This is a genomic window from Conexibacter stalactiti (assembly GCF_033542075.1).
Taxonomy (GTDB): Bacteria; Actinomycetota; Thermoleophilia; order Solirubrobacterales; family Solirubrobacteraceae; genus Conexibacter; species Conexibacter stalactiti.
In genome coordinates this window covers 1-56,322 of the sequence record NZ_JAWSTH010000010.1, presented here as the reverse complement: position 1 = coordinate 56,322, position 56,322 = coordinate 1, and the positions used below count along the sequence as shown (strand labels likewise).

The 56,322-nt window shown below is 71.5% G+C and carries 51 protein-coding genes and 1 tRNA gene (1 of these 52 only partly in view); 29 read left to right on the top strand and 23 right to left on the bottom strand.

Annotated elements, in window-relative coordinates; genetic code table 11:
• On the bottom strand, positions 1–661 hold the 5' portion of the coding sequence (locus tag R7226_RS06275) for an enoyl-CoA hydratase (RefSeq protein ID WP_318596188.1). Its footprint begins 152 nt before the window's first position; 661 of the gene's 813 nt are visible here — the first part of the coding sequence; the start codon lies at positions 659–661; its stop codon lies beyond the left edge, outside the window.
• Positions 662–948: 287 nt separating this feature from the next.
• Between R7226_RS06275 and R7226_RS06270 the strand changes: the two genes are divergently transcribed.
• The 3 genes from R7226_RS06270 (at position 949) to trxB (ending at position 3,878) form a co-directional block, all read left to right on the top strand.
• A complete protein-coding gene (locus tag R7226_RS06270) occupies positions 949–1,689 on the top strand; it encodes a phosphatase PAP2 family protein (RefSeq protein WP_318596187.1) in 741 nt (246 codons plus the stop codon).
• Between the two features lie 5 nt (positions 1,690–1,694).
• Complete coding sequence (locus R7226_RS06265; RefSeq protein WP_318596186.1) at positions 1,695–2,828, top strand: lysylphosphatidylglycerol synthase transmembrane domain-containing protein; 1,134 nt, start codon at positions 1,695–1,697, stop codon at positions 2,826–2,828.
• 69 nt (positions 2,829–2,897) lie between these two features.
• The gene (gene trxB, locus R7226_RS06260) at positions 2,898–3,878 is read left to right on the top strand and encodes a thioredoxin-disulfide reductase (protein WP_318596185.1); all 981 of its coding nucleotides are present in this window, start codon (positions 2,898–2,900) and stop codon (positions 3,876–3,878) included.
• Here trxB and R7226_RS06255 read toward each other — a convergent pair.
• Entirely contained in the window at positions 3,875–4,924 is a 1,050-nt protein-coding gene (locus R7226_RS06255; protein WP_318596184.1) for a CehA/McbA family metallohydrolase, read from the bottom strand. The genes trxB and R7226_RS06255 overlap by 4 nt on opposite strands.
• Before the next feature lie 346 nt (positions 4,925–5,270).
• Between R7226_RS06255 and R7226_RS06250 the strand changes: the two genes are divergently transcribed.
• Together R7226_RS06250 and R7226_RS06245 are read left to right on the top strand one after the other, a co-directional pair.
• Entirely contained in the window at positions 5,271–5,666 is a 396-nt protein-coding gene (locus tag R7226_RS06250) for a hypothetical protein (protein ID WP_318596183.1), read from the top strand.
• Positions 5,666–6,178 (top strand): Rossmann-fold NAD(P)-binding domain-containing protein, encoded by a 513-nt coding sequence (locus tag R7226_RS06245; RefSeq protein ID WP_318596182.1) that lies wholly within the window; start codon positions 5,666–5,668, stop codon positions 6,176–6,178. Before R7226_RS06250 ends, R7226_RS06245 begins: the two co-directional genes overlap by 1 nt.
• Here R7226_RS06245 and R7226_RS06240 read toward each other — a convergent pair.
• From R7226_RS06240 to R7226_RS06230, 3 genes are all read right to left on the bottom strand, one after another.
• Positions 6,169–6,762 (bottom strand): NUDIX hydrolase, encoded by a 594-nt coding sequence (locus R7226_RS06240; protein WP_318596181.1) that lies wholly within the window; start codon positions 6,760–6,762, stop codon positions 6,169–6,171. The two genes, R7226_RS06245 and R7226_RS06240, sit on opposite strands and share 10 nt — an antisense overlap.
• Positions 6,763–6,826: 64 nt before the next feature.
• Positions 6,827–7,222 (bottom strand): OsmC family protein, encoded by a 396-nt coding sequence (locus R7226_RS06235; RefSeq protein WP_318596180.1) that lies wholly within the window; start codon positions 7,220–7,222, stop codon positions 6,827–6,829.
• Positions 7,223–7,284: 62 nt separating this feature from the next.
• A complete protein-coding gene (locus R7226_RS06230; RefSeq protein WP_318596179.1) occupies positions 7,285–8,580 on the bottom strand; it encodes a DUF1015 domain-containing protein in 1,296 nt (431 codons plus the stop codon).
• A 120-nt stretch (positions 8,581–8,700) separates the two neighbouring features.
• Here R7226_RS06230 and R7226_RS06225 point away from each other — a divergent pair, with 120 nt between their 5' ends.
• A complete protein-coding gene (locus tag R7226_RS06225) occupies positions 8,701–10,968 on the top strand; it encodes a DUF7507 domain-containing protein (protein WP_318596178.1) in 2,268 nt (755 codons plus the stop codon).
• 74 nt (positions 10,969–11,042) lie between these two features.
• Here R7226_RS06225 and R7226_RS06220 read toward each other — a convergent pair whose 3' ends face one another.
• Complete coding sequence (locus tag R7226_RS06220; protein ID WP_318596177.1) at positions 11,043–11,549, bottom strand: OsmC family protein; 507 nt, start codon at positions 11,547–11,549, stop codon at positions 11,043–11,045.
• A gap of 55 nt (positions 11,550–11,604) precedes the next feature.
• On the opposite strand from R7226_RS06220, the gene R7226_RS06215 reads away from it, so the two are divergent.
• Positions 11,605–11,678, top strand: a tRNA-Pro gene (locus R7226_RS06215).
• Positions 11,679–11,847: 169 nt separating this feature from the next.
• A complete protein-coding gene (locus tag R7226_RS06210; protein WP_318596176.1) occupies positions 11,848–13,092 on the top strand; it encodes a pentapeptide repeat-containing protein in 1,245 nt (414 codons plus the stop codon).
• A 499-nt stretch (positions 13,093–13,591) separates the two neighbouring features.
• On the opposite strand, the gene R7226_RS06205 is transcribed toward R7226_RS06210, so the two are convergent.
• A complete protein-coding gene (locus R7226_RS06205) occupies positions 13,592–14,743 on the bottom strand; it encodes a TIR domain-containing protein (protein WP_318596175.1) in 1,152 nt (383 codons plus the stop codon).
• 332 nt (positions 14,744–15,075) lie between these two features.
• On the opposite strand from R7226_RS06205, the gene R7226_RS06200 reads away from it, so the two are divergent.
• From R7226_RS06200 to R7226_RS06190, 3 genes are all read left to right on the top strand, one after another.
• Positions 15,076–15,450, top strand: coding sequence for a helix-turn-helix transcriptional regulator (locus tag R7226_RS06200; RefSeq protein WP_318596174.1), 375 nt, complete (start codon positions 15,076–15,078; stop codon positions 15,448–15,450).
• A 158-nt stretch (positions 15,451–15,608) separates the two neighbouring features.
• Positions 15,609–15,902, top strand: coding sequence for a hypothetical protein (locus tag R7226_RS06195; protein ID WP_318596173.1), 294 nt, complete (start codon positions 15,609–15,611; stop codon positions 15,900–15,902).
• Positions 15,902–17,413 carry a tyrosine-type recombinase/integrase gene (locus R7226_RS06190; protein WP_318596172.1) on the top strand — a complete coding sequence of 504 codons (1,512 nt, stop codon included), beginning with the start codon at positions 15,902–15,904 and terminating at the stop codon, positions 17,411–17,413. Before R7226_RS06195 ends, R7226_RS06190 begins: the two co-directional genes overlap by 1 nt.
• Position 17,414: 1 nt before the next feature.
• Here R7226_RS06190 and R7226_RS06185 read toward each other — a convergent pair whose 3' ends face one another.
• Together R7226_RS06185 and R7226_RS06180 are read right to left on the bottom strand one after the other, a co-directional pair.
• A complete protein-coding gene (locus R7226_RS06185) occupies positions 17,415–17,921 on the bottom strand; it encodes a GNAT family N-acetyltransferase (protein WP_318596171.1) in 507 nt (168 codons plus the stop codon).
• Positions 17,918–18,196, bottom strand: coding sequence for a type II toxin-antitoxin system TacA family antitoxin (locus R7226_RS06180; protein ID WP_318596170.1), 279 nt, complete (start codon positions 18,194–18,196; stop codon positions 17,918–17,920). Before R7226_RS06180 ends, R7226_RS06185 begins: the two co-directional genes overlap by 4 nt.
• A gap of 299 nt (positions 18,197–18,495) precedes the next feature.
• On the opposite strand from R7226_RS06180, the gene R7226_RS06175 reads away from it, so the two are divergent.
• The 4 genes from R7226_RS06175 to R7226_RS06160 all read left to right on the top strand — a co-directional run bounded on the left by R7226_RS06175 (position 18,496) and on the right by R7226_RS06160 (position 23,845).
• Positions 18,496–20,418, top strand: coding sequence for an ATP-binding protein (locus R7226_RS06175; protein WP_318596169.1), 1,923 nt, complete (start codon positions 18,496–18,498; stop codon positions 20,416–20,418).
• A 952-nt stretch (positions 20,419–21,370) separates the two neighbouring features.
• Positions 21,371–21,967: a DUF6036 family nucleotidyltransferase gene (locus R7226_RS06170; protein WP_318596168.1), complete on the top strand. Its 597-nt coding sequence runs from the start codon at positions 21,371–21,373 to the stop codon at positions 21,965–21,967.
• Complete coding sequence (locus R7226_RS06165; RefSeq protein WP_318596167.1) at positions 21,948–23,021, top strand: hypothetical protein; 1,074 nt, start codon at positions 21,948–21,950, stop codon at positions 23,019–23,021. Before R7226_RS06170 ends, R7226_RS06165 begins: the two co-directional genes overlap by 20 nt.
• A gap of 119 nt (positions 23,022–23,140) precedes the next feature.
• On the top strand, positions 23,141–23,845 hold the full coding sequence (locus tag R7226_RS06160; protein WP_318596166.1) for a hypothetical protein: 705 nt from the start codon (positions 23,141–23,143) through the stop codon (positions 23,843–23,845).
• A gap of 106 nt (positions 23,846–23,951) precedes the next feature.
• On the opposite strand, the gene R7226_RS06155 is transcribed toward R7226_RS06160, so the two are convergent.
• Positions 23,952–24,758 (bottom strand): SDR family NAD(P)-dependent oxidoreductase, encoded by an 807-nt coding sequence (locus R7226_RS06155; RefSeq protein ID WP_318596165.1) that lies wholly within the window; start codon positions 24,756–24,758, stop codon positions 23,952–23,954.
• A 101-nt stretch (positions 24,759–24,859) separates the two neighbouring features.
• Here R7226_RS06155 and R7226_RS06150 point away from each other — a divergent pair, with 101 nt between their 5' ends.
• Positions 24,860–26,155: a glycosyl hydrolase family 28-related protein gene (locus R7226_RS06150; RefSeq protein ID WP_318596164.1), complete on the top strand. Its 1,296-nt coding sequence runs from the start codon at positions 24,860–24,862 to the stop codon at positions 26,153–26,155.
• 10 nt (positions 26,156–26,165) lie between these two features.
• Here R7226_RS06150 and R7226_RS06145 read toward each other — a convergent pair whose 3' ends face one another.
• Together R7226_RS06145 and R7226_RS06140 are read right to left on the bottom strand one after the other, a co-directional pair.
• Positions 26,166–27,164 (bottom strand): zinc-dependent alcohol dehydrogenase, encoded by a 999-nt coding sequence (locus R7226_RS06145; protein WP_318596163.1) that lies wholly within the window; start codon positions 27,162–27,164, stop codon positions 26,166–26,168.
• A complete protein-coding gene (locus R7226_RS06140; protein WP_318596162.1) occupies positions 27,161–27,883 on the bottom strand; it encodes a GntR family transcriptional regulator in 723 nt (240 codons plus the stop codon). Before R7226_RS06140 ends, R7226_RS06145 begins: the two co-directional genes overlap by 4 nt.
• 182 nt (positions 27,884–28,065) lie before the next feature.
• On the opposite strand from R7226_RS06140, the gene R7226_RS06135 reads away from it, so the two are divergent.
• From R7226_RS06135 to R7226_RS06090, 10 genes are read left to right on the top strand one after another with little or no spacing between them, the layout of a single operon-like run.
• The gene (locus tag R7226_RS06135; protein WP_318596161.1) at positions 28,066–29,649 is read left to right on the top strand and encodes an ABC transporter substrate-binding protein; all 1,584 of its coding nucleotides are present in this window, start codon (positions 28,066–28,068) and stop codon (positions 29,647–29,649) included.
• 2 nt (positions 29,650–29,651) lie between these two features.
• A complete protein-coding gene (locus R7226_RS06130) occupies positions 29,652–30,782 on the top strand; it encodes a methyltransferase (RefSeq protein ID WP_318596160.1) in 1,131 nt (376 codons plus the stop codon).
• Positions 30,783–30,785: 3 nt separating this feature from the next.
• Positions 30,786–31,712: an ABC transporter permease gene (locus tag R7226_RS06125; RefSeq protein WP_318596159.1), complete on the top strand. Its 927-nt coding sequence runs from the start codon at positions 30,786–30,788 to the stop codon at positions 31,710–31,712.
• Complete coding sequence (locus R7226_RS06120; RefSeq protein ID WP_318596158.1) at positions 31,709–32,446, top strand: PIG-L deacetylase family protein; 738 nt, start codon at positions 31,709–31,711, stop codon at positions 32,444–32,446. The genes R7226_RS06125 and R7226_RS06120 overlap by 4 nt, the downstream gene beginning before the upstream one ends.
• Positions 32,443–33,378: an ABC transporter permease gene (locus R7226_RS06115; RefSeq protein ID WP_318596157.1), complete on the top strand. Its 936-nt coding sequence runs from the start codon at positions 32,443–32,445 to the stop codon at positions 33,376–33,378. The genes R7226_RS06120 and R7226_RS06115 overlap by 4 nt, the downstream gene beginning before the upstream one ends.
• Positions 33,375–34,376, top strand: a complete 1,002-nt coding sequence (locus R7226_RS06110) for an ABC transporter ATP-binding protein (protein WP_318596156.1) — start codon at positions 33,375–33,377, stop codon at positions 34,374–34,376. The genes R7226_RS06115 and R7226_RS06110 overlap by 4 nt, the downstream gene beginning before the upstream one ends.
• Positions 34,373–35,386, top strand: coding sequence for an ABC transporter ATP-binding protein (locus R7226_RS06105; RefSeq protein WP_318596155.1), 1,014 nt, complete (start codon positions 34,373–34,375; stop codon positions 35,384–35,386). The genes R7226_RS06110 and R7226_RS06105 overlap by 4 nt, the downstream gene beginning before the upstream one ends.
• Positions 35,387–35,433: 47 nt before the next feature.
• Positions 35,434–36,600 carry a mandelate racemase/muconate lactonizing enzyme family protein gene (locus R7226_RS06100; RefSeq protein WP_318596154.1) on the top strand — a complete coding sequence of 389 codons (1,167 nt, stop codon included), beginning with the start codon at positions 35,434–35,436 and terminating at the stop codon, positions 36,598–36,600.
• Between the two features lie 4 nt (positions 36,601–36,604).
• Complete coding sequence (locus tag R7226_RS06095; protein ID WP_318596153.1) at positions 36,605–38,389, top strand: CocE/NonD family hydrolase; 1,785 nt, start codon at positions 36,605–36,607, stop codon at positions 38,387–38,389.
• A 2-nt stretch (positions 38,390–38,391) separates the two neighbouring features.
• Complete coding sequence (locus R7226_RS06090; RefSeq protein ID WP_318596152.1) at positions 38,392–39,336, top strand: alcohol dehydrogenase catalytic domain-containing protein; 945 nt, start codon at positions 38,392–38,394, stop codon at positions 39,334–39,336.
• A gap of 10 nt (positions 39,337–39,346) precedes the next feature.
• On the opposite strand, the gene R7226_RS06085 is transcribed toward R7226_RS06090, so the two are convergent.
• Entirely contained in the window at positions 39,347–39,703 is a 357-nt protein-coding gene (locus R7226_RS06085) for a VOC family protein (protein WP_318596151.1), read from the bottom strand.
• 173 nt (positions 39,704–39,876) lie between these two features.
• Here R7226_RS06085 and R7226_RS06080 point away from each other — a divergent pair, with 173 nt between their 5' ends.
• Positions 39,877–40,428, top strand: coding sequence for an SRPBCC family protein (locus R7226_RS06080; RefSeq protein WP_318596150.1), 552 nt, complete (start codon positions 39,877–39,879; stop codon positions 40,426–40,428).
• Positions 40,429–40,451: 23 nt separating this feature from the next.
• On the opposite strand, the gene R7226_RS06075 is transcribed toward R7226_RS06080, so the two are convergent.
• From R7226_RS06075 to R7226_RS06035, 9 genes are all read right to left on the bottom strand, one after another.
• Positions 40,452–43,277, bottom strand: coding sequence for an ATP-binding protein (locus R7226_RS06075; RefSeq protein WP_318596149.1), 2,826 nt, complete (start codon positions 43,275–43,277; stop codon positions 40,452–40,454).
• A gap of 43 nt (positions 43,278–43,320) precedes the next feature.
• Positions 43,321–45,510, bottom strand: coding sequence for a choice-of-anchor J domain-containing protein (locus R7226_RS06070; RefSeq protein ID WP_318596148.1), 2,190 nt, complete (start codon positions 45,508–45,510; stop codon positions 43,321–43,323).
• Between the two features lie 159 nt (positions 45,511–45,669).
• On the bottom strand, positions 45,670–46,650 hold the full coding sequence (locus R7226_RS06065; RefSeq protein WP_318596147.1) for a mannonate dehydratase: 981 nt from the start codon (positions 46,648–46,650) through the stop codon (positions 45,670–45,672).
• The gene (locus tag R7226_RS06060; protein WP_318596146.1) at positions 46,647–47,495 is read right to left on the bottom strand and encodes an ABC transporter ATP-binding protein; all 849 of its coding nucleotides are present in this window, start codon (positions 47,493–47,495) and stop codon (positions 46,647–46,649) included. Before R7226_RS06060 ends, R7226_RS06065 begins: the two co-directional genes overlap by 4 nt.
• Positions 47,492–48,415 (bottom strand): ABC transporter ATP-binding protein, encoded by a 924-nt coding sequence (locus R7226_RS06055; RefSeq protein WP_318596145.1) that lies wholly within the window; start codon positions 48,413–48,415, stop codon positions 47,492–47,494. Before R7226_RS06055 ends, R7226_RS06060 begins: the two co-directional genes overlap by 4 nt.
• Entirely contained in the window at positions 48,408–49,328 is a 921-nt protein-coding gene (locus R7226_RS06050) for an ABC transporter permease (RefSeq protein ID WP_318596144.1), read from the bottom strand. Before R7226_RS06050 ends, R7226_RS06055 begins: the two co-directional genes overlap by 8 nt.
• Complete coding sequence (locus tag R7226_RS06045) at positions 49,315–50,316, bottom strand: ABC transporter permease (RefSeq protein ID WP_318596143.1); 1,002 nt, start codon at positions 50,314–50,316, stop codon at positions 49,315–49,317. Before R7226_RS06045 ends, R7226_RS06050 begins: the two co-directional genes overlap by 14 nt.
• 40 nt (positions 50,317–50,356) lie before the next feature.
• Positions 50,357–52,186: an ABC transporter substrate-binding protein gene (locus tag R7226_RS06040; RefSeq protein ID WP_318596142.1), complete on the bottom strand. Its 1,830-nt coding sequence runs from the start codon at positions 52,184–52,186 to the stop codon at positions 50,357–50,359.
• A gap of 31 nt (positions 52,187–52,217) precedes the next feature.
• Positions 52,218–52,976, bottom strand: a complete 759-nt coding sequence (locus tag R7226_RS06035; protein WP_318596141.1) for a FadR/GntR family transcriptional regulator — start codon at positions 52,974–52,976, stop codon at positions 52,218–52,220.
• 155 nt (positions 52,977–53,131) lie between these two features.
• Here R7226_RS06035 and R7226_RS06030 point away from each other — a divergent pair, with 155 nt between their 5' ends.
• Positions 53,132–54,322: a hypothetical protein gene (locus R7226_RS06030; RefSeq protein ID WP_318596140.1), complete on the top strand. Its 1,191-nt coding sequence runs from the start codon at positions 53,132–53,134 to the stop codon at positions 54,320–54,322.
• On the opposite strand, the gene R7226_RS06025 is transcribed toward R7226_RS06030, so the two are convergent.
• Positions 54,319–55,341 carry a LacI family DNA-binding transcriptional regulator gene (locus R7226_RS06025; protein ID WP_318596139.1) on the bottom strand — a complete coding sequence of 341 codons (1,023 nt, stop codon included), beginning with the start codon at positions 55,339–55,341 and terminating at the stop codon, positions 54,319–54,321. The genes R7226_RS06030 and R7226_RS06025 overlap by 4 nt on opposite strands.
• A gap of 146 nt (positions 55,342–55,487) precedes the next feature.
• On the opposite strand from R7226_RS06025, the gene R7226_RS06020 reads away from it, so the two are divergent.
• A partial coding sequence (locus tag R7226_RS06020) for a CoA transferase subunit A (RefSeq protein WP_318596138.1) occupies positions 55,488–56,322 on the top strand: 835 nt, incomplete at its 3' end.

Sequence of the window (56,322 nt, the reverse complement as noted above, 5' to 3'; positions counted from 1 at the left end):
TGGTGCCTGCGTAGGAGCGCGTCGGCCCGGCCGCCAGGCGCGCGGCGAGCGCATCGGCCGCCGCGGTCAGCTCGTCGTCGGGGTGGACGGCGTTGATCAAGCCCCATTCGAGCGCTCTCGGCGCGCGCAGGCGCTCGCCCAGGAACGCCATCTCGATCGCGCGGGTGAAGCCGATGCGGGCGGGGATGAAGGCCGAGGAGCCGCCGTCGGGGACGAGGCCGATGTTGACGAAGGCGAGCAGGAAGTAGGCCGACTCGGACGCGAGCACGAGGTCGGCGCTGAGCGCGAGCGAGCAGCCGATCCCGACGGCGCCGCCGTGGACGGCTGCGACCACCGGCTTGGGCAGCTCGCGCAGGCCGGTGATGATCGGGTGGTAGCGCTCGACGAGGGCGGTGTGGACGTCGGGGTGGCCCTCGGGGGTGGGGTCGAAGCCGGCCGACAGGTCGGCGCCGGAGGAGAAGCCGCGGCCCGCGCCGGTCAGGAGCACGGCGCGGATCTCGTCGTCGCCTCCGACGCGCTCGATCGCGGCGCGCAGGTCGAGCCCGAACTGGGTGTCCCAGGCGTTCATCTTCTCTGGACGGTTCAGCTCGATGCGTGCGACTGCGCCGGCCCGGTGAAGGTTCACCGTGTCGTACGAGTGCACCAGCTCGTAGACGCTCATGGCCGGTGATCCTACGTTCGCGAGACGTTCGTGAGCGCCGATCCAGACCAACGAGCGAAGGTCGCGTGAGACAGCCCTCATATACTCCCCGCGCTTTGCGGAAGTCGAAGGCCCTCCGAGCCGCAGCCTGGGTTGTCCTGGCAGCCGGCGTCGCCGCCCCGGTCGTGCGCCGTCGAGTACGCCTGCCCAAACCCGCCGTGCTGGCGGCGGCAGCGGCGGCTCCGGTCGCCCTCTGCGTGGTCGTGCCGCGATCGCGGACGCGCGATGTTCTGACCTGCACCTTGCAGATGTGGGCCTACCTCGCCGCGTACGAGATGCCGCACGACGACCCAGACGCGCTCAGACGACGCGTGCACGTCGACTACCCCGTGCGGATCGACACGATCATCGGCCTCGGCAAGCCGCCGACGCTGCGGCTCCAGCGGCTGCTGTCGGCCCCCGGCAAGATGCGCGGGATCGAGAAGGTGCTGGTCTGGACCCACTGGGTGTGGTTCGCCGTCCCGCACGCGACGACCGCCTACGTGCTGATCCGCAGACGTGAGAGATTCGGCCGCGCGGCCGTCACGACCTACGCCGTCTTCGACCTCGGCGCGCTCGTCTACTGGCTGCTGCCGACGGCGCCGCCGTGGTACGCCCACCAGCAGGGCAGACTCGAGGACGCCGACCACACCCGCGTGCGGCGGATGATGATCGAGTACGGGGAGCAGTTCTGGAAGCACCGCTGGGGCCCGCTCTACAGTTTGTTCGCGGGCAATCCCCTGGCTGCCATGCCGTCCCTGCACTTTGCCACCTCCGTGAATGCCGCCCACGTCCTTCGTGAGGTCGGTCCGGTCGCGGGCGCGATCGGCTGGACGTACGCGCTGACGCTCGGCCTGGCGCTCGTCTACCTCGGCGAGCACTACGTCGTCGACCTGCTCGCCGGGCTCGCCCTGACCGAGGGCGTGCGCCACGCGGCGCCCGCGCTGACGCCGGCCGCGCAGTCGATCTCGCGCGCGGTCCAGGCGCTCGAGTTCAAGGCACGAGGTTGAGGCTGATGGGCGAGGACGGCATCCGCCGGTCGTCCGACACGCACGCCCCTTCGCCGGTCGAGGAGATCGAGGAGACCTTCGTCGAGGAGGACCACCACGACGAGGAGATGCCGCGCGTCGTCATAACGCGGCGGCGGCTGATCGCGTCGGTCGTCTTCGTCGCCGCCGTGCTCGCCTTCCTGTACTTCGTGCTGCCCGAGATCAGCGGCATGAAGGAGACGTGGGACCGCGTCGCCGACGGCGACCACGCGTGGCTGGCGGCCGCGCTCGCCTTCGAGATCCTCTCGATGGCCAGCTACGTCGCGCTCTTCCACGGCATCCACATCCCGCCCGGCTCGCGCATCTCGCTGCGCGACAGCTACCTGATGACGATGGCCAGCCTCGCCGCGACGCGCCTGTTCGCGGCCGGCGGCGCCGGCGGCGTCGCGCTGACGGCGTGGGCGCTGCGGCGCGCGGGGCTGCCGCGGCGCGAGGTCGCCGAGCGGATGATCGCCTTCCTCGTGCTGCTGTACGGCGTCTACGTGATCGCGATGATCGTCTGCGGGATCGGCCTGCGGACCGGGATCTTCAACGGCCCGGCGCCGTTCGGGCTGACGGTGCTGCCGGCGATCGTCGGAGTCGTCGCGGTCTGCCTGTTCGTGCCGCTGGCGTTCGTGCCCGAGGACTTCCCGGAGCGGATCGAGCGGATGGCGCCGCGGCGGCCGCGCGCGGCGAAGTGGCTGCGGCGGTTCGCGCTCGGACCGGCCTCGATGCGCGGCGGCATCCGCTTCGCCTTCTACAAGGTGACGCACCCCGACCGCGCGATGTTCGGCGTCGCGACCTGGTGGATCTTCAACGTCGCGATCCTGTGGGCGTCGTTCCACGCCTTCGGCGAGGCGCCGCCGCTGGCCGTGATCGTTCAGGGCTACTTCGTCGGCATGCTCGGCAACCTGCTGCCGCTGCCGGGCGGGATCGGCGGCGTCGATGGCGGCATGATCGGCGCCTTCGTCGCCTTCGGCGTCGGCGGTTCGCTGGCCGTGCTGGCGGTGCTCGCCTATCGGCTGCTCGCGTTCTGGCTGCCGACGATCCCCGGGATCATCGCCTACCTCGGCCTCCGCAAGAGGGTCGAGACGTGGCGGCGAGAACCTGCGGCGGTCTAGTCCCGGGCCTCGCAGAGGCACGCTATCCTTACTGAAGTATTGAACCGCGATCGGAGAACCGAGTCACCCATGTCAGACGTCGAGAACGTGATCATCGTCGGCAGCGGTCCGGCCGGCTACACGGCGGCGCTGTACACCGCACGGGCTGACCTGAGACCGCTCGTGATCGAGGGCTTCGCCTGGGGCGGCCTGCTCCAGCAGACGACCGAGGTCGAGAACTACCCGGGCTACAGAGAAGGCGTCATGGGCCCGGTCATGATGCAGGAGTTCCGCGACCAGGCCGAGCGCTTCGGGACGCGCTTCATCACCGACGACGCGACCAGAGTCGAGCTCTCCGACGGCGGCATCCACACCGTCTGGGTCGGCGACGACGCCTTCCGCACGAAGGCGGTCGTGCTCGCGATGGGCGCCCAGCACAAGAAGCTCGGCGTCGCCGGCGAGGAAGAGCTCAGCGGCCGTGGCGTCAGCTACTGCGCGACCTGCGACGCGGCCTTCTTCAAGGAGCACGAGACCGTCATCGTCGGCGGCGGCGACTCCGCGATGGAGGAGGCGATCTTCCTCGCCAAGTTCGCCGGCAGAGTGGTCGTCGTCAACCGCCGCGATGAGTTCCGCGCCTCGGCGATCATGCTCGACCGCGCCAGAGAGGCGCACAACATCGAGTGGCTGACGCCGTACGTCGTCGACGAGTTCCTCGCCGGTGAGAGAGGCGCGATGGCGAAGATCCGCCTCAAGCACACCGATACGGGCGAGACGCTGGAGCACAGCGCGACCGGCGCCTTCATCGCGATCGGCCACGAGCCGCAGTCGGAGCTCGTCGACGGCCAGGTCGACCTCGACGAGAACGGCTACGTCAAGACGACGGGCCTCTCGACGCGCACGAACCTGGCGGGCGTCTTCGCCGCCGGCGACCTCGTCGACCACACGTACCGTCAGGCGATCACGGCCGCCGGCTCAGGCTGCAAGGCCGCGCTCGACGCCGAGTGGTACCTGCGCGACACGCCGCCCGAAGTGGCCGCGCGCGAGGTCGACCCGACGGTCGTCGAGGCCTAGCGGAGATAGATCGGGTTGGAGACGATCCAGGTGCGGGGCCGGCCGGCGTCCAGCAGCGTCGCCTCGACGCGGTAGACGCCGGCCTCGCCGGCCGTCGCGTCGAGGCTCGTGCCGCTGTGCGCGCGAGCGAACTCGACGCCGTCACGCAGGATCCGCACGTCCGCTCTGCGCGGCAGCCGCACGTGCAGCGTGAAGCCGCCGGCGGTCGCCTCGCTGCCGATCTCGACGTGCTCGGGGCCGTCGGCCCAGAAGCGGAAGCCGCCGGCCGGCGCGATCGCGTCGCGGGCGAGGTAGCAGCGGCCTTCGCGCAGGGCGGCGTAGACGGCGTCACGGTCGGCCGCGGCGTCGCCGCTCGGCGGCCGCTCCAGCAGCACGTGCGTGCGCAGCAGCTCGAAGGCGTGGCGGTAGCTCATCAGCCGCAGGGGCACGCGGCCGCCGACCCGCAGCCCGAACTGGTGGGCGTCGAGGCCGCCGATCGCGACGACGCGGCGCTGCGCGCCGGCGCGGTCCCAGGCGGCGAGCGCCTCGGGGCGGGGGTGGTCGAGCTGGCGCGCGGCGCGCGGGCCGAGCAGGAAGCGCAGCGCGTCGCGGCGGTGCTCGAAGCGCTCGATCGTGTCGGTCACCACCGACCACAGCTCGACGCCGGTCGCGGCCGGCGGGAAGGGATCGTCCCAGCCGGTCGCGGGGATGAACGGGAACGGTCTGACGCCGGTCGAGAAGGGGTGGGCGGTGAAACCGATCCCGCCGGCCTCGGAGACCGCTTCGGCGACCTGCTCCGGCGTGCGCCCGCGGTGGTCGACCGGGGCGTCGATCCCGAACGCGAGGTAGTGGTGGCCGGGGCGCTTGGTGACCTCCTCGCCGACGCAGACGAGCACCGAGCCGTGCCAGCGCTCGTGACCGTGGTAGCGGGCGGCGAGCGTGTCGTGGTCGGTCAGCAGCACGACGTCGGCGCCGGCGGCCGCGGCAGCGGCAGCGATCTCGGGGACCGTGCCGGTCCCGTCGGAATGCCGCGAGTGCACATGCACGACGCAGGTCAGGTCGATCATCGGGGCGAGAGGGTACAGCGGACCGCTTGCAATACGGATGCGGGGCCAAGCAAAGGCCCGCGAGTTCCCGCCGTCGGCGGTCCTTTCACGCGCCGCCGTGGAACTCGCAATGCGGCGTCAGCCGCACGGCTTCCGGCCACGGGGGGCGGTTGTGGCCGGAAGCCAGTGGGCCATCAGGCACCGTGACGTCGGTCCGCGGGCGCGGACACGCCGGGGAGGACGCGCCCGCCTTCGGGTGGAATCGCCGCGGCGTCACGGACACCTGCTGGAACCCGCGCGCGGCGTGGAAGTTGCGCCGCACCGGAACGCGGTCGATGGTCGGCGACGGCGATAGACTCGCGCGTTGATGGACCCGTTCGCCGCGATCATGTTGGGCATCGTCGTGTTCGTCTCCGTGGCGCTGATCGCGCTGGGGCTCTGGTATCCCGGCTCAGGTGCGGCGCAGGTCGGCTGGAGAACGCCGAAGGAGCACGCCGAGCGTGAGGCGGCGCTCGACGAGGAGGACCTCGAACAGCTGCTGGAGGCGGCCAACGAGCGGCGGCGGGCACGTGGAGAGCGCGAGCTGACCGTCGACGGCCTCGTGGCCGAGCAGCGCGACGCGGCGCTGGCGGCGATCGACGCGCGCCGGGCGGCGAAGGCGCGCGAGCGCGAGGCGCAGGCAGGCGAGACGGCGCGGGCGCGGGAGCGCGGCGCGGGCGAGACCGCGCGGGAGCGCGGCGCCTCCGACGACGCCGCCGGCTGATGGCGCGCGTGCTGATCGTCGGCTGCGGCGGCCGCGGTCAGACGCTTGCGCGGGCGCTGCGCCAGCAGGGACATGCCGTTCGCGGGACCACGCGCACGCCGCTGGGCGGTGCGCGCGCGGCCGCGATCGAGGCGGCCGGCGCGGAGCCGTGGAGCGGCGACCCCGACCGCATCGCGACGCTGACCGGCGCGCTCGACGGCGTCACGGTCCTCTGCTGGCTGCTCGGCTCGGCGAGCGGCTCCGCGGAGCAGCTGGCGGCGCTGCAGGGACCGCGGCTGCGGATGCTGCTGGAGCGCACGATCGACACGACCGTGCGCGGGGTCGTCTACGAGGCGGCCGGGAGCGTGCCGGCCGCGCTGCTGGCCGACGGCGCGCGGTCGGTGCGGAGCGCCTGCGCCCGCTCGGAGATCCCGCACGCGCTGCTGGAGGCGGATCCGCGAGAGCGGGCCGGCTGGCTGGCCGCCGCGCTGGCCGCGATCGACGGGCTGCTGGTCGCCGAACGTCAGTCGTGAGCGCCGGCGCCCGCGAGCGGGCCGATCCGCTGCAGGAGGTCGCCGAGGATGCGCGCGGTGGCGCCCCAGATGAAGTGGTCGCCGACGACGTAGGAGTCCGTCTCGAAGGTGAAGCCGCGGCGCGTCACCGGCCGCTGGTCGAAGCCCTCGACGAGGGCGCGCAGCGGCAGCTCCATCACCTGCGCGACCTCGTTCTCGCTGACGACCCAGTCGGTGTCCGGCCGCGGGATCAGCCCGACGTGCGGGTAGATCACGTAGCCGGTCACGAACGTGCGGACCGGCGTGAGCGTGCCGACGAGGTCGACGGTCGCGGGCGTCAGGCCGACCTCTTCCTCGGCCTCGCGCAGGGCGGTCTCGTGCAGCGGCTCGTGCTGATGGTCGCGCCGGCCGCCGGGGAACGAGATCTCGCCCGGATGACGTCTCATGTCCTCGCGCCGCTTCGTGAAGACGGCGTGCAGCTCATCGCCGGCGAGGAACAGCGGGACGAGGACGGCCGCCTCCGTCTCGTGCGCGAGGTCGACGTCGGCGACCGCACCGGGGTCGCCGAGGCGCCGTCGCAGCTCGTCTCCGATCGCCGTCGTCATCCTCGTCTGAGGATAGAGGGGAGCGGGCGGCGGGCGGGGCGGCCGGGACGGGCGGGCCGGGCGATCAGGAGACGAGCTCGATCCGCTCGTCGAACATCACTTCGCCGTCGAGCGTGCGGTGCACGGGGCACTTCGCCGCGATCACCGACAGCCGCTCCAGCTGCTCCTCGGTCAGGTTCGCCGGCAGCCGCAGCGTCAGTCTGAAGCGGGTCGGCGCACCACGCTCGGCCGGCGAGTACTCGGTCTCGACGGCGATCCTGCCGATGTCCCAGTTCTTGCGCCGCGCGTACATCTCGATCGTCGTCGCCGTGCACACGGCGAGGCTCGCCGCGAGCAGCTCCTGCGCGCTGGGGCCGTCGTCCTCTCCGCCGTGCTCCGGAGGCTCGTCCGCGATCAGTTGGTGGCCCCGCACGTCGATCTCGTGCGTGAAGGTCCCGGTTCGTCGCGCGATCGCCTTCATGCATCGTCCTTCACTGGTCGGAGTCGTTGAGAGCGGCGCCCATCGTAGCGAGACGTTCGGCCCTAATCGAACAGCGGGTTGAAGAGCAATCCGGTCGGGACCTTCGGGAAGAAGTAGGTCGACTTCGGCGGCATGCTCTCGCCCGCCTCGGCGACCTCCTGGACCTGCTCGATCGGGGTCGGAGCCATGAAGAAGCCGGCGTCGACCTCCTCGCTGTCCAGCAGGTCGAGCGCCTCTTCGAAGTCGCGCGCGTAGTCGAGCCCGTCTCTGTGGTCGATCTGCTCGTCGCTCATGCCGAGCGCGTGCTTGAGGATCACCGCCTCCAGCACCGCCGTGTCGAGCCGCTGGTAGGCCTCGCTGCGCCCGCCGAGCAGATCCTCGGCGATCGACTCCTCCTTCAGCGCGAGCAGGTAGGGGACCTGACCGCGCGCGTCCATGTAGCCGAACTGGACCCGTTCGTCGCCGCCGCGCGGGTCGGGCACGAGCGAGCCGCGATCGGGCAGCTCGCTGACGTCGAACTGCTCGCGGATCACGCGGTCGAGCGCGTCCTGGCGGTCGGGGTCGCTCTCGATCCCGCTGACGAGGCGGTGGGTGGGGAAGACGGTCAGGCCGGGATCCTCGAGCGCGACGAGGCACATCAGCACCCAGCGATGCGGTCCCTCGCCGCCGATCTCCTCGGCGTAGACGCGCGCGGTCTCGTAGCGATGGTGACCGTCGGCGATCAGCAGCTCGGCCTCGGCGACCGCCTCGACGACGGTCTCCAGCGCGTTTGGCTCGGTCACTCGCCAGAGGCGGTTGACGGTGCCGTCGGCGTCTTGGGTTTCCGCGAACGGGGCGGTGGTGCGCACGTGCGGCGTGAGCGCGCTCCAGGCGGTGCTGCCCGGGTCGGAGTAGAGGCTGAAGATGGGGCTGAGGTTGGCGCGCGTGGCGCGCGTCAGGCGCAGCCGGTCCTCCTTGGGACCGGGATGGGTGCGCTCGTGCGGGCGGATGCGGCCGGCGCCGTAGGGCTCGACGCGGACTCTGCAGAGGAAGCCGTTGCGGATCCGTCTGCGGCCGTCGGGGCCGACGTACTCCTGCTGCAGCGGCCAGATCGCGGGGACGGGGTCGCGCACGAGGGCCTTCTCGGCGCGCCAGCTCTCCAGCAGCTGCGCGGCGTGGTCGTACTGGTCGCCGGTGCCGTCGCCGGCGGGCGGGGGCGCGGGGAGGTCGAGGTGGACGACGTTGTAGGGCGACTGCGCCGCCAGCTCGGCACGCTGCTCCTCGTCGATCACGTCGTAGGGCGGCGCGGCGAGCGCCTGGAGCGGCCCGGCCGTCGCCAGGTCGTAGTGGAGCGCGGTCAACGGCAGGATCTCGGCCATGGGCGCAGGCTAGTTGGTGCGGCGTCCGCCCGGGGTTCAACCAGTTGTTCAGGTGGGTAGGGACGCGGTGTGTCTCGCCTGGTGTCGGGCCTCTGCGTGCTGTTGCTGGCCGTGCTTCTCATGAGCGAGAGCGCCCGCGCGGTCGTCGAGCAGCCGTTCGTCGTGCGCTACTCGGCCAACGACAACGGCGGCATCTGGGTGACCGGCGACACGCTGATGACCTGCCCGGCCGCGGTGGCGGGCTGCGCCGCCGCGCAGGCGGGGACAGCGAGCGGCGCCGCGCTCAACAACAACGGCTACGCGATGGGCTTCGTCGACGTCGACGGCGACCCCGCGACGTTCAACTCCTCGACCTCCACGTACGCGCCGCCGGTGGGATCGAGCGTGTTGTTCGCCGGGCTCTATTGGGGCGGGCGGGTGTCGGCCGGCAGCGGCGGGCTGCCGGCGGCGACGCCGGGCGCGCGCGGCTCGGTGCTGCTGCGCGGGCCGGGCTTGTCTGCCTGGACGGCAGTGAATGGCGCGGTCGCCGACAGCAGCGCGGTGCCGGGCGCGTACAGCGGCTTCGCCGACGTGACCGCGCTGGTGCAGGCGGGCGGGGTGGGGCAGTGGTCGGTCGCCAACGTGCAGGCGGGCACCGGGCTCGACCGCTATGCGGGGTGGGGGCTCGTCGTCGTCTTCAGATCGGCGAGCCAGCCGCTGCGCAACCTGACCGTCTTCGACGGGCTCGCGGCGATCCAGCAGGGTGACCCGCCGCTGTCGCTGACGGTGAGCGGCTTCGTCACGCCGCAGGCTGGGGCGGTCCGCACCGCGGTCGGGCTGATCGCCTACGAGGGCGACCGCGGCAGCGCCGGCGACAGAGCGCTGCTCGGCGGGCAGCCGCTCACCGATGCCGCCAACCCGGCCAGCAACCTCTTCAACAGCTCGATCTCGGCCGAGGGCGTCGACACCGGCGCGGCGCGTGCGCCCGGCTACGTCAACCAGCTCGGCTTCGACGCCGACCGGATCGTCACCAACGGCCTGATCGCCAACGGCGCGACGAGCGCGACGCTGGAGCTGTCGACGACGCTCGACCAGTATCTGACGCCGATGGTGTCGCTGACGACTGAGCTGTCGGCGCCGCTGCTGTCGGTCACGAAGAGCGTGGTGAACGTGACGCGGGGCGGTGGCGGCGCCTCGGGCGCGGCGGCGTCGCCAGGCGACCTGCTGCGGTACACGGTGACGGTCTCCAACACGGGCGACGACGCGGCGGCCGATGTGGTCGTGAGCGATCCGGCGCCGGGTGGGACGGCGGCGTCCTCGCCGAGCGCGGTCTCGCTCGGCACGATCGCGCCGGGTGGGTCGGCGAGCGCGGTCTTCGAGGTCGTCGTCGGGGCTGGCGTGCGTGACGGAGACCAGATCGTGAACGTGGCCTCGGCCGCGGGGCGGGGCGTGACGGCGGGGCAGCCGGTGAGCGGGGCGAGCGGGGAAGTGCGGACGGTCGTACAGGTACCGGTGGTGCCGGTGCCGGTTGCGCCCGTGGCCCCGGTGGTGCCGGATGATGCGGGTGCGCCGCCGATCTCAGTCGTGACGGAGGTGACGCCGTCGCCGCCGGTCGTCGGCGAGCCGGTGCTTGTGCGGTCGGTGCTCGCGAACGAGACGAGCGCGCCGATCGCGGACGTCGTGGTGACGGTCGCGGTGCCGGGCGCACGGCTGCTGTCGGCGTCGGTGGAAGAGGGCAGATGCGTGATCGAGGGCGCGATCGCCAGATGCGCGGTCGGGACGCTCGACCCGGGCGAGCGCGTGGTGCTGCGCGTGCGGGCGGTCCCGCGGCGCGCGGGCGCGCTGCTGCGGCCGGTGGTGACGGTGCGCGGCGACGGGATCGCGACGCGCCGGATCGTCGTGAGAGGGGCGGGCCGGGTCGCCCGGCCGGCGGCGCTGCGGGTGACGAAGCGGGCTTCCGTGCGCCGCGCACGTCCCGGCGAGGTCGTCTCGTACGCGATCGTCGTCCGATCGGTCGGCGGCGTTGCGGCGCGCGGCGTGCGGGTCTGCGACGTCGCGGGGCCGGGCGTGGAGCTGCTGAGCATCGTCGGATCGGTCGGGACGGTCTCGCGCTCGTCGACGCGGGTCTGCTGGAAGGCGGCGCGGGCGCTGGCACCGGGGCGGGCGCTGCGGTTCGGCGTGGATGCGCGGGTTGGTGGGGAGCGTGGCGGGGCGGGCGTTGCGGCGGAGCTGGCGGGCGGGCGACTGGTGAGCGTGGCGAACGTGGCGCGTGCGGTGGGGGCGAATGTCGCTGGCGGGCGGGTTGCGACGGCGCGGGTTGTTGTGCGCGTCGTGCCGCTGCGGCCGGGGCCGTGCGCGGCGGCCGCGGCGGGTTGGCCGGGCTCGCCGACGGCACGGGCTGCGTGTTGAATGGGGCGGGCTGCGTGCTGAGCGGGGCGGGCTGCGTGCTGAGCGGGGCGGGCCGGGCTGGGCCGGGCCGGGCGCTACTGCGCCCGCGCGAAGCTCGGCTGGATCTCGATCTCGCTCGTGAGCGAGTTCGCGATGAAGCACTCTCTGTGCGCGACCTCGACGAGATGCAGCAGCCGGGTGCCCTGCGGCAGCGTGCCCCGGATCGTGATGCGGGGCCGCAGCACGATCCGCGTCACCCGCGCCGGCCGCGGCTCCTCCGGCATCTCGGCGACGGCGCTGTCCTCGTAGCCGACCACGTCGATCCGCGCCCGCGCCGCGACCGCGAGAAAGCTGAGCAGCTGACAGGAGCTGGCCGCGAGCAGCAGCAGCTGCTCCGGGTTGAGGAGGGCCGGGTCGCCGTTGAACGCGGGGTCGGCGGTGAGGGACAGCTCTGCCGGGCCGACTGGTGGCTTGTCCTCCGCGGTCGGGGTCGCCGCCGTAGCCAGCGCGATCGCCTCGTGCGCGCGGTCGTACCCGTCGTACCCGACCCCGGTCGACCCGGCCCACCGCGTCAGCGCGGCATACATGTGCGTCACGCCCATACCGTCCAGAGACGGTAGCCGCCCTCCGGAACGGACGTATACTCGACCGGAGTCGCGGGGCGTGGCGCAGCCTGGTAGCGCGCTCGCTTTGGGAGCGAGAGGTCCCGGGTTCGAATCCCGGCGCCCCGACTTTACGAAGTGCCTGCTAGTTCGCTGTTTTCGTCCGGCGGTCCGATTCTAAAAACGGCCGAAAATCGGGCGAGGGAACAAAAAGGGGACAAGCAGTTGGGAGGCGAAGGGGCGACGGCGGCGACGAACAACCCGCTCCCTTCGGGCTGAATCCTGGTTCGATAGCGGTGTGCGCAACGGGCTGAAGGTGATCGCCGCAATCATCCTGGCGGCGCTGCTTATTGGAGCTGCCCTCATAGGGCTCTTCGTACTGCTTCATGACGTCGCTCCTTCATGGGCAGACCCGAGAATCACCGATCCGGTTGACCGCGCCGCCGACATCGGCCGCGTTCGCACGGCAATTCTCGCGGTCGTCGCGGGAGTCATCGCCGTGGTCAGTGCGACCGTGGGCGCGCTTTCGTTGCGTCATGCAAGCCGGGTCCATCGAGCGACCCAATCGAACGAGCAAGCGCGTCGAGCGAACGAGCTGTACGCCGCAGCGGCCACCCAGCTTGGATCACCGAACCCGGCGGTCCGACTCGCAGGGATCTATAGCTTCGACCGGCTCGCCGAGCAAGAGCCGCAACTCCGCCAGACGATCGTTGACGTTTGGTGCGGTTATCTCCGCATCGCGCCCGAGCCAGAGCCAGTTGACCCGGCAGGTGGACAACCATCACCGGTTCGTCGTGGGCGAGATCGGGAAGTACGGCAGACGATCCAGCGCCTGCTTGCGCAGCACCTGTCTGTCACAGACCATCATTGGTCAGAACCGCTGAACCTCGATCTGCGCGGCGCGGAACTGGTCGACTTGACGCTCGTCGATGTCGCCATGACTGGCGAGCTCGACCTCCGGGGTGCGCGGTTCTACGGCGCGACCCTCCTCGACGATTCTCACTTTCAGCGCATCAACGCGCGCGACGCCCAGTTCCTCGGCAACACGTCCTTGAGCGGCACGTCCTTCGGTGATCTAGCGGATTTTTCAGATGCTCGATTCGACGGGCCGTTCGAGGCCGTGAGGGCTAGGTTTCGTCAGGGCGCACTATTTGTCGGTAGTTCCTTTGGCGACGGTGCCAACTTCACCGACGCGCACATAACAGGAAGCGCAGACTTCGAGCACGCGACGTTTACGTCAGCCGGGTTCGACAATGCCGTATTCGCACCCGCCGAAAGACGATCCACCTTGGTCGACTCGGCCGCGGACGCCCGTTTTGAAGGGCTTGTGTTTGAGCACGCGTCATTCGACTGGCTGAGCCTTTCCGGCGCCAAGATCAGCTCGACGGCTAACTACTGGGAAGCATCCGTCCATATCCAAGTCGGGGGGCCTGACGGTAAGGCCTATCGCGCGGAGAGAGACCCCCTTTTTCTCCACGATCTGCTGGGAGGCTCTGTTACCGACCCTCCCGGGCGTCCGCCCGCCGGTCGAAGACCCCGCTAGGGCGCAAGACGAGCCAACTGCTCCGGTCGCCAGCCCGACGTCTCGGAGGCTCGTCCCGCGAAGGCTCACAAGCATCCGCTTTCCATCTGTTCTGGACCCGCGACGCCGCCTCTCGATCGCGACGGACGCGCGAAAGCATGGACAGACTAGATGCACGGAGTGCGATGGACGCCACGCTCGGACAGCTTTTAGCTAGGCCATGCCCTCGTGGATCGCCCGTTGGTGAACGCAAATCATCAGCGATCCACGCGGCTTCGCAGTGCACGGCGTCGTTCCAGAAGTTCGAGCGTCTGCTCGGCACGCTGAAGCCACAAGCCGTAGACGGCTGAAGCAACGGCAGCCAAGACCAGCACAACGAGCACGGTCTCGCCTACGGCGCCAAAGCGAGCCGGATCAAAGACGAACCACGCGATCGGTCCGAGGCTCGTAGCCGCAGCCGCAGGCAGCTTCCCCCTCATGTGTCCGGCACGACGATCACGAGGCGTTGCCGGTCATGGGGCTATGCGGCCCCTACGCGGATGCTGATGATGTCGAACGCTCGGAGTTCCCGGAGCAAGTCGAACACTTTCGCTTCCAACTTGTCCTTCTCGAACGAGATATATCCAATCGAGCTGAAGTTGGACGCCAACGTCAAACCCTCTTCCTTGAAGACGATGATGCGGTTGTCGTAGAGGACGCCGGCGGCACCGAGCTCGTGGATAACGTTCTCGCTGGGGCGCCATTGGGGCTTGCCGTCAACGTCTCGGAACTCCTCATCGGCGGTGAAGATAAGAACTGCGGCACCGCACTCGCGCATCGTCTCCGCGACCTTGTGCGGGATTGGCCGACCAGCGTTGGCTTCGTAGATCGCTTCCTTATGCGGAATGCCCCACTCGTCGAGCACGCGGATGAGTTGCTCAAGGGGCTTCCGGTTCTTGCCGTGACCGAGGAAGATCGAGTTGGGCCGCTCGGAGAGCGCTGAGCCAGAGTCGGGACTTCTTCTCCCGTCCCGCGGCTCGCCAAAGACCGCCTCGTCCGAATTCTCCGGCTCATCGACGTCAAGCTCATCCTCGGCGTCCCGGCCCGTTGGCGGCGCGTTGAAATCAGCTTTCAGGTGAACGCCCGTTGCCGGTTCGGAGTTGAAGAAGAGATCGCCCTTGATCTCCGTGACCAAACCCAGCTCACGAGCCTCGGCTCTCAGCAGTTCCTGCACCCGAGAGGCGGCCTCAGGTGGGACGCCCATGCTGATGAGCACGTTGTTGGCAATGTCCGGGCGGGGAAACTTGTTTCCCCGATACTTCGTGACAAATTCTCGAAGCACGCGTGGTCTGAGGAATGCCTCTTGGAGGGCTGCGAGATCGTCGCCTTCTTCGGTAGGGGCGATTGCTCGGACGCCGAGGTCAGTAAGGGCAATGGAGCCTGAGTTGTAGGCCCCTGTCGTGAGCCCGTAGGCCACGGCAGCGCCAGTGATCGAGCGAAAACCGCCCGAGGTCGGCTTGATACCGAGAGCTTGAGCAATCTGGATCGGCGACGCAGGCTGCAACGCATACTCGTCACGGAGCGCTTGGGCTACCCGGATGGCCTCGTTGAGGGTGTGGCTAGGAACGTCTGCCTGACTGAGCCGCCGTCGTCTTCTGCTGCTGTCTGCGTCTGCTTTCAATCTGATTGCCATTGGTGGCCAATATTTCCTTTGTGTAGGGAGAATAGCTGCGCCTGCATGACAGTTTGCCACATGCTGAACACGTAACCAAGAAATTTGACTACGGATTTCTCTTTGGCTGGCAGAACGTTGAACCAATGGTTGATCCGGCACGAAAAGCACCAATAGCAACCATGAGGAGTCCCAGATGACCAGCAACGGCCAGCAAGGGCCCCGGGAGCAAAGTTGTTGCAAACTCGTCTAGAGCTTCCGCAGTTGCCTGAGTAGCGTCAGCAGCTCACAACGAAAAGCGGCCCGGCAGGTGCTGGAACACCCCCGGGCCCGGCACAGGAGCGGTAACTCCCATGCATAAGAAGCGTAACCCGCACGCGCTGTCGCGTGAGCACTTGCTGTTCGGCAACGCGGTGCGGCAGCTCCGCGCGCGCCGGGACATCTCGCAGGAGCAGTTGGGCGATCGGTCGGGGTTGCATCGCAACTATGTCGGGGCGGTCGAGCGCGGGGAGATCAACCCGACGCTCAAGACCATGTTGCGCCTCTGTCACGGGCTGGCGTTGCAGGCCTCGGAGCTGATGCTGATGTTCGAGGACAACCTCCGCCGCGATCACGCCGAGCGCGCAGAGCAGCCCGGGCGGCCGCTGTTCGGCGGGCTCGCGACTGGGAGAGGCGTCCGCGGTGGCGGTGGGTCGGCATCGATGGATCGAGCGCGGTTCAGAGCTTGACCGTGGCGGTTTGGATCGGCGCGGCCGAGGTGTCGGCCGCGCCGGGGAAGGTTCCTGCTGTGGAGGAATGCCGTCGGCGGAGGGGGCGAACTTTCGCGCGAGCAGGCTCTAGGAGTGACGCTCCCGTTCGTCGTGGGGGCTCGACCGGGACGTGCGCTTTGGATTGGGACCTCGATGACGACGCGCTGCAGTTGTTGGCGATCGAGCTGCATGACCGGATCGCGCCGTTGCTGAGTGCGGCAGCCTCCTCGCCGTGGATGCTGTTTGAGGAGGCGGTCGCCTACTCGCGCATCCCGGCCGGGACCTTCCGCCGGCTCTCCGCCGCCGGCCTGATCCCCTCACACGGCGGCCGCACTCGGCTCTACCACCGGGAGGAGATCGACGAGGCGATCCTCTCCGGCCGCGCGGTCCTCACAGGCGCCGCTGAGCCGCCGTCGCGGCGGGCGGACTGATGCCGCGGGCGAACAAGCGGGTCCGGGTCAGAGGGGAGCGCAACCTCTACCGGGCAGGCGAGGAGTACTGGGCGGGAGCGACGCCGCCGGGCGGTCGGCAGGCGCAGTGGGAGAACCTCGGCCGTGTCGGGATCATGGAGGCGCGCCGCCGGCGGGACGAGTTCGTCGCGGCGGTTCGGCGCAGAGAGGCCGTCGCGGCGCCGACGCCGGCACCGCGCGCGGTGACAGTCCGGGAGGTCGCTGACCGCTACCTCGGCGAGTGCGAGCAGCTCGTCGCCGCGGGCGTGCTCTCGCCGCGCACGCTTGAGGTCTATGTGCAGGCGCTGAGACGGCATTTCCTGCCTGACTATGGCGAGCGGTCGATCACGTCGATCTCGGCGGAGGACTTGGTGCAGTGGCATCGTACGATGCAGCGCAGAAGAGCGGCCAAGTGGACGATCCGCAGCCGCTGGACGCCGGTTCGCGGGACGCTCGTCTACGCCGCCCGTCACCGCCTGATCCCCGGCAACCCGGCCGACCTGCTCACCCACCGTGAGCGGCCTGGCCCGGGGGAGTCCCGCGTTCGGTTTCTCGACGAGGACGAGATGCGAGCGCTGCTGGCGGCGACGCCGACGCGGTACGTCGGGGCGGTCGCGACGATGATGTTCACCGGCCTGCGCGTCTCCGAAGCGCTCGGGCTCGTGTGGGCCGACGTCGACTTCAAGCGCGAGCAGATCCTCGTCCGTCATCAAATGCACCGTCACGGCGAGCGCGGAAGGCTCAAGAGCAAGGGCTCCACGCGCGAGGTCATCATGATCCCGCGCCTGGCGCGGATCCTCAGACAGCACGCCGAGACGACGGAGTGGTGGAGAGCGAACGACCTCGTCTTCACCAGCACCGTCGGCACGTCGATGACCTACCGACGCCTCTCCGAAGCCGTACGCAGAGCGACCGCGGACGCCTGCCTGCACGGCGTCTCCTCGCACGTGCTGCGGCATACCTTCGCCAGCATCCTGATCTACCAAGGCTGCGATGCGATGTTCGTCGCCCGTCAGCTCGGCCACACGACGCCGAGCACGACGTGGGACACCTACGTCCACCTCTTCAACGCCGCGAGACAGACCGACAGAGCCCGCGAACAGCTCGACGCCGAGTTTGGCGACGTGCTCGAGGACGGCGTCCCCGAGCCGGCCGGCGCCGCCCCTGTTGGTGAGGGCGGCGGCGAGTCGACGCAGCCCGTCTCGATCCAGGACCGCCTTACCGCGTTGAAGGCGCGCGGCGGGCTCAGCGGTCAGGACGTGGCGAAGCTGCTCGACGCCAGCGAGCAGACCGTCTCGCGCTGGCGGACCGGCAAGGGCGAGCCGCAGCGCACCCTCGCGAAGCGACTCGCCGAGCTTGAGCAGCTCGTCGACGGCGTTGCTCGCACCTGCCGACCGCACGAAGCGCGCGCCGCCGTCTTCGCCATCGCTGCGCACCGGATGGGGACGCCGACGCGCGGCCGGGGGAGGCGGCGGGGTGGGCGGTCGGGCTGACCTACGGCCAGGGCAGTCCGAGTGCGCGGGCGGCGGTGCTGAGCTTCATGACGAGCCGCTGGGGGTCGCTCGGTGCGGGTTGGAAGTCGTGGGCGCGGTAGAAGGCGGCGGCGTGGTCGTCGATCGCGTCGACCACGATGAGGCGGCCGCCGGCGGTTCGAGCAGCGTTGATGATCGTGGTGAGCGCGTGGACGAGCAGCTCGGAGCCGAGCCCTCTGCCGTGGAGGGCTTGGTCGAGCGCGAGCTTGGCGAGCAGGATCGCGGGTATCCGGGCCGGCGCGCCGCGTCCGATTCTTCTCGGTGCCTCCTCGCGGGCGAGGAGGTGCGGCGCGATCGCGAAGTAGCCGCCGACAGCGTTGGTCTGCGTGTGGATCAGGACGTAGGTGCGCGTGCCCTGACCGGCGGCGTTGCGGGCATGCCGTCTCAGCCACTCGTCCAGCGGCGGCTTGCCGGAGTCGAACGCGTCGAGGTCGTGGTCGGCGGTGAGCGGTTCGAGGCGGTGTCTCACGCCGCTGCGATGCGTCTGCGCTGTCTCGCCGTTCTCGCGGCGCGAGCAAGCCGAGGCGCGTCGTCCGGCTCATCGAGCGAGGCGACGAGCTGGTCGAAGTACTCGGCGGCGACGACGGTCGTGACGCGCTCGACGACGACGGACTCCGCGCGCTCCAGCGCGGCAAGCACCATGAAGCCGGACACGGACTCGCCAGAGAGCGCGGCCGCCTGCTCGATCTGTCGTCGCTGGACCGGCGTCAGCCGGGCCTCTACACGTTCCGCCTTCGTCGCCATGACACGCTCCATCGGAAGTTCCGTACAAATGTACGGTACCGCATGTAAGCCGTCTGCTGCCCTGCTATAAGCCCATTTTGAAGTCGACGGATCCGAGTTCTCTACTCACGACTAAGACACCTTGTGACAAGGTCGAGGCTGCGCACCGCGCCCGGGTTCATCGAAAACGTGACCGTTCACTGGTATCCTGCTCGCGCCGAAGATGCTTTTTCCAGTCTGTCGTACTGCGACTAGCTAGGGCCCCTGCGTTCTAGTCGGGTTCCAAGTGGCGAGATGCTCCTTGGAGAGAGGAAGTTGCGATGAGCGCGCAGGTCGAGCCGTACTCCGTCACGCCCATGAAGGCGTCCGGCATCCAGCATCAGGTCCGTCGGGTGTACCGGGAGGGGGGCCAGTTCCAGTGGGTACGAGAGACTCTCGTCAACTCGCTTGAAGCCGGTGCGAGAAAGATCGAGTTCGGCATCGAGTGGCAAGCCGTCGAGTCGCTCGGTGTCTACCGACGCACGGTGGCCGACGATGGTCAGGGGATGACCCCTGACGAGCTCGTCGGTTTCTTCAACACCTGGGGCGGCGGCGGGAAACCGATCGGTGGGGTCCACGAGAACTTCGGAATTGGCGCGAAATCATCGCTCCTCCCATGGAACAGCCACGGCTTAGTCGTCATCTCGTGGGTCGACGGCGTCGCTGCGATGATCTGGGTGACCCGTGACGAGGACGGTGAGTACGGCCTTCGCAACTTCCAGGCGGTGGATGAAGATACCGGCGAGGTTCGCATCGATGAGGTCGTTGCGCCTTTCTACGACGAGGACCACGGGTGTGACTGGGCATCGGTAAGACCGAGCTGGATCGAAGAGCACGGGACTGTCATGGTGTTGCTCGGCGAGGATGCTCGCGCCAGCACGATCGGTGGTGATCCTCACCGAGCTGGCGAAGCCGACATCAAGGGAATCTCGACATACCTCAACCGCCGAGTATGGGAAGTCGAGTCTGATGTCGACATCATTGTCGATGAGCTCCGCACATCCGATCCGAGACTCTGGCCTATCAGCGAAGCGATGGGCCATGGGCCACAGCGTTCGCCCGATCGACGGACGAACCGTCGAGCAATCCGAGGTGCCCTCTACTACGTGAAGTACCCCGAGTCCACGTACCAAAAGGGTAAGTTGAGCGCCTCTGGGACCTTCATTGTTAGTGACGGAACCGAAATCGACTGGTTCCTCTGGTCCGGTGACCGACCGGCGATTCAATCGTACGCGGCTCAAGGAGGGTATCTCGCGGCGCTGTATCACAACGAACTCTACGACGTGACTAATCACCACTCGACTTACCGCTCGTTCGGAATTCTTGAGAGTGCGGTTCGCTCGAAGGTCTGGATGATCATGCGCCCACTCCCGTTCGACGAATTGCATGGAAGACACGGCGTGTACCCGCGCGGAGACCGGAACTCGTTGCTGATCATGGGAGGGCCGCATGCAGGCGATCCCTTACCTCTTAACGACTGGGGCGCCGAGTTCGCGCAAGACATGCCGGGACCGATCCGGGACGCCATCCGCGAGGCACGGGCGGGCGGGAAAGGAACCGTGACCGACGAGATCTGGAAGCAACGGCTCGCGGATCGCTTCGGCTCGCGGTGGCGCGTTCTCAAGCTCCGGGCAAGCGCAGGAGGCAGACTCACCTTGGCTGCCGATCAAGCTGGATCTCTTCCTCGGTCAGCCAGACGCGTCAACCGCCACAAGGCTGGTGGGTCTGGCGGTACCGGAGGAACGACGGGAGCTCCAAACACTGGGGCGCGGAACGGCACAGTGGCCGCCGCGCGCTCTCGGGTCGCGGGTGGAATCCCAACATATGTCGTGGTGCGTAGAGATGCGGTTGGTGAGGGCATGCTCGCGGCGTGGGCGCCCAATCATCCGGAGCATCCCGAGGGCGCAGTCTTGATCAACGTCGACCATCCAGTGCTTGAAGACGAGATCAACCACTGGCGCTCCCAGTATCCCGACCACTTAGCGGACCAGATCAGCGACGAAGTCGTGGCGGCGTACGGAGAGATTGCAGTCGCGAAAGTCGCGCATAGCGAGCATCTCAAGTCAATCCTTCCGTCGAGCAAGGTCGACAACGACCTGCGATCAGAAGCTGCTCTCACGATGTCGCTGCTTGGCCTCATCGGGGAAGAAGCTGTGATCGCGCCCCGCATCGGCGGCAAGTACGGTCGAGCGCGAACGGCATAACCGAGCCGCCTCCTCGACCTTACGAGGTTGTTGGAGGTTGGGTGTCTGCTCCGCCAAAGGTCCGACACCCTGCAATGTTGGGCCTGTGTGGAGGGACACAGCGAGCGGTAGCTAGCTCGGCAGACGATGGACACCTACGTCCACGTCTTCGACGCCGCCAGACAGTCCGACGACACCCGCGCCCGGCTCGACGCCGAGTTCGGCGACGTGCTCGATCCCACACCGCCGCCGAGCCGCACGTAGGCGCCTGCGGCCAACAAAGACGGCGACGCTGCCTCCGACGCCGCGCCCGCCCCACCGCCGTCCGACTGCACGCGCTGTGCACACACGGCGGCCTCAGCCGTAACGACGTCTCCCGCGCGATCGGCGCCAGCGAGCAGACCATCTCCGGCTGTTTCACCGGCAAGGGCGAGTCGCAGCGCCCGCTCGCCACCCGACTCCAACACTCGAACCGGTCGCCGAGGCGATCCTGCCGAGCACTTACCGCACGAAGCACGGCGACGATCTTCGCCCTTCTCGCCCGCCGGATCGACCTCCCGCGATGACGTCAAGGGAACAAAAAGGGAACAAGCAGTCGCCGCAAACAGCCGCGATTGACGGCAAGTCAAGATGGACAAACAGCAACTCACGATAGTTCGAGATGCCAGATGTATCGGTTCCCAGGGGGTTTTGGGAGCGAGAGGTCCCGGGTTCGAATCCCGGCGCCCCGACTTTACGAAGTGCCTGCTAGTTCGCTGGTTCTTTCGGGCGAGCCGATTCAAAGGCGGGCGAGGTAACAAGCAGTCGGGGCAGCGGAGCAAACGGTGGCGTCGAAGCCCCACCTCCGCGTCGCACCGGCCAGGCCTCTTCAACGATCGGACACCGCGTCGTCGGATCGCGATGGGCCGCATGGGCCCAAGTCGGCGGCCCGAGTTGGCGAATCGCTTGCGGATGTCTAACATCCAGGTTTGCGATGTCTAACATCCCGATTACTTCGACTCAGAGTGCCGACGCCCTGCTTCACGCCCTCGGCGAGCAGTTGGCGGCGGCCGGCGCGGCGTTTGACGTCGTCGTTGTCGGTGGCTCAGCGCTGCTGGTGCTCGGCCTTGCGTCCCGAGCGACGAAGGATGTCGATGTGCTGGCCGTGCGAGCCGGCGACGCTCTTGTCTCGGCCGATCCGTTGCCGCCGGCTCTTGTCGAGGCGAGCGGTCGAGTAGCGCGCGATTTCGGGCTGCCGGCGGACTGGCTGAACAGCGGCCCCGCCGGCCTGATGGACTTCGGGCTGCCGGAGGGCTTCGCCGAGCGAGTCGAGGTGCGCGAGTACGGACCGGCGCTGACGGTGCGGTTCGCCTCGCGCTTCGATCAGATCCACTTCAAGCTCTACGCGGCGGTCGACGCGAGCACGCCCGGCAAGCATGTCGCCGATCTCCGTGAGTTGGCTCCAACCCCCGACGAGCTGATCGCCGCGGCGCGGTGGAGCCTCACGCACGACCCGTCGGACGGCTATCGCGAGATGTTGGAGCGCGCGCTCGAGTACTTCGGAGTTGAGGATGCCGACCTCGGCGCTTAGGAGATCGCTGGACGCGGCGCTGCTGGACTTCGCGTGGTCGGAGTGGGCGCAGATGGGTGTGCTCGCCTCGGCGCCGCGTCGGAGTCCTTGGGCTGAGGATCCGGAGGCGTTGATCGTCTTCACGCTGGAGGTCGCGCGGGACGATCCGCGGCTGTTCGACGAGCTGCTGGACTGGCTGCTGCGCAACGAGCCGCTGGTGAGCGTGCGGCGGCTGCGGAGCTTCGCCGTCGGTCCGGAGGACAGACGGCTGGTCGAGGGGTCGCTGGCGTGGGTCGATGCGCACCGCCCGCGTGCGCGTCTGAGGGGGCGGCGGCCGCGGCAGGAGGTCGAGCTGGTCCCGCTGTTCACGGAGAGCGGCTTTCCGATGCGCGAGCCGGATCCGTCGTTCCTGTCGGCGGGGTTCGTGCGGCCGCCGGTCGAGCCGAGCAGGAAGTCGCAGGCGCCCGACCTGCGGGCGCCGGTGAACTTCGCGTTCCGACTGCGGCAGGTGCTCGGGCTCGGGGTGCGGGCAGAGGTCGTCCGGCTGCTGTTGACGAGCGCGGCGCCGAGCATGAGCACGGCCGACCTGGGGGCCGGCGCGGGCTACGCGCGGCGCAACGTGCTGGATGCGGTCGGGGCGCTGCAGGAGGGCGGGGTCGTCTCGGCCGTCCGTGGCGCCGGTGGTCAGCGGTTCGCGATCGATCGCGTTGCGTGGGCGGGGCTGCTCGGGGTCGGCGAAGAGGAGCTTCCCGAGGCGCGGGCGTGGCCGCAGTTGCTCGGCGCGCTGGTGCGGGTGCGACGGTGGCTGACCGACGTCGAGAGCGAGGAGCTGTCGGACTACATCCGCGCCAGCCGGGCGGGCGATCTTCTAGAGGAGATCGCGGCGCCGCTCTCGATCGCGGGGCTGGCGCTCGCGAACAGCGCTGGCGCCGAGGCTGCTTGGTCCGACCTGGAACGGACTGTCGCGTCAGCAGTCACGGCGCTCGGCGTTCCGGGTGGTTCGGCCCGTCGGCAGCGCGGAAGACGCGCGCCGGCCAGACGCTCCGACGGCGCGGTCGAGCGACTCGCGCGGTAGCAATCGTTGCGGCGGCGCTCTGGGGCGAGGCCACGACGAGGCGGCGCGAGCAGGGCGACCACCGCTGCTGGCGTGCCAGCGCGCCAACGTGCCAGACTGAGCTGATCGTCCTCTTCCTCGTGCATTGCTACGACCGTGCGCGGGTCGCGCTCGCGATCCTCTTCGCGCTGACGCTGCTGGCCGGCGCCGGCTGCGGAAGCGGCGGCGACGAGCGCGACCACCAGCCCGCGCTGACGGAGCGTGACGATGCAGGCGACGTCCTCGACGTGCGTGCGGTCGAGCGGATCGGCACCGACGATTGGGACGAGGTGGCGGTCGATTCGATGATGACCGACGGACAGCCCGGCTTGGACCTGCGTCGCGCCGGACTGGCGGTGAGAGGCCGGACCCTGCTCCTCCACGTGGCGACCGAGGGCCCGATCCGGACCGGCACGTTCGCGCTGACCGCTTCGACCAAGGTGAGCTGTGGTGACGCACAGCTCACTGCGTACATCCACGTGACGGGCGACGGCGAGGCGACGACGGTCGAGGCGACGGACCGCCCGCATGGCCAAGGCAGACCGGTCGAGGCCACGGTGAGGGTGGACGGCGAGCACATGACGCTCGCCCTGCCGCTGTTGGCCGCGGCGAGCTTCGAGGACTGGACGGTGTCCAGCACCGACGCCGTGTCGGCCCGCCTCGAGGACGCCCGCTACGGCGACCACATCCCGGACTGGTCCATCGAGGGCGCCTACTTCACGCGGGGAACGGGCACGCCGAACTACGCGGGCGGACCCGGCGATGAGCCATGCGGCCCGCCCGACCCGCCGCTGCTCGCGCGCTGACCGGCGCGGTCCGGTCGGCGCTGCGACGGACTCTGCGCGAGCACCATGAACGCCATGTCACGTTCCATCGGAGTTCCGTGCAGATGGACGGTACGGGCGGCCGCGGTCACCGCGCCGTCCAGCCGAGGTCCATCGTCAGGGCGGCGCCGGTGAAGGCGCGGCCGGAGGGGCCGGCGAGGAGGGCGACGACGTCGGCGACCTCGGCCGGCTCGATCAGGCGCTTGATCGCGTGGGGGGCGAGCAGGCCGTCGGTGAGTGCGCGCCCGTGGGTCGTGAAGTCGCGCTCGGCGAGCGCCTCGACCTGCCGCTCGACGAGCGGCGTGCGGACGTAGCCGGGGCAGACGGCGTTGGCGGTGATCTCGTGCTCGGCGCCTTCCAGCGCGAGCGTCTTCACGAGGCCGATCGTCCCGTGCTTGGCGGCGACGTAGGCCGACTTGCCGGGCGAGGCGACGAGGCCGTGCGCTGAGGAGACCACGACGAAGCTCGCGAGCGGGCTCTCGACGAGCGCCGGCCAGGCGTGTTTCGCGAGCACGAAAGGACTCGTCAGCATCAGGTCCAGCAGCATCCGCCAGCGCTCCTCGGGGAACTCCGCGACCGGCGCGACGTGCTGCACGCCGGCGTTCGCCACGACGACGTCGATCCGGCCGAACCGTCGCAGCGCCTCCGCGACGGCCGCGCGGTTGCCGTCGCCGCTCGTGAGGTCAGCGGCGAAGGGGATCGCGGCGGCAGCGGCTGAGTCGGCGGCGGGCGCGGCGGCAGCGGCGGCTGAGCGTGCGGCGGGCGCCGGCGCCTCGTCGGTGCGCAGGTCGACGGCGTGCACGTCGAGGCCGTCGGCGAGCAGGCGATCGCAGACCGCGCGGCCGATCCCGCCGGCCGCGCCGGTGACGATCGCGGCCCGTCTCGTGTGGTTCATGGGGTCAGTCTCTCGTGTTTTCCATCTATTCGCAATCCTATTGTTGACAATCGTCTCTTGACGGGAGTACGGTCGCGCCGTCCACGACCTGAAGGAGCCAGATGAAGCCCTCAGAGCCGGCCGCTGCGGTGGCAGGAGTCCCGGAGACCGCCGCGGCGGAGGTGGTTGCGGCCGCTGTGGCGGCAGGAGCCCAGGAAGCCGACGCCACGGAGATGGTCGCGCCGCTCAGCCGCCGCTCGTTCGTCCGTCGCGGAGCGCTTGTGGCAGGTGCCGCGGGCGGGGCGGCGATGCTCGCCGGCGCCGGCGCCGTCGCCCCGACCGCCGCGACCGCGGCGTTCGCCGCCGGCAGCGACGACTTCCACGTCTCCAGATACGGCGCCGTCGGCGACGGCAGAACCGACGACACGGCCGCGATCCAGGCGGCGATCGATGCCGCCTACGCCCACGCCGCCGGCGGCGCCGGCCACGGCCGCGTGCTGTTCGACGCGAAGACGTACGCGCTCGCCGGCGCGCCGAGACGCGGGAACTCAGGCCCGCTGACGGTCTCGGCGCAGCTGACGATCCCGACCCGCGTCAGCGGTGAGATGGTCAACATCGAGCTGGTCGGCGCCGGCACGCAGCAGGGCAAGCAGGACGTCTTCGGCGTCGGGCAGCAGAGGGGCGGCACGCTGCTGCTCTCAACCGTCACCGCGAGATGGTCCGGTCACAGCGAGGGCCTCCCGCCAGCGGTGCTGGCGGCGGCGCGCGGCAACGACTGGGGCGGGTTCGGCCGCATCACGGTCGCGATCTCGGGGATCGCGATCTGCACCCAGAGCGATCCGACGCTGATCGGGATCAACATGATGTGGGCGCCGCAGGTGCGGATCACCAGCGTCCGCGTCGACACCACGGACGACCTCGTCAGAGTCGCTGAGCCGACGCACACGTGGTCGACCGGGATCGTGCTGCCGTACGTCTCCAACAACGCGATGATCTACCTCCGCGACATCTCGATCGTCGGGTACCACACCGGCTTGATATTCAGCGAGCACACCGATGCGTCGAGCGTGCTGATGTTCGGCTGCAAGGTGGGCCTCGCGCCGTTCGGCGTCAGAGCCCACACGGCGCGGTTCGGGCTGGTGACCGTCGAGTGGTGCCCGACGGTGCTGTCGCAGGTCGACTGGAGCCTCGGCCGCGTCGCCTGCACCGGCGGCGAGAACATGGTCTTCCAGCTGATCGACGTCGAGGAGTACAACGGCTTCGCCGGCAGCATGGGCTGGGCGACGCAGGACCAGCACGTCTACGACCCCAACAGCAAGTTCTACGGCTGGATCAGATTCGCCCGCTCCAGCCCCGGCATCCCGCTCGCGGTCAGCGGCGGCAGACACCTCGACATCAGAGAGCTGCACCTGTTGTAGAGCTGGGCGCTCAGCGCTCGACGACGACCTTGACCGCGCCCGCCCGGGCGCGGTCGAGCGCCGCCGGCAGCTGCGCGAACGGCAGCCGCTCGCTGATCACGTCCGCCACGCCGGCGGTGCCGTCGCTCAGCAGCCGCACGACGCGCGGCCAGACGTGCGGCGCGTTGGAGCCGCCGAGCAGGCTGACCTCCGTCGTCACGACGCGCCAGAGGTCGAGCGGAACCTCCTCGGTCGGCAGCCCGAACAGCGAGATGCGCGCGCCCGGAGCGGACAGCGCGATCGCCTGGCGGATCGTCTCGCCGCGGCCGACCGCCTCGACGATCAGCCCCCAGCGACGCTCCGGGTCCAGCGGCGCGGCGCGCACGTCAACGACCTCCTCGATCCCCCAGCGGCGCGCGATCGCCAGCCGCTCGCCGGTCGCGCCCGCGAGCGTGACCGGACGGCAGCCGGCCGCTCTCAGCAGCCGCGCGAAGTACAACCCCGTTGGCCCGTCGCCGAGCACCAGCGCCGGCTCCCCAGCCCTCGGCATGAGCCGGTCGAGCGCGCCGAGCACGACGTGCAGCGGCTCGGCCTGACAGGCCTCCGCGAACGAGACCGTGTCGGCGATCGGGTAGCAGTTGCGCTCCGGCACGACGAGGTACTCCTGCCACGCCCCGGCGGTCGTGACGCCCAGCTCGTCGCCCTCGGCGCAGTGCTGCGGGGTCCCGGTGCGACAGGGGTCGCAGCGGCCGCACGCGACCATCGGGTCGACGCAGCAGCGCGTGCCGACCGGCAGCGCCACTCCGTCGCCGACCGCGACGACCACGCCGGCCAGCTCGTGGCCGAGCGGCGCCGGCGCCGCGACCGTCTCGATCGCGCCGTCGATGATGTGCAGGTCGGTGCCGCAGATCCCGACCGCGCGCACGTGCAGCAGCAGCTCGCCATGACCGGGGACGGGGACCGCCGCGCGGCCGGCCGCCACGGCCGCCGAGCCGGTCCAGCTCCATGTCTCCATCGCGGTCGCGCTCACGCGGCGGACGCGGCGCCGGACGCGGCCGGGTCGTCGTCGCCGGCCGGATCGGGCTCGGGTCCGCGCGGCAGGTGCTCGTACAGGCGCGGCTCCGCGATGTGCTCTCTGAGGGTCTCGTGCGCGCGTCTCTCGTCGCCCGACTGCAGGGCGGCGAGCAGCTCGCGATGCTGCTGCGCGATCGCCTCCAGCGACGTGTGGTGCGGACCCATGCGGAAGAAGAGCCCCCGCATCCGCGGCGAGATCATCTCCCACAGCTGCAGGCTGTGGAACAGGCCGGAGCGCTCGACGATCAGGCGGTGGAAGCTCATGTCGAGCTCGACGACGCGGGCGAGGTTGCCGGACTCGGCGGCGGCGTCCATCTCCGCGACGATCGCGGCCAGCTCTCTGAAGTCGCGCTCCTCCATCCGTCTGAGCGCATTCGTCAGCGCGAACAGCTCGAGCGTCGCGCGGATCGGCACCAGCACCTCCAGCACCTCGTCGCCCCACACCTGCGCCACGACGGTGCCGCGGTAGGGGAACGAGGCGACGAGGCCCTCCTGCTCCAGTTGGCGCAGCGCCTCGCGGATCGGTCCGCGGCTCATGTCGAGCTGTTCGGACAGGTCCTCCTCGCGGAGGCGATCGCCCGGCGCGAGCTCGCCGTGGATGATCGCGTTGCGCAGGGTCTCGGCGACCTGCTGGCGCAATGAGCGGTTTTGTCGTGGGACGGCGCGCAGTTCCATGGGGTGACCTCCGCCGGGGATTCTTGCACATGGGATGTAGGAATGTCCTTTGAAATATTGTTGACAATCCTCAACCTCACTCTCTAGGCTGCTGCCGGTCGCACGAGTTGGCAGGGCCCAACCCGAGAAGTCAGACGGAGGACACAATGGACAGACGAGTTGCCGGCGACGCCCGGGCGCTCATGGCTGGGCAGATCAGCCGCGCGCAGTTCATCACCCGCGGAGTCGCCGCCGGCGTCTCGCTGACGGTGCTCGGCAGCGTGCTCGCGGCCTGCGGCGGCGAGTCCGCGGGCGGGGGCGCGGCGACCGACGTCGCCACCGGCGCGGCGCCGACGCCGGTCGGAAGACCGCCGGCGACCCCGACCGGCACGCTCGTCTACGGCAACGCCGAGCCGCCGACCGCCAACTACTGGGACCCGGCCGCGGGCTTCGGGCTCGTCGACGAGCAGGTCGCCTCGCTCGTCCACGACACGCTGCTGGCGCACGACGCCGACGGCAACGTCCACCCGCAGCTCGCGACCAGAGTCGATCGCGTCAGCGACGTGAAGGTGAGAATCACGCTGCGCGACGGCGTCAGATTCCAGGACGGCACGCCGCTCACCTCCGCCGACGTCGCCGCCACCTTCGACCGCCTCGGCGCCAGAGATTCCAGACTCGCGCAGAGCAACACGGTCTCGCCGCTGCACTGCGTCGTCCACTCGCCGACCTCGCTCGACATCGTCACCGACAAGCCGTTCGGCCCGATGGAGGCCGCGCTCGCGTACGTGAAGATCCTCCCCAAGAGCGACATCGACCACCCGGCGAACTTCAGAAGACGCGCGCTCGGCGCCGGCCCGTACAGATTCGTCTCCTACGAGGGCAACACCGTCACCCTCACCGCGAACGACGACTACTGGGGCGAGAAGCCGCACGCGCTGGAGATCAAGTTCGAGTACATCGAGGACCTCGAGGCGCGCACGAACGCGCTCCTCACCGGCGACATCCAGATCATGTCGCGCGTCGGCTCCGAGCAGCTCGCGCGCGTGAGAGACGACGACGCGTACTACACGACGAAGACCTCGCCGCCGTCGCAGGTCTGCTCGCTCTACCAGCACAACGGCGCGCTCAGAGACGCCGAGGTGCGCCAGGCGATCGCGCACGCGGTCGACCGCGAGGCGATCGCGAGAGGGATCCTGAAGGGGATCTTCCCCGTCGGCCAGTCGTCGCTGCCGACGACCAGCCCGATGTACGAGGCGCTCGACACGCGCTTCCCGTACGACCCCGAGAAGGCGAAGGCGCTGATCGGCGACCGCGCGGTCGAGCTGAGAATGGCGACCGCGACGCTCTTCAGCCACCAGGTCGAGATCGACCAGGCGATCGCCCAGTACCTCGAGGCGGTCGGCATCAAGGTCAACCTCACGAAGCTCGAGGTCGGCGCTTTCCGCACGAGCTACAACCAGTACGACCTCTCGCTCAACACGCTCGGCTCGTTCACCGGCGACCCCGACTTCATCTTCGGCTTCTACGCCGGCGGCACCGGCGAGGCGGTCTTCCACCTCAGAGACCCGAAGATCGTCGACCTGATCGCCGCCCAGCGCGAGGCCGTCGGCGACGCGCGCCCGCCGAAGGTGACGGAGCTGGCGTCGTACCTGTGGGACCAGCAGACGACGCTCTACCTCAGCGATGAGATCTGGTACTTCATCGTCTCCTCCAGAGTCCAGAACTACGAGCGCGCGCCGTTGATCGGCGAGCCGCTCGCGGCGAAGGCGTGGCTGGAGGCGGCGTGACCATGGCCGGGCTGATGCACACGCCGGCGGCGGCGGAGCCGGCAGCTCTCGCGGCTCCGCGGGCCGGCGACGCGCCGCTGCTGGGCGCGCTGCTGGCGGCCGCCGACCTCGCGCTGCTCGACCAGCTCGCGCGGCCCGTCGAGCACCTGCGTCAGCCGTTCTGGGACCCGCGGACGGCGACGGAGGCGGTGCGCGGACTCGATCCGCTCGCCGCCGCCGTCGTGCGGCTGTGGTGTCTCGGGCAGACGGTCGAGGCGGCCGAGCTGACGCAGGCGCTCGACGGCGAGACGGTCGGCGAGCTGGTCGCGGCCGGGCTGCTCGCCCGCCGCGACGGCGAGCGGCTCGCCGCGCCGTGGCGCGTGGCGACCGTGCTGCAGCGCCACCTGCTGGTGACGCCGCCCGCGCACGACGACGACTTCGACGCGGCCGCTCCGGTCGCGTACGTCGGGCCCGAGTCGTTGTACTTCGCGCCGCTCGTCGCCGGTGCGCGGCGGGCGCGCCGCGCGCTCGACCTCGGCACCGGCGCCGGCCTGCTGGCGCTGCTGGCGCCGGCCGCGGAGGTCGTCGCCGTCGAACTCGACCCGTTCGCGGCCGCCGTCGCGCGCTTCAACGTCGCGCTCGGCATGCACGACCACGTCAGCGTCCGCGAGGGCTCGCTGTTCGCCCCGGTCGCCGGTGAGCGGTTCGACCTGATCGTCGCCAACCCGCCGTTCCTGCCGGCGCCCGCGGGCGTCGCGCTGCCCGCCTGCGGCGACGGCGGCCCGAACGGCGACCGCGTCCTGCGCGAGCTGATCGCGGGGCTGCCCGGCCACCTCGACGGCGACGGCCGCGCGCTCGTCTACGGCGAGGACCTCGGCACGCTCGAAGAGCCGCACCTCGCCGACTGGCTGCGCGAGCACGGCGCCGGCGACGGCTTCGACGCGACCCTGCACGTCACGCACACGCGCTACAACGAGCGCACCGCGCTGCGGCTGACCGACCTCTGGCGCGCCTGCGGCGCGAGCGAGCAGGAGGCCTGGGACGCATGGCGCGAGCTGACCGAGCGCCGTCCCTCCACCCACCACCACAGCTTCGTGCTCGACGTCAGGCCCGGCAGCGGCCGCGTCGTCGTGCGGCGGCCGCCGCGGGTCTGAGCGATGGCGCGCTACGTCACCAGCCGCCTGCTGCAGGCGCTCTTCATCGTCGCCGCGATCACGCTCGGCGTCTTCATGATCCTGCGCGTCACCGCCGGCGACCCGGCGCGCGTGCGCGCCCCCGTCTTCGCCAGCCAGGACGTGATCGACCAGTACCGCGCCGACTTCGGCACCGATCGCTCGATCCCGGCACAGCTCGGCTCGTTCGTCGAAGGCGTCGCGCACGGCGACCTCGGCGACTCGTTCCGCTTCCAGAAGCCGGTCACGGAGCTGATCGCGACGGCGCTGCCGCGCACGCTGCAGCTTGCGCTGCTGGCGCTGCTGATGTCGGTCGCGGTGGCGGTGACGCTCGGCGTGCTGGCGGCGCGATATCCCGGCTCGCCATGGGACTGGCTCGCCTCCGCGATCGCCGCGATCGGGCAGTCGGCGCCGGTCTTCTGGGTCGGGCTGCTGCTGTCGACCTATCTCGCGGTGAAGCTGGGGCTGTTCCCGGCCGGCGGCTACAGAGGCTTCTCCAGCCTCGTGCTGCCCGCCGTCACCGCGGCGCTGTCGATCGTCCCGACCGAGCTGCGCGTGCTGCGCGAGTCGATGCGCTCGACGCTGAGACAGGAGTACGTGCGCGCCGCGCGCGCCAACGGCGTGCCGGAGTGGAAGATCACCTTCAAGTACGCGCTGCGCAACGCGTCGCTGCCGCTGCTGACGGTGATCGGCGTCGACGTCGGCTACCTGCTCGGCGGCGTGATCGTCGCGGAGGTCGTCTTCAACTTCCCCGGCATCGGCCAGATGGCGCTCGTCGGGCTCAACGCGCGCGACTACCCGCTGGTGCAGGGGATCACGATCGTGACCGCGAGCGTCTTCGTGCTCGTCAACCTCGCGATCGACCTGCTCTACACGGTCGTCGACCCCCGCATCCGACTGGAGACGACATGAACGTGCTGGCGATCGGGGCCCATCCCGACGACCTCGAGATCCTCTGCGGCGGCACGCTCGCGCTCTACGCCGCGGCCGGCCATCGCGTGACGATGGCGGTCGCGACGAACGGCAACGTCGGCCACCCGACGCTCGGCCGCGACGAGATCGCCGCGCTGCGGCACGCCGAGCAGCAGGCCTCCGCGGACCTGATCGGCGCCGAGCTGGTGTGGATGGACTTCGACGACGAGTGGCTCTTCAACGACCGCCCGACGCGCGAGCGCTTCATCGACGTGATCCGCGGCTGCGGTCCCGACGTCGTCTTCGCGCACAGCCCGACCGACTACCACCCCGACCACCGCGCCGCCGGCCAGCTGACGGTCGACGCGCGGATCCCTTCCGCGGTGCGGCTCGTCGAGACGACGCTGCCCGCCGCCGAGCGGATCCCGCACGTCTTCCTGATGGACAACGTCGGCGGGATCGACTTCGTCCCGGAGGTGCACGTCGACGTCACAGGCGTGATGGCGACGAAGGAGCGGATACTGCTGTGCCACAGAAGCCAGGACGCCTGGCTGAGAGCGATCTACGACGGCATGGACTACGTCAGCTTCATGCACGAGCACGCGGGCGCGCGCGGCGCCGAGGCCGGCGTCGCCTTCGCGGAGTCGTTCCGCGAGGTGCGGACCTACCCGCCGACCGGCTCGATCGAGCTGCTGCCCGGCACGGTGCGGCGCGCGGGGGAGGCGGCGCCGTGAGCGCGACCACCCCGCTCGCCGCCTCGGCCGGGCCGGCCGGTCCCGCCACCGCCTCGACCCGTCGCGGCCTGCTCGCGACCGTGCGCGGCCGTCTCAACTGGCAGCTCGCGGTCGGCGGCTCGGTGCTTGCGCTGATCGCGCTGATCGCCCTGCTGGCGCCGCTGATCGCGCCATTCGACCCCAACAGACAGGACCTGATGATGGTCCTGACCTCGCCGGGCGACGTGCACTGGGCCGGCACCGACGGGATCGGCCGCGACCTGCTGTCGCGCCTGATGTACGGCGCGCGCGTCTCGCTCGGCGTCGCCGGGCTCGGGATGCTCGTGTCGATCGTCGTCGGCGTCGGCGCCGGGATGCTCGCCGTCTTCGGCGGCAAGTGGGCCGAGCGGATCGTGCTGCGCACGATCGACGTCCAGCTCGCCTTCCCGTACATCCTGCTGGCCGTCGCGATCACGAGCGCGGTCAAGCCGAGCTTCGGCGTGCTGGTGCTGCTGATGGGCCTGGCCGGCTGGGCCGGCGCGGCGCGCGTCGTGCGCTCCGTCGCGCTCGGCGAGCGCGGCAAGGACTACGTCCGCGCCGCCGAGATGGTCGGCGCCTCGCGCGTGCGGATCGCGCGCAAGTACGTCTTCCCGAGCGTGCTGCCGAGCGTGCTCGTGCTGGCGCCGATGCAGATGTCGGCGATGATCGTCTTCGAGTCGACGCTGTCGTTCCTCGGCATGGGCGTGCGCCCCCCGACCCCGACCTGGGGCGGGATCATGCTCGAGGGCAAGGACTACCTCGCCGACGCGTGGTGGATCACGACGCTGACCGGCCTGGCGATCTTCGTCACGGCGCTGTCGCTGATGCTGATCGGCGACGGCCTGCAGCGCATCACCGGACAGCGGATCGACGCGATCGGCGGGACCGTCGAGTCGCGAGAGGAGAAGTCATGAGCGCGCTGCTGCAGGTCGAGGACCTGCGCGTCGAGTTCCCGCGCGGCGGTCGCGCCGCGGCCGCCGTCGACGGCGTCTCGTTCGAGCTGGCCGCGGGCGAGTGCCTGGCGATCGTCGGCGAGAGCGGATCGGGCAAGTCGATCACCTGCCAGGCGCTGATGCGGCTGGTCCCCGAGCCGGGGCGGATCGCCAGCGGCCGCGTCCTGTTCGAGGGCGAGGACCTGCTGCAGCGCTCGGAGTCGGAGCTGCGGCGCGTGCGCGGCGGCGAGATCGCGATGGTCTTCCAGGACCCCTCCTCGACGCTCAACCCCGTCTTCACCGTCGGGCATCAGCTGATCGACGTGATCCGCACGCACTGGCGCTGCAGCCGCGGCAAGGCGCGCGAGCGCGCGCAGGAGGTGCTGGCGCAGGTCGGCTTTCCCGACCCGGCGGCGCGCATGAAGGCGTACCCGGGCGAGCTGAGCGGCGGCCTCAAGCAGCGCATCTCGATCGCGCTCGCGCTCGCCTGCAAGCCGAGAGTGGTGATCTGCGACGAGGCGACGACCAACCTCGACGTCTCGATTCAGGCGCAGATCGTCGAGCTGCTGCGGCGGCTGAAGGACGAGCTGGGCTTCTCGATCGTCTTCATCACGCACGACATCGGGCTGACGCCGCACATCGCCGACCGCATCCTCGTGCTCTACGCCGGCCACGCCGTCGAGGAGGGCCCGGTGCGGCAGGTGCTCGACAGCCCCGGCCACCCGTACACCGTCGGGCTGCTGCACGCGGCGCCGTCGCTGAGCAGCGAGCGCGGCGTCGCGCTGCCGACGATCCCCGGCACGGTGCCGCCGCTCGGCGAGCTGCCGCCGGGGGCGCCGTTCGTCTCGCGCTGCCCGGTCGCGGTCGCGGGCGAGTGCGACACCGCCGAGCCCGGTTGGACCGCCGCCGGACCCGGCCACCGGGTCGCCTGCCACCGCTTCGCGCACGACGGGACGAAGGGAACGACATGGGTGCGATGAGCGCCGAAGCGGTGCCGGCCGGTCTGGTGCCCCCGGCGAGCGGGATCGCCGCCGAGCAGATCGCGAAGCGGTTCGCCGGGCGCGGCCGCAGGGGCGAGGGCGGCGTCCACGCCGTCAACGACGTCTCGCTGAGCGTCGCCGCGGGCGAGATCGTCGGGCTCGTCGGCGAGAGCGGCTGCGGCAAGTCGACGCTGTCGCGGATCCTGATCGGGATCGAGACGCCGAGCAGCGGCCGCGTGCTGCTCGACGGCGCGCCGGTCGAGGGCCGCGCCGGCTGGCGCGCGCTGCGCCGCCGCGTGCAGTACGTCTTCCAGGACCCGTACGGCTCGCTCTGCCCGACGATGACGATCGGCGAGACGCTCGCCGACGCGCTCGCCGTCAACGACCTCGGCGGCTCGAAGGCCGGGCGGCGCGAGCGCGCGGGCGAGATCTTGAGCCAGGTCGGGCTCTCGCCCGCCGACCTCGACCGCCACCCGTCGCAGTTCAGCGGCGGGCAGCGACAGCGGATCGGGCTCGCGCGGGCGCTGATCCTCGAACCGGAGGTCGTCGTCTGCGACGAGATCGTCTCCGGCCTCGACGTCTCGGTGCAGGCGCAGATCCTCAACCTGCTGCGCGAGCTGCGGCAGCGGCTCGGGATCGGGCTGCTGTTCATCAGCCACGACCTGCGCGTCGTGCGCTACCTCTGCGACCGCGTCGTCGTGATGTACCTCGGGCGGATCGTCGAGGAGGGCGACGTCGAGCAGGTCTTCGGCGATCCCCAGCATCCCTACACGCGCGGCCTGCTCGCCTCGGTGCCCGACCACGCTCCCGGCGCTCCCGAGCTGAGAGCCCGCGTCGCGGGCGAGCCGGCGAGCCTCGGCGAGCTGCCCTCCGGCTGCCCGTTCGCGCCCCGCTGCCCGCTGGCGGCCGACCGCTGCCGCGCCGAGGACCCGGCGCTGGTCGCGGCCGGCGCCCAGGCCGGCGCGGGCGGCCACCGCGCCCGCTGCCACTTCGCCGGAGCCCCGCGATGAGCGGCCCGGAACCCCAACCGTCCAAGCAGTCATCAGGAAGGACCTCCGTGAGCATCACCCAGCCAGCGCCGAGCCCAGAGGGGACTGACTCCGGCGTGCGCATCACCGACGTCGAGGCGCTCTACCTGCGCCTGCCCGACTTCGACGAGGCGCGCACCGACAGTTCGCGCGACGCGCTCGTGATCCGCATCTCGACCGACGCGGGCGTGACCGGCTACGGCGAGGTCGACTCCAGTCCGCTCGTCGTGAAGGCGATCGTCGAGTCGCCGGCGTCGCACACGATCGCCCGCGGCCTGCGCGAGCTGCTGATCGGGCGCGACCCGCGCGACGTGCGGCGGCTGTGGCACGACATGTACGAGGCGACGCTGTACGTCGGCCGCACCGGCGTCGTGATCCACGCGATGGCCGGCATCGACATCGCGCTGTGGGACCTCAACGGCAAGCTGCTGGGCCAGCCGGTCCACACGCTGCTCGGCGGCGCTCACCGCACCGAGATCCGCGCCTACGCGTCGAACATGTTCCAGTTCTCGCTGGAGGCGAACGCGGAGCGCGCGCTCGCCGCCGTCGAAGCCGGCTTCACCGCGATGAAGTTCGGCTGGGAGCCGTTCGGCGCCGACGCGGCGACCGACGTGAAGATCGTCAAGACGATCCGCGACGCGATCGGCCCGGACGTCGACCTCGCGATCGACGCCGGCCTCGTGTGGGACGCGAAGACGGCGATCCAGCGGATCAAGCTGCTGGAGCCGTTCGACCTGCTGTGGATGGAGGAGCCGCTGCACCCCGACGACCTGCGCGGCTACAAGCGCGTGTCGGAGGCGGTCGACCTGCCGATCGCCGCCGGCGAGGAGGAGTGCACGCGCGACGGCTTCCGCCGGCTGATGGACGAGGGCCGCATCGACGTCGTGCAGATCGACGTCACGCGCGTCGGCCTGACGCAGGCGATCCAGATCGCCGGCGACGCCGCGCAGCGCGGCCTGCCGGTCGCCAACCACACCTTCACGACCGACCTCAACGCGGCCGCCTCGCTGCACTTCCTCGCGGCGGTGCCGAACGCGCTGATCTGCGAGTACTGCGTCGAGCCGAGCGAGCTGAGCCGCCACCTCGTGCAGCCGTCGATCGAGATGGTCGACGGGATGGCGCAGATCCCGCAGGGGCCGGGGCTCGGCGTCGAGCCCGACCCCGAGGTGATGGACCGCTTCCTCTGGAGAGGCTGAGCACGTGACCGACGTGGTCGTGCGGCGTGGCGTCGCGGTGCCGATGCGCGACGGCGCCGTCCTGCGGGCCGACGTCTGGACCGCGCGCGACGACGCGCCGCGCCCGGCGCTGCTGCAGCGCACGCCGTACGACCGCACTGACAGCGGCGCGGCCGTGGTGGGCGCGGCGCTGGAGCCGCTGCGCGCGGTCGCGCGCGGCTTCGCGGTCGTGATCCAGGACGTGCGCGGCCGCTTCGCGTCGGAAGGCACGTTCACGCCGTTCGCGCAGGAGGGCGACGACGGCGAGGACACGCTCGCCTGGGTCGCCGCGCAGCCGTGGTGCGACGGCCGCGTCTGCATGTACGGCGGCTCCTACGTCGGTGCGACGCAGCTGCTGGCGGCGGTCCGTGTGCCCCCGTCGCTGGCAGCCGTCGCGCCGCAGCTGACGGCGGCCGAGTACTGGGAGGGATGGACCCATCAGGGCGGCGCCTTCCAGCTCGGCTTCCTCGGCTTCTGGACGCTCGGCTGGCTGGCGCCGGACGCGCTCGCGCGGCTCGCCGCGGCGGAGCCGGACGCCGCGGAGCGGCTCGCCGGCTGCTTCGACGCGCTCGCCGACGACCCGGACGCGGCGCTCGCGCTCGGGCCGGCCGAGCTGGGGGCGCGGCTGCGCCCGCTGGCGCCCTACCTGGAGGAGTGGCGCGCCCACCCGGCGCGCGACGGCTTCTGGGAGGCGACCGCGATCCGCGACCGCTACGCGCGCGTGACGACGCCGGCGCTGCACGTCGCCGGCTGGCACGACATCTTCCTCGCGGGCACGCTCGCGAACTTCGCCGGCCTGCGGGCGCACGCGGCGACCGCGGCCGCGCGCGACGGCCAGCGGCTGATCGTCGGCCCATGGACCCACGCCGCGCTCGGCGACACGCTCGGCGAGCGGCGGTTCGGCCGTCGCGCCGCCCGCGCCGCGCTCGACCTCACGCGCCTGCAGCTCGACTTCTTCGCGGCCGTCCTGCGGGGCGAGCAGCCGCTCGGCGCGCCCGTGCGGATCTTCACGATGGGAGCCGATCGCTGGCGCGACCTCGACGCGTGGCCGCCGCCGGGCGCCGTCGTGGAGGCGTGGGAGCTGGGAGAGGGCGGCGGGCTCGGGCCGGGCGGCGCCGGCATGGCGGTCGGCGCGTCGGTCGCCGACGAAGGCTCGGCGCGCGACGTCGCCTTCGGCATGACCGGCTTCGCGCTCGACGACGCGGCCGCGGCTGCTTCCCCGTCCGCCTCCGCCGGCGCCGCGCCGTCCGTGCTCCTGCACGACCCCGCCGATCCCGTCCCCGCGATCGCCGGCGCGACCTTCCTGCCCGGCCAGGACGTGACGCTGCGCTCCGGTCCGCGCGACCGCCGCCCCGTGCAGGCGCGCGCCGACGTGCTCGTGTTCGAGAGCGCGCCGCTGACCGAGGAGGCCGAGCTGACCGGCGAGCTGGCGGCCGAGATCTGGGTCGCGCTCGACCGCCGCGGCGGCGACGTCGTCGTCGCGCTCTCGGAGCTGCTGCCCGACGGCCGCGCGCTGCACCTCGCCGACGGGGTCGCGCGGCTCGCCGCCGGCGCACCCGGGGCAGACGGCGGCGCGCCGGTCGCCGTGCGCGTCGAGCTGGGCGCCACGAGCGTCGCGCTGCCGGCCGGCCGGCGGCTGCGGGCCGAGGTCTGCGGCTCCTGCTTCCCGCGCTTCGACGTCCACCCGGCCGTGCCAGCGCGGCACGCGATCTTCCACGACGCGGCGCGCCCGTCGCGGCTGCTCCTTCCCTTCCTACGAGCGAGACACTGACCATGCAAGCGATCGTCTACACCGCCCCGCTGACCTTGGAGCTCCAGGACGTCCCGGAGCCGATCACGGCCGCCGGCGAGGTCATCGTCGAGGTCCGCGCCGCGGGCATCTGCGGCTCCGAGCTGGAGGGCTTCAAGAGCCAGAGCCCGTTCCGCGTGCCGCCGCTGATCATGGGTCACGAGCTGGCCGGGATCCGCCTCGACACCGGCGCCGCGGTCGCGATCAACCCGCTGATCTCGTGCCGCGTCTGCGACCTCTGCCTGCGCGGGCAGGAGAACCTCTGCCGCACCCGCGCGCTCGTCGGAATCCACCGCGCAGGCGGCTTCGCCGAGCGCGTCGCGGTGCCGGAGCGGTGCCTGCACGAGATCGGCGCGATGCCGTTCGAGCTGGCCGCGCTCGCCGAGCCGCTGGCGAACGCCGTCCACGCGCTGCGGCTTGCCCAGGAGCACGACCCGCAGCCGGCCCGCGTCGGCGTGATCGGGGCGGGGGCCCTGGGCCTCGCCTGCGCGCTCGTGGCGAAGCGGATCGGTGCCGCCGAGGTCGTCATCTGCGATCTCAGCGAGGAGCGGCTCGAGGCCGCCGCGCGGGCCGGAATCACCACGTCGCAGGACGGGCTGCACGGCGAGTTCGACGTGATCGTCGACGCCGTCGGCAGCGCCGCCACGCGACGCATGGCGGCTGAGCGGCTGCGCCCGGGCGGGACTGCCGTCTGGCTCGGCTTGCACGCGGCCGAGGCGGGTGTCGACGGGCTCGATCTGACCCGCCGCGAGCTGCGCGTGCTCGGCACCTTCGCCTACGCCGACCGCGACTTCCGCGCGGCGCTCGAGCTGCTGCCCGCGCTGGAGGTCGACTGGACGACGACGGCGCCGCTGCGCGACGGCATCGACGTCTTCATGGAGCTGATCGCCGGCCCGGGCGCGGCGACGAAGACGCTGCTGGTGGGCTGAGCGGGGGCGCTCACCCGCCCGGGTGGCTGAGGATGTTGAGGACGCGGCCGGTCGGTTCGCGGACGAAGAAGCGGCGGACGCCCCACGGCTCGTCGGTGAGCGGGTGGACGATCTCGCAGCCGAGTCGCTGCGCCGCGGCGTGGGCGGCGTCGACGTCGTCGACCTCGATCGAGACGTCGGGGTGGACCGGGGCGCTTGCGTCGGTGCTGATGATGCTCAGCTGGGCGGTGGGGTTGTCGCGGTCGGCATAGGTGGCGATCCAGCCGTGGTCCATGACGAGGTCGAGGTCGAGGACCTGGTCGTAGAAGTCGCGGGTCGCGGCGGGGTCGGGCGCGTGGAGGTTGGGAACGATCCGTTTGACGGTCATGGGAAGACCATGACGAGACGGTCGGCTCGACCCGGTCCGCGGTCCCGACTACGCTGCGCTGCGATGGCCTACGACGAGCAGCTCGCCGGCCGCCTGCGCGCGGTGCTCGCGGCGAGCGAGCAGATCTCCGAACGGCGGATGTTCGGCTCCGATTCCAACGACAAGGCGGCTCGATGAGCGATCCGGTGGTGGTGGAGGTCGCGATCGACGCGCCCGCGGCACGCGTCTGGCAGGCGTTTCGCGACCCGGTCGAGCTGCGCCGCTGGCATGGCTGGGAGTACGACGCGATCGAGGCTGAGATCCAGCAGATCTACTTCGACGACGTGACCGCCTCCGAGCCCGACCTGACGCTCGACACGCATGGCGCCGGTCGCTTCGAACTGGAGCCGCGCGGCGAGGCGACGGTCGTGCGGGTCGTCCGCGCCGCGCCCGACGGCGCCGCCGGCTGGGACGGGATCTACGACGAGATCAACGAGGGCTGGCGCTCGTTCGTCGAGCAGCTGCGCTTCTACCTCGAGCGCCATGCCGGCGAGGAGCGGCGCACGCTCTTCATCGAGCGCGAGGTCGACCCGCCCGCGGGTGAGGAGTGGTTCTCGGCCGCCCATCAGCGCGGGGTGGTCGCCGACCCGTCCACGCTCGTCATCGTCGCGCGCGAGAAGACGATCGTCAGCGCCTACGGCATCGACGAAGAGGCCTTCGCCGCGCTGCGCGAGCGGTTCGGCTGAGCCGCCGCGCTCCGGCGGCCTGCTCAGCCGCCGCTCGCCGGGCGCGGGGCGGTGAGCGCGTCGGCCAGCTCTCTGCGCGAGCTGATCCCGAGCTTGCGGTAGCTGCGCGCGAGGTGGTTCTCGACGGTGCGGACGGTGACGTAGAGGGCGGCGGCGATCTCGCGGTTCGAGCAGCCGTCGGCGGCCATCCCCGTGACGCGGCGCTCGGCGGCGGTGAGCGCGTCGGCGCCGCTGAAGCGCAGCCGCCGCGGCTTCGCGCCGGCGACGAGCAGCTCCCGATGGGCCTGCTCGGCGAGCACGGTCGCGCCGCAGGCGCGGGCGCCGTCGAGGCTGGCGCTCAACGGCTCGCGCGCCTGCGCCGGGCGGCCGGCCCGCCGCAGCGCGGCGCCGAGGTCGAACAGCGCGCGCGCATGGTCGAGGCGGGCCGGCGAGCTGCCGAGCAGCTCCGCGCCCTCCGCCAGCAGCACCAGGCCCTCCTCACCGCCGCGCGCCAGGCCCTGCGTGCTGAGCGCGAGGCCGCGGCCCGAGGCCGTCGACCAGCGCTCGGCGCGGGCCGACTGCTCGTCGGCGAAGGTGAGCGCGGCGTCGTCGTCGCCGACTGCCAGCGCCGCCTCGACCGCGGTCCGATGCCACGGGATGCTGAGGTGGGCGACGCCGAGCTGCTCGTCACGGCCGCGCAGCTCGAGCAGGTCGAGCAGCGCGTCGCGCGGGCGGCCCTGCGCCAGCCGCAGCCGCGCCCTCGCGTGGAAGGCGACGCCGACATGCGTCAGCGGCGCCAGCGCGGGACCGGCACCGCTGCGCTCGACGGCCCACTCGGCCTCCTCCAGCTCACCGCGCTCGACCAGCGCCAGCGCCAGGTAGGCCCAGTGCGCGAGCTTCGCCATCGGCGTCGGCGCCAGCTCCAGCAGCTCGCGTCCGCGCGCCTCCGTCTCGCGCACGTCGCCCGCTCGCCAGGCGGCCACGTGACCGATCCCGAGCAGGCTGGCGAGGCCGGTCACCGAGCCTTGCCGGCGCGCGGCGCGCAGCGCCGCCTCCAGGTGCGGCCGCGCCTGTCGGGCGCGGTCGGCGTCGACCAGCACCCGCAGCGGGTGGTTGACGACGATCGAGTTCGGCCCTTCGGCGAGCAGCAGCCGCTCGTCGGCGAGCGCCCGCGCCGCCAGCTCGGCGCCCGCCTCGATCCGGCCGTCGAGCCAGCAGAGTCCGGCCAGCTCGGCCAGCACCGCCAGGCCGGCCGGGCTGGCGTCGAGCGCCGGCTCGTCGCCGAGCTGACGCAGCCGCCGCAGCGCACCGGCACCGGTCGGCGGGTGCAGCAGGCCGATCGCGGCCGCGTGCGCGGTCAGCCGCAGCGTCGCCTCGCGGTCGATCCCGTCGACGTCGTCGCGGGCCTGTTCGAGCAGCGCGACGGCACCCGCGAGATCCCCGCGGTAGAGGCGGGTGTGGGCGCCGGCCTTCAGCCGCTCGGCGCGCGCGACCGGACCGGCTGCCAGCGCGGCCGCCTCCTCCAGGTGCTCGCCGGCCGCCTCCAGCTCGCCGACGAGCGTCTCGGCCCGTCCCAGCTCGGCCAGCAGCCCGCCGCGCTCGGTCACCGACGGCGGCTCGCGCAGCGCTCGCCGCAGATGCGTCTGCGCGACGTCGGCCGCGCCCTGCGCGACGGCGTCGGCGGCGACCGCGCGCAGCGTCGCGACGACCTCGTCGTCGCCGGCCGGCTCGCACAGCAGCAGGTGGGCGGCGACCTCGGGCGCTGGGCGCCCCTCGGCGGTCAGCGTCGCCGCGGCGCGGGCGTGGAGGGTGGAGCGCGCCGCCGGTCTGAGCGCGGCGTGGACGGCGTGGCGGACGATCGAATGGGCGAAGCGCAGCGGCCGTTGCGCGGCGAGCAGGCCGGCGTCGGCGAGCAGGTCGGCCAGCTCGCCGGCGCGCGCAGGGTCGACCGCGGCGATCGCGGCGACCTGACGCAGCTCGGCGGCGGGGCCGAGCACGGCGAGCGCGTCGAGCAGCGCGCCGCAGTCGGCCGGCAGCGGCGCCAGCCGCTGCCGCAGCGTGCGCGCGATCGACTCCGGTCCGGCGTCGTGGACGGCCGCGGTGCCGTCGTCGTCGGGGGAGACGCCGTCGCGCAGCAGCTCGCCGGCCAGCTCGTGCAGCAGGAACGGGTTGCCGCTGCTGGCCTCGCGGCAGGCGGCGGTGAAGGCGGCGGCCGGCACGCGCCCCCAGCGCTCGCGCAGCAGCGCGGCGGCCGCTCGCTCGTCGAGCGGGGCCGGCCGCATGAGCACCGTCTCGCGGCGGTCGCGCAGCCGCTCCAGCAGCTCGCTCGGCGCCTCCGGCTCGGCCGGTCGCGCGGCGAGCACGACCGTCAGCGGAAGCCCGTCGAGCCGGCCGGCGAGGAAGTCGACGAGCCGCAGCGTCGGCGCGTCGGCCCAGTGGGCGTCGTCGAGCAGCAGCACCAGCGGGCGCTCGACGGCGAGCGCGGCGGTCAGCCGGTAGAGGGCGTCGAGCACGGGGAAGGGGGAGTCGGGGCTGGCCGGTGCCGGCTCCGCGTCGGCCAGCCCGAGCGCCGTCGCCGCCAGCGCAGCGCTGCCGTCGGGCGCGGCGGTCGCGGTGGCATCGGCGGTCGCGGCCTCGGCCAGCAGTTGCCGCGCGACGCCGTAGCCGTAGTCACGCTCCAGCTCGCTGCCGGCGCCGCTCAGCACGCGCGCGCCGGTCGCCTCGGCGTGGGCGCGCGCGAGCGCGAGCAGGCTGGTCTTGCCGATGCCGGCGTGGCCCTCGACGTAGACGAGCTGGCCGCGGGCGTCGATCGCCGTCTGCAGCCGGCCGATCTCGACCTCGCGACCGAAGGTCGAATGCAGCGTTGACACGCCAACCAGTGTTCCAGACGGGCGTGCGACGCGCCTGAGTCCCTCAGCCGCGCGCGAAGCCGAGCGGGCGCGCGAAGCTGACGCGGGTGCGGTTGCCGGCGAGGTCGACCGCGTCCACCACGACGCGCACGGCGATCCGGTGGCGCGGCGCGTTCGCGAGCAGACGGCGGCCCGCTCTCGTCAGCCGCAGCCGCACGACGGGCCGCTCGCCGGCGCCCGCGTCGAAGCGCGCGCGGCCGAGCGTGAGCACGCGGCGGCCTCTGCCGCCCAGCGCGCGGACGACGTGCGTCAGCCGCACGCTGCCGCGGCAGCGGCCGCGTCCCTCGCCCTCGCGCGGCGAGCAGCCGAGGCTCAACGCCACGCTGCCGTCGCTGCCGGCGCCCAACGAGCTGCCGGCGAGCGCGAGGCCGGGCGAGTAGGGGTTGACCTGGAAGGCGTGGACCGTCGCCGGGCCGCGGCGGCCGTCAGCCGTCACGGCGCGGACCTCGACGCGATGGTCGCCCGCCCGCAGCCCGCTCAGCTCGTACGCCGCCGGGCTGCACGGCGCCCAGCCGGCGCCGTCGAGACGGCACTCGTAGCCGGCCGCACCCGGGTCGCTCAGGAAGACGATCCGCACCGCGCGGCCCCGCACCAGCGCGCGGGGCCGTTCGGTGACGGTGACGGCGGGCGCGGCCGGGAGGGATGCCGCCGGCGTTCTCGGCGTTTCGGGTTGCGGTCTCGGCTCCGGCTGCGGCTGCGGCGGCGCGACGACCGTCTGCGAGCTGCGCGGGGTCTCGGCGTTGCCGGCGGCGTCGACGCTGAGGTAGCGGATCCGCTCGCCGTCGCCGAGCACGGGCTTGGCGGCGGGGTCATACGAAGCGCTGGAGGTCGTCGGCACGGCCGGGTCGGCGCCGACGGTGTAGTACGTCGCCGCGACGCCCGAACCGGCGTCGGTCGCCGTCAGCGTCACGGCCGCGCCGGGGAGCGTGGCGGTGGTGACGTCGTCGCTCGTCGCGGGCGCGACGACGTCGACCTGCGCGGCCGCCGACTGCCGCGGCGTCTCGGCGTTGCCGGCGGCGTCGACGCTGAAGTAGCGGATCCGCTCGCCGTCGCCGAGCACGGGCTTGGCGGCGGGGTCATACGAAGCGCTGGAGGTCGTCGGCACGGCCGGGTCAGCGCCGACGGTGTAGTACGTCGCCGCGACGCCCGAACCGGCGTCGGTCGCCGTCAGCGTCACCGCGGGCGCGGCCGGCAGCCAGCCCGACGGCAGGTCGTCGGTCGTCTCCGGCGCGATCCCGTCATGCGCGTACGCGGGACCCGCGGCGGAGCAGCTCGAGACGTTCAACGAGCCGTCGGACGCGGTCGCGTACGGCGTCGTCGTCGCGTCGGCCGCGGCGGTGAGCTCGATCCCGTCCGCGGTGAAGTCGGCCGCGCTGCCGCTGCCGAGCACCGGCCCGCCGCAGCTCGCGTCGCCGTAGAGCGTGACGGTCGAGTCGGCCTCGGCGGTCCCGGTCGCTCTCGGCGTCGCGACGTTGGAGGGAGAGGCGGGCGCGAGCCCGTCGACCGTCGGCGCGACCGGCGGCGTCACGTCGTCGCTGAAGCGGAAGGTGTCGATCCCGATGTAGTCGCTGTTGGCGCCGTTCGTTCCGGCGTTCGTCACGTGGTAGCGGAAGGCGACGCAGCCGTTGACCGGCGCGGACAGCCCTCTCACGACGACGCTGTACTGCGTCCACGTGAACGGGTAGCCGCTCGTGCTCAGGGTCGGGTTGATCGTCAGCAGCAGCGTCGTGAAGTCGCCGACACCGTCCGCCGTGGAGCCGGGACTGCACGAGCCGTTTGGCGCTGTCCGCAGCTCGAGCCGGTCGGGATAGATTCTGGGGACGCCGGCGGCGCGCGTGTAGAACGACAGCTCGTCCCCGTCGCTGAGCGTCAGCTGCGGCGTGATCAGCCAGTTGCTGATCGTGCCGGGTCCCCCGGTGGTGCTGTGGAAGTTCGCCGCGATGTACGCCGAGTCAGCGCCCTGATGCGCGGCGAACGGCCCGAGGTTCGACGGCGGGTTGCCCTGGAACCAGCCGTTGACGCCGAGCGGGGAGGAGAGGTTCGCTCGGCTCCAGCCAGCCGGTGCGTACTGCTGACCGGGCGCGACGACCGGGTCGAAGTCCTCCGACAGGTCGGCGCCGCGCGCGACGCCCGGCGCCAGCGCGACCGCCGCGAGCAGCGCGCAGGCGGCGACCGCTGAGGTGAATCTCGACATGGGCATCCTGCACGAACCTCCGTGTCCGTGTGGGGGAAGCGCGACCTCCCCGGCGGAGGCACGACCGATCAGGACCTTATCGGCGCCTCGGCGCTATCGCATGAACGGCGGTGGACGCCCGCGGGCGCCGCGGCGGCGTCGCCGCGGCGCCCGCGCGCGTCAGCTCGCCGCGACCGCCTCGCGCAGGCCGGCCATGTAGCCGATCGCGTGGAGGCGGGCGTTGTGCGAGTAGCCGGCGACCTCGGCGCTGTCACCGGCGATCGTCGGGACGTGGTCGGAGCGCAGCACGCCGCTGAAGCCGATGTCGCGATAGGCGCGCATGCACGCGAGCATGTCGGTCGGGCCGTCGTCGTGGAAGGTCTCCTCGAACCGCTCCGGCGTGCCGCGCACATCGCGGAAGTGCGCGAAGGCGATCCGCTCGCCGAGGCGGCGGATCGTCCCCGGCAGGTCGTCGGTCATCAGCGTGAAGTTGCCCTGGCAGAGCGTGATCTGGTTCGCCGGGCTGTCGTTGACCTCGATCAGCCGTTCGAACGAGCCGACCTCCGACATGATCCGCGCGATCCCCCGGATCGGTGACAGCGGCGGGTCGTCGGGGTGCAGCGCCAGCGTCACGCCGGCCTCCTCGGCGACCGGGCAGACGCGCTCCAGGAACCACTCCAGCGACGTCCACAGGCGCTCGGCGGAGACCTCGCCGGCGTAGGTCAGCGGCGCGTTCGCCATCCGCGCGTGGTCGTACTCGGTCACGAGCGCGCCGCCGCGCGAGGGCAGCGCCATCCGCGTCCGCATCCAGCCGAGCACCGGCATCCAGTTGTAACACCAGACCGGGATCCCCAGCGACCCCATCGAGCGGATCAGCGTGCAGACCGCCTCCAGCTCCTCCTCGCGTCCCGGCAGGCCGAGCCGCAGCCGGTCCATCGGCGGGTTGTCCTCGATCGCCACGAGCGTCAGCCCGGCCTCGGCGACCTGGTCGCGGTAGAGCGTCAGCGGCACCAGCTCCCACGGCTGCTCGCCGCGCGACTCGCGCCAGTCGGCGTGGTAGCGCGGCAGCACCCCGACCGCCTTCTCGACCCCCAGCTGGCGCAGCACCGTCCAGAACGGGTGCGGCGGCTTCTCCAGCAGGATCTCGGCCAGCTCGGTCATGCCGCGTCCTCCCGCACCGCCGCCGCCCAGCGCACGTCGGGATCGGGCACCGGGACGGCGTCGATCAGCCGGCGCGTGTACTCGTGCGTCGGCGCGTCGATGACGGCGCGCGCGTCGCCGCGCTCGACCGTCTCGCCCTCGTAGAGCACGAGCAGCTCGTCGGCGATGTGGTACGCCGTCGAGAGGTCGTGCGTGACGTACAGGAAAGAGATCCCGGCCTCCTTGCGCAGGTTCACGATCACTTCGAGGATCGCCGCGCGAATCGACGCGTCGACCATCGAGACGGGTTCGTCGGCGACGATCACCCGCGGGCGCAGCAGACAGGCGCGCGCGATCATCACGCGCTGGCGCTCGCCGCCGCTGAGCTGGTGCGGATAGGCGTCGAGCACGCGCGCGGGGTCGAGCCCGACGAACTCGATCGCCTCCGCGACCGCTCTTCTGGCCTCCGCCGGCGTCGCCGCGATCTCGAAGTTGCGCACGACGACGTCGAAGACGTGCCGCACGCGGTAGACCGGGTTGAACGCCGTGAACGGATCCTGCAGCACCGCCTGGACCTCCTGGCGGAACTGCCGCCGCGGCCCGCGCGCGAGCTTCGCCAGCGGCGTGCCGCGGTAGCGGATCGACCCGCTCGTCGGCTGTACGAAGCCGAGCGCGATCTGCGCCGCCGTCGACTTGCCGCTGCCGCTCTGGCCGGCCAGCGCGACGATCCGCGGCTGCTCGGCGTGGATCTCCAGCGAGAACTGCTTCAGCGCCGTCACCGGCTCGCGCTGCTCCAGCAGCCCGGAGCGGTAGACCTTCGTGACCTGCTCGGCCTGGAGCAGCGGCTGATCGCTCGTGGCGCTCATGGCATCGCCGCCTTGTGATCGGGGCCGACCTCGGCCAGGGGATGTCGCGCGGCGACCAGCGCCAGCGCCTCGTCGCGCAGCGCCTGCGTCGCGGCGGCCGGATACCACTCGCGCTGGCGCAGCGACGGGACCGCCTGCAGCAGCAGTCTCGTGTAGGGATGCGCGGGGGAGCGGAAGATGCTGCGGACCGGGCCGATCTCGACCAGCCGGCCTCTGCACATCACGCCGACGCGGTCGGCGAGCTGCGCCTGCAGCGCCATGTCGTGGCCGATGATCACGACCGCCATCCCGAGCCGCTGCTGCACGTCCTTCAGCGTCTCGGCGACCGCCTTCTGGACGATCACGTCGAGCGCGCTGGTCGGCTCGTCGGCGACCATCACCTTCGGGTTCAGCGCGATCGCCATCGCGATGCAGACGCGCTGCTTCATCCCGCCGCTCAGCTCGTGCGGATAGAGCCGCGCGGTGCGGACCGGCAGGCCGACGGAGGCGAGCAGCTCGTCGATCCGTCTGCCCGACGCGCGTCTGCGCTCATGCACCTCGATCACGTCGGCGATCTGCGCGCCGACGCGCATCACCGGGTTGAGCGCGCTCATCGCGCCCTGCGGCACGAGCGAGATCTCGCTCCAGCGGCGCCGGCGCAGCTGCTCGCCGCCGAGCGCGCGCAGGTCGACGCCGTCGAGCAGCACGCTGCCCGAATCGACGCGACCGGGCGGCTTGATCAGGCCGAGCACCGACATCGCCGTCGTCGACTTGCCGGAGCCCGACTCGCCGACGAGGCCGAGCATCTCGCCGCGGCGCAGCTCGAAGCCGACGTCGTCGACGACGGTGCGGCGGCCGCCGCCGGCCGGGTAGCTCACCGACAGGCCGTCGACCGACAGGACCGCCGTGCCGGTGGCGCTGGTCACGGTCGCGTCAGCCATTGCGGCCCGCCTTTCGCAGCCGGGGGTTGGCGATCTCGTCGACCGCGAGCGAGACGAGGAAGAGGCCGAGGAAGAAGAGGATCAGCAGCGCCGCCGGCGGCAGCCACCACCACCACAGCCCCTGCGACAGCGCGCCCGCGGAGAGCGCGTTCTGCAACGCCAAGCCGAGCGTCTGCGTGTCGATCGGGCCGAGGCCGATCAGCTGCAGGCCGATCGCGATCGCCAGCGCCCCCGAGATCGCGCCGACGAACATCGCCGTCACGAACGTGACGAGGTTCGGCAGCAGCTCGAAGGTCATGATCGACGCCGCGCTGCGGTTCGACAGTCTGCTGATCGTCACGAACGGCTGCTCGCGCAGCGTCAGCACCTGGCTGCGGACCGCGCGCGCGACCAGCGGCCAGCTGAAGAGCGCGATCACGAGCGCCAGCCCGATCAGCGAGAGGTCGCCCATCACGGCCGCGACGAGGATCAGCATCGCGAAGGCCGGGATCCCCAGCATCACGTCGGAGATGCCGCGCACGGCCGTGTCGGCCGGGCCGCGGAAGTAGCCGGAGACGATCCCGGCGGCCGTTCCGACGACGGTCCCGGCGAGGCCGGCGACGATCGCCATCTGGAAGGTCGGCGCGGTCGAGTAGATCATCACCGCGAGCACGTCGCGGCCCGAGCCGTCGGTCCCGAGCAGGTGGTCGGCGGAGGGCTTCGTCTTCGGGTCGAAGGCGAAGATCTCCGTGTCCTCCTGGCCGACGAGCAGCCGCGCCAGCAGGCTCAGGATCAGCGGCGAGAGGAACAGCAGCAGGCCGAGCACCAGCTGCGGCGAGCGCCAGCGGCGCGGCTCGCGCGGGCGCGCGATCCCGGCCGCCTCGGCGAGCGTGCCGGCCGGCGAGGCGACGGGCGTCAGGTCAGTCTCGGCCATAGCGGATGCGGGGGTCGATCAGCGGATACAGGAGGTCGAGGATCAGCAGCGCGCCGGCGGTCGTGACGACCATCATCAGGACGACGCCCTGGATCACCGGGTAGTCGCGCGCGTCGACGGCGGAGACGAGCACCTTGCCGAGGCCGGGGTAGGAGAACAGCACCTCGACGAGGATCGAGCCGGAGACGACGTAGCCCATGTAGATCGCCAGCGTCGTGACCTGCGGCAGGATCGCCGTGCGCATCGCGTAGCGGAGGAAGATCCGCCGCTCCGGCAGGCCCTTCGCCTCCGCCAGCAGGAGGTGGTCGGAGCCGAGCACCGAGACCATCATCGAGCGCATCCCGAGCATGAAGAAGCCGGTGAACGCGAGCACGATGCTGAGGCCCGGGAGCAGCGCGTGCTCGAAGGTGTCGAGGACGGCCGCGAAGGGTCCGCCGCTGGTGCCGAGCGGGTCGCGCGCGCCGCCGGTCGGGAGGATCTGCAGCTCGTACGCGAAGACGTAGAGCAGCAGCAGCGCGACGAGGTAGTAGGGGATCGCGGCGAACAGCATCACCGACGACATCAGCCCGCGCGCGAAGGCCGGCGTCGAGCGCCACGCCATCAGGCCGCCGAGCAGCGAGCCGACGACCCACGACAGGACCATCGCGGTGGCGAGCAGCCCGAGCGTCCACGGCAGCGCGTCGCCGATCAGCGTCGTGACTCTCGTCGGGAAGTTGGTGACGGAGTAGCCGAGGTTGCCCTGGGCCAGCTCCTTGACGTAGTCGACGTACTGCTCCAGCAGCGGCTTGTCGAGGCCGAACTGGCGTCTGTACTCCTCGATCAGCTCAGGCCCGGCCGAGAGCGCCTGGCCTGAGGCCTGCATCCGCGTCACCTGGTCGGTGATCGGATCGCCCGGCGCGAGGTGGACGAGGAAGAACATCGCCGTGACGGTGATCCACACGACGACGAAGAAGAAGGCGATCCGCCGCAGGGCGTAGTCGAGCGTCATGCTCGACCCGCCCCGTGGCAGCGCCCGGAGGCGACCAGTGTCACTGGCCGTCTCCCGCGGGCTGGAGTCTGGTGATGACCTGGTGGAAGTTCATGCCGAACGGCGCGGGCTGCGTGTAGCCGTTGTCCGCGGTCGGCCAGTTCTCCCAGTACGTCTGGTTCATCACGATCGGCGTCGGGCGCTGGTTGAGCGGGATGACCGGCAGCTCTCTGAGCCAGATCTCCATCGCCTGCGCGTACAGCTCGCCGATTCTCGGGTCGCCGGGCGTCAGCTCGCCCATCTGCGCGACCAATCTGTCGTATTCGGCGTTTCTCCATCTGCCGGCGTTGTCGTTGCCGGGCGCGTGCGTGTAGCGGTTGAGCGTCGCCCACGGGTCGGTGACGCTGCCGCACTCGAACCACGACTGCGCGTCGAATCTGCCGTCGGCGCGGGTCGCGGCGACCGTGTTGAAGTCACCCGGCTGGAGGTCGACGGCGATGCCGGCCTCTCTCAGCTGCTGGTTGAGCAGCTGCGCGGCGTCGCCCCAGACCGGGCCGAGCGCGGCCGGCGAGAAGAGGTTGAGCGCCAGCGACAGCGGCTCGCCGTCCTTGGTCCAGACGCCGTTCTCTCTTCTGTAGCCCTTGGACTCGAAGATCTGCGCCGCTCTCTCGAGGTCGTGGTCGAGCGTCGGGTAGGTCGCGAGCAGGTCCTCGTTCTCGTCGATCAGCGCGCTCAGCTGCGGGTACTCGGGGAAGGTCGTGCGCGCCGCGGTCGGCTCGCCCGGGGTGTTGAAGAGACGGCTGAACTGCTCCTTGTCGAGCGAGGCGTTCAGCGCCCAGCGCAGCTCGGCGTCGTCCCACGGTCTGCGCGTCGTGTTGATCGTCAGCGCGAACGGGCACGGGTCGAGCCAGCCGAGGTCGCCGTCCCAGTTGACGAGCTTCGGGTTGCGCTCGCGCGCGGCGATGAAGCCGGCGACGCTCGGGACCGACTGGCCGGCGTAGTCGAGCTGACTGCTCTCCAGGCCGGCGACCGCCGAGTCCTCGGGGCCGGGGCTCGTGTAGACGACGCGCCGCGGCGCGGGCAGCTCGCTGAAGCCCGCTCTCGCCGCCCACCAGTCGTCGTCGCGCTGCAGCGTCGCGGCCGAGGCGGTGACCTCCGTCAGTCTGTAGGGGCCGGTGCCCATCGGCAGCCCTCTGGCGAGGTCGTAGAAGGCGAACGTCTCGAAGTCCTCGCCTCTGAAGACGTGCTCGGGCAGCGGGATGAAGTTGGCGGTGTAGACGTACGACGACAGCTCGCTGTCGACGAAGCGCGGGTTGGGCGCTCTGAGGTCGATCTGCACCTCGGTGGGGGAGAGCGCTCTGATCGATCTGACCGCGCCCTGGATGTTGGCGGCGCGGAACGGCGCTCTCGCCTTCAGGATCTGCTCCATCGTGTAGACGACGTCTCTGGAGCTGAACGGGGTGCCGTCGGCCCATCTGACGTCGTCGCGCAGTCTCAGCGTGACCGTTCTGTTGTCGTCGCTGTACTCATAGCCGGTCGCGAGCCACGGCTCGGTTCTGCCGGTCTGGTAGTTGACGTAGAAGAGCGCCTCGTAGACGAGCTCGTGCAGCCCGTCGGAGACGAGCGCGTCGCTCGCCTGCACGTACGGGTTGCCGATCTTGCCCGTCGGCGCGCGGTACTGCCCGAGCACGAGCGTCTCGGCGCGGCCGGCTTCTCTGCCGGAGTCACTGCTCGTTGCGGTGCCGCCGCCGCTGGCGGCGCGCGTGGTGCTGGTGTCGTCGTCGCCGCCACCCCCGGCGACCGACACGATCACGACGACCAACACGATCAGCAGCACGGCGGCGCCGATCATCCCGACGGGCGACAAGCGCCGTCGACGACCATCCTCCATCTCTTCCTCCTCAGTGAACCCGATGTGGGTGTCAGTGCGCGCGAAGGCGTGCTTCGACCACGGTGCGGACACCCGTGAGGTGCTCGCGCATCTGCTCCGCGGCCAGGTCCGGGCGCCCGCCGCGGATCGCCGTCAGCACCGCTCGGTGCTCACGGGCGTCGCGCTCGCGGTTGTCGTAGACCTGCAAGATCATCATCTGCTCGGCCGCGTAGAGGTCGAGCAGCGAGTCCATCGTCTGTCCGAGCACCTTGTTCCCCGACAGCCGCGCGATCGCACGGTGGAAGTCGAGGTTGAGGTCGCTCAACGTCTCGTCCTGGCCCTCCAGCGACTGGTCGGCCAGGTCGAGGATCCGCTCCAGCTCGGCGATCGCATCCGGCCCGCCGCGCACGACGGCGAGGCAGGCGAGGTGCGGCTCGATCAGCAGCCGCGCGTCGATCAGGTCGAGCAGCACGTCCGGGTCGAGCTGCCCCGTGTACGGGTTGGAGACGATCACCCGCGCCAGCGGCTCGCGCACGTAGACGCCCGAGCCGTGACGGAAGTCGAGCAGGCCGAGCGCCTGCAGGCGACGCAGCGCCTCCCGGATCGTCTGCGGGGCGACCGCGAAGCGGCCGGCCAGCGCGGTCACCGACGGGATTCTGTCGCCGGGCTGGAGGCCCTCCTGCTTGAGCAGGTCGATCAGGTCCTGGGTCAGCTCGTCGGCCGCGTTGGGACGCGGCCGGATCGTGCGCAGGGCGCTGACCAGTCGTGGCACGGCCTCGGCCGGCTTGGGCTCCATATCCATCGAAGTCATCAAATCAGTTGGTAAGTGGCGGTGTCAACCCTTTCGTGTGAGATCGCCTCACACAGGAGAAAAACCGATTACCTACTGAGGATTCTTGAGGTCGATCGCTTGACAAGCTGATCTAGAGTCATCTGGTCACTTTCTGACCAGAGGAGGGAGTTGGGATGCTTCATCTCTTGCGTTCAGCGACGACCGGTGCCGCGCGCAGACGCCGGGTAGCCGCCGCTGCGGCGGTGCTGGGGGCCGGTGCGCTGGCGCTCGCGCCGGCCGTCGCGGGTGCGGCGCCGGTCTGCACCGGCGTCACCTCGCCGAGCGTCACCGGCGTCACCACGAACACGGGCCTCAGCTCGATGTTCACCAGATACGGCAACGGCGGCACCGGCTGGACCGGCGCCGACAGCACCTACTCGGCGCGGCTGCCGAGCGGCAACGACGTGTGGATCTTCTCCGACACGTTCATGCCGCCGATCACCGCGCCGACGCGGCCGACGACGGCGCCGCTGATCAACAACACGCTCGTGCCGCAGTCGGGCAGCACGCTCAGCACGATCCAGGGCGGCACGACGAGCAGCCCGGCGGCGAAGTTCAGACCGGCGACCGCCACCCACTGGTACTGGATGGGCGGCGGCAGCGTCTCGGGCTCCAACCTCGAGATCCCGATGACCGAGTGGAGAAAGATAGGCCCCTCGGCCTGGGACATCGAGTGGCAGGCGAACGCGCTCGCGCGGCTGCCGGTCAGCAACCTCAGAGCGACGCCGACGATCACCGCGCTGCCGTCCGCGACGAGAATCCACTGGGCGGCGTGGACGCTGCGCGAGGGCACGACGACGTACGTCTACGGTGTCGAGGACCTCGGCGCCAGCGGCGGCAGCAAGTGGCTGCACATCGCGAAGGTGACCGGCTCGCTGGCCAACACCTGGAGCTACTACAGAGGCGGCGACCCGGCGCTGCCGGCCTCGTGGTCGGCGACCGAGTCGGACTCGATCCGCGTGCTGGAGCACGTCTCCAACGAGCACAGCGTGCACAGACTCAGAAGCGGTCTGTACATGCTCACGACGATGGACACGTCGCTCGCGTTCAACAACGAGATCGTCGCGTACTTCTCGTGCTCGCCGGTCGGCCCGTTCGTCGCCAGAACGTCGCTCTACAGAGCGCCGGAGGCGGGGCCGTTCGGCAGCTATGGCGACGGCGACGTCTACGCGTACAACGCGCACGCCCACCCGCAGCTGTCGTCGTCGACCAACGTCGTCGTGACCTACAACGTCAACAGCCTCGACGCGACGATCGGCGGAGACCTCTACAGAGACGTCTCGATCTACCGGCCGCGCTTCATCAACGTCGGGCTGACGCCCTAGGCGCCGGCCGTGTGAACGGGCCGTGTCGAGTCACGGACGACGAGACGCGGCTCGGTCGGCAGCTGGTGGATCTGCGGCGGCGCGCCCGCGAGCTGGTCGAGCAGCACGTCGACCGAGGTCGCGCCCAGTTCGCGCATCGGCATCGCGATCGTCGTCAGGCGCGGCTGCGTGTAGTCGGCCAGCGGCACGTTCTCGAACGACAGCACCGAGAGGTCCTCCGGCACGCGCCGGCCGGCGTCGGCCGCCGCCCGCAACGCGCCGACCGCCTGCTCGAAGGAGCTGACCCACAGCGCCGTCACGTCGGGGTGGTCGGCGAGCAGGCCGCGGACGGCCTCGGCGCCGCCGGCGGCCGAGAAGGCGGCGCGCGCGACGACCGGCTCCAGGCCGCGCGCGTGGGCCGCCTCCAGGAACGCCTCCTCGCGGCGGCGGGCCGACTCGATCTCGGCGAGGCCGGCGACGTGGCCGAGCCGCGCGTGGCCGAGCGAGACGAGGTGGTCGAGCGCCAGCTGGCTGGCGCCGGCGACGTCGAGCACGACGTTGGCGACGGCGCCCGGCACCGCGCGGTTGACGAAGACGTGGGGGACCCAGTGGCGCTCCAACGCCGCCAGCAGCGGTCTCGCCGGCAGCGCCGAGGCGATCAGCAGGCCGTCGATGCGGCCGGCGCGGACCAGCTCGGTGAACGACTCGTCGGCCTGCTGGCCCTCGGAGTCCTCCGCCGCCAGCAGCACGTAGCCGCGGGCGCGGGCGCGCTCGTAGGCGCCGCGGATCAGGTCGGTGTAGGCGGGGTTGTCGAAGGCGGGGACGAGCAGGGCGAGCGCGCCGGTCTCGGCGTTGGCGAGCGCGCGGGCGAGCGGGTGGGGGCGGTAGCCCAGCTCGCGCGCGACGGCGGCGATCCGCGCGCGCGTCTCGTCGCGGACCGAGACGGTCGGGTCGCCGTTGAGCACGCGCGAGGCGATCGACTTCGAGACGCCGGCCGCGTCGGCGACCTCTTCGAGCCGCGGTCGCCGCTGCCCGCTCATCGGCGTGGCTCCCGCGCGGCGCCGGCCCGGCGCCGCAGTGTGGCGGTCGCGGCACCCGCCCGCTGTCGCGGCGCGGCGGTCGGCTCACCGCAGCGCGTGCTCGATCCCCTTGACATCCGCATCGAGCCAAGTTTACAGTCCTCGGCGTGAGAAAACCGGTTTCCTTCGGCACTTCTGGCCCCTGGCACGACTCCGTGGAGGCGCTGCTGGGCGCTGTCGGCGACGGCGCGCGGGTCGGCGTCGGCGGCTTTCACTTCACCCGCATCCCGGTCGCGCAGCTGCTCGAACTGGGGCGCGCCGGCCGCCGCGAGCTGACCTACGTCGCGTGGGGCGGCGGCCTCGCGCTGGAGCTGCTGCTGGCCGCCGGCGCCGTCACGCGCGCCGCGCTGACCTTCTCCAGCCTCGACGTCTTCGGGCTCGCGCCGCGCTTCCGCGCCGCGGTCGAGCGCGGCGAGCTGGAGCTGGAGGAGTGGACGGCGCTCGGCATGATCAGCGCGCTGAACGCGCGCAGCCGCCGGCTGCCGTTCGAGCTGATGCAGCCGCTCGCCGGCAGCGACCTCGGCGGCGGCTGGTCGCGACCGCTGGAGGGGCAGGCCGCCGTCCCCGCGCTCGCGCTCGACCACGTGCTGCTGCACGCCGCCCGCGCCGACGATGCCGGCAACGTCGAGCTGCGCGGCGCCGGCGGGATCGACCGCGCGCTGATCTTCGCCGCCGACCGGCTGCTCGTCACCGTCGAGGAGCGGGTCGCCGTCGGCGAGCTGGGCGCGCCCGGCGCCTTCGTGATCCCGCGCAGCTTCGTCAGCGGCGTCGCGCTGGCGCCCCACGGCGCCTATCCGACCTCCTGCCTGCCGCACTACCCGGCCGACCTGCGCCGCCTCAGAGCGCTCGCCGCGGGCGGCGCTGACGGCCCGCTCGACGCCGCGGCGCTGGCGCCGGACGCCGCCGCGGTCGCGCGTGGGCGCGCCGTCGCGGCGCTCCCGG

Coding starts and splice junctions, on each gene's coding strand:
- R7226_RS06270 (WP_318596187.1), top strand. CDS start 949: ATGTGGGCCTACCTCGCCGCGTACGAGATGCCGCACGACGACCCAGAC.
- R7226_RS06265 (WP_318596186.1), top strand. CDS start 1,695: ATGGGCGAGGACGGCATCCGCCGGTCGTCCGACACGCACGCCCCTTCG.
- trxB (WP_318596185.1), top strand. CDS start 2,898: ATGTCAGACGTCGAGAACGTGATCATCGTCGGCAGCGGTCCGGCCGGC.
- R7226_RS06255 (WP_318596184.1), bottom strand. CDS start 4,924: ATGATCGACCTGACCTGCGTCGTGCATGTGCACTCGCGGCATTCCGAC.
- R7226_RS06250 (WP_318596183.1), top strand. CDS start 5,271: ATGGACCCGTTCGCCGCGATCATGTTGGGCATCGTCGTGTTCGTCTCC.
- R7226_RS06245 (WP_318596182.1), top strand. CDS start 5,666: ATGGCGCGCGTGCTGATCGTCGGCTGCGGCGGCCGCGGTCAGACGCTT.
- R7226_RS06240 (WP_318596181.1), bottom strand. CDS start 6,762: ATGACGACGGCGATCGGAGACGAGCTGCGACGGCGCCTCGGCGACCCC.
- R7226_RS06235 (WP_318596180.1), bottom strand. CDS start 7,222: ATGAAGGCGATCGCGCGACGAACCGGGACCTTCACGCACGAGATCGAC.
- R7226_RS06230 (WP_318596179.1), bottom strand. CDS start 8,580: ATGGCCGAGATCCTGCCGTTGACCGCGCTCCACTACGACCTGGCGACG.
- R7226_RS06225 (WP_318596178.1), top strand. CDS start 8,701: ATGAGCGAGAGCGCCCGCGCGGTCGTCGAGCAGCCGTTCGTCGTGCGC.
- R7226_RS06220 (WP_318596177.1), bottom strand. CDS start 11,549: ATGGGCGTGACGCACATGTATGCCGCGCTGACGCGGTGGGCCGGGTCG.
- R7226_RS06205 (WP_318596175.1), bottom strand. CDS start 14,743: ATGGCAATCAGATTGAAAGCAGACGCAGACAGCAGCAGAAGACGACGG.
- R7226_RS06200 (WP_318596174.1), top strand. CDS start 15,076: ATGCATAAGAAGCGTAACCCGCACGCGCTGTCGCGTGAGCACTTGCTG.
- R7226_RS06190 (WP_318596172.1), top strand. CDS start 15,902: ATGCCGCGGGCGAACAAGCGGGTCCGGGTCAGAGGGGAGCGCAACCTC.
- R7226_RS06180 (WP_318596170.1), bottom strand. CDS start 18,196: ATGGCGACGAAGGCGGAACGTGTAGAGGCCCGGCTGACGCCGGTCCAG.
- R7226_RS06175 (WP_318596169.1), top strand. CDS start 18,496: ATGAGCGCGCAGGTCGAGCCGTACTCCGTCACGCCCATGAAGGCGTCC.
- R7226_RS06170 (WP_318596168.1), top strand. CDS start 21,371: ATGTCTAACATCCCGATTACTTCGACTCAGAGTGCCGACGCCCTGCTT.
- R7226_RS06165 (WP_318596167.1), top strand. CDS start 21,948: ATGCCGACCTCGGCGCTTAGGAGATCGCTGGACGCGGCGCTGCTGGAC.
- R7226_RS06155 (WP_318596165.1), bottom strand. CDS start 24,758: ATGAACCACACGAGACGGGCCGCGATCGTCACCGGCGCGGCCGGCGGG.
- R7226_RS06150 (WP_318596164.1), top strand. CDS start 24,860: ATGAAGCCCTCAGAGCCGGCCGCTGCGGTGGCAGGAGTCCCGGAGACC.
- R7226_RS06140 (WP_318596162.1), bottom strand. CDS start 27,883: ATGGAACTGCGCGCCGTCCCACGACAAAACCGCTCATTGCGCCAGCAG.
- R7226_RS06135 (WP_318596161.1), top strand. CDS start 28,066: ATGGCTGGGCAGATCAGCCGCGCGCAGTTCATCACCCGCGGAGTCGCC.
- R7226_RS06130 (WP_318596160.1), top strand. CDS start 29,652: ATGGCCGGGCTGATGCACACGCCGGCGGCGGCGGAGCCGGCAGCTCTC.
- R7226_RS06125 (WP_318596159.1), top strand. CDS start 30,786: ATGGCGCGCTACGTCACCAGCCGCCTGCTGCAGGCGCTCTTCATCGTC.
- R7226_RS06120 (WP_318596158.1), top strand. CDS start 31,709: ATGAACGTGCTGGCGATCGGGGCCCATCCCGACGACCTCGAGATCCTC.
- R7226_RS06110 (WP_318596156.1), top strand. CDS start 33,375: ATGAGCGCGCTGCTGCAGGTCGAGGACCTGCGCGTCGAGTTCCCGCGC.
- R7226_RS06105 (WP_318596155.1), top strand. CDS start 34,373: ATGAGCGCCGAAGCGGTGCCGGCCGGTCTGGTGCCCCCGGCGAGCGGG.
- R7226_RS06090 (WP_318596152.1), top strand. CDS start 38,392: ATGCAAGCGATCGTCTACACCGCCCCGCTGACCTTGGAGCTCCAGGAC.
- R7226_RS06085 (WP_318596151.1), bottom strand. CDS start 39,703: ATGACCGTCAAACGGATCGTTCCCAACCTCCACGCGCCCGACCCCGCC.
- R7226_RS06080 (WP_318596150.1), top strand. CDS start 39,877: ATGAGCGATCCGGTGGTGGTGGAGGTCGCGATCGACGCGCCCGCGGCA.
- R7226_RS06070 (WP_318596148.1), bottom strand. CDS start 45,510: ATGTCGAGATTCACCTCAGCGGTCGCCGCCTGCGCGCTGCTCGCGGCG.
- R7226_RS06065 (WP_318596147.1), bottom strand. CDS start 46,650: ATGACCGAGCTGGCCGAGATCCTGCTGGAGAAGCCGCCGCACCCGTTC.
- R7226_RS06060 (WP_318596146.1), bottom strand. CDS start 47,495: ATGAGCGCCACGAGCGATCAGCCGCTGCTCCAGGCCGAGCAGGTCACG.
- R7226_RS06055 (WP_318596145.1), bottom strand. CDS start 48,415: ATGGCTGACGCGACCGTGACCAGCGCCACCGGCACGGCGGTCCTGTCG.
- R7226_RS06050 (WP_318596144.1), bottom strand. CDS start 49,328: ATGGCCGAGACTGACCTGACGCCCGTCGCCTCGCCGGCCGGCACGCTC.
- R7226_RS06045 (WP_318596143.1), bottom strand. CDS start 50,316: ATGACGCTCGACTACGCCCTGCGGCGGATCGCCTTCTTCTTCGTCGTC.
- R7226_RS06040 (WP_318596142.1), bottom strand. CDS start 52,186: ATGGAGGATGGTCGTCGACGGCGCTTGTCGCCCGTCGGGATGATCGGC.
- R7226_RS06035 (WP_318596141.1), bottom strand. CDS start 52,976: ATGACTTCGATGGATATGGAGCCCAAGCCGGCCGAGGCCGTGCCACGA.
- R7226_RS06030 (WP_318596140.1), top strand. CDS start 53,132: ATGCTTCATCTCTTGCGTTCAGCGACGACCGGTGCCGCGCGCAGACGC.
- R7226_RS06025 (WP_318596139.1), bottom strand. CDS start 55,341: ATGAGCGGGCAGCGGCGACCGCGGCTCGAAGAGGTCGCCGACGCGGCC.